We start from the raw sequence: 57,671 nt of genomic DNA on the forward strand, positions 1-57,671 counted from the left end.
GAGAAGCGCTCCACCGGCGGCCCACTGACCGCAGCCCGGACACCGTCGGGCAACACCTACGGCTTCCTGATCTACAAGTCCACGATCACCGGCGCCACCAACAACACCACCCAACTCGGCCGCCCGTGGGGCCCGACCGCGCAGGTGCTGTTCCGCGAGTCGTCACTCAGCGCCACCATCGCGACCGCACAGCCGTGGATCGACATGTCCGGCAACGTTTGGCAGAACGCCCGCTTCTTCGAATACAAGAACACCGGCTCGGGCGCGACCACCAACAGCAACCGGCCGCAGATGTCGGACTCGACCGCGGCCAACTACACCCCGCAGAAGTACCTGGCCGGGTCCGACGGCTGGAACCCGATCGGCTGACGAAGCGAGGCCCCGCTCACCGTTGCGGCGGGCGGGGCTTCCGACTCTCAGATCTTCGCCAGCCGGTCGGTCAGCAGGCCGGCCATCGCGCGCACGCCGACGCCGATCGCCCGCTCGTCGGCGGCGAAGTCGGGGGCGTGCGGCGCGCCGTTCATTCCCGCCTCGGTGTCCGCGACGCCGAGGTAGAACTGCGCGCCCGGCGCCTCCTCGAGGAACAGGGCAAAATCCTCGCAGTTGTACGGCCAGGAGGCGCGGCCCCAGACGACGGAATCCGTGCCCAGCGCCGCACTCAGGTACCGGCCGGCCACCGTGCTGAGCTCGGCCGAGTTCACCAACGCGGGGAACGGATCGCCGGGGAACTCGACGTGTCCGCCGGCGGCCGCCGCCAGTGCCTCGACCCGCGCGCGCAGCTCCGGAAACCGTTCCTGCGGCCAGACCCGCAGCAGCACCCCGGCGACGAGTTGCCCGTCGGGCGTCCGCTCGGTCCACTGGGAGAGGCACACCGATTCCTGGATCGACGCGGCGACCTCGGGCTCCAGCAACGCGCGGAAACGCGCGTGGTACTCGGCGATGCTCCGCGGGTACTCGACGGTGCCGAGCCGCGCCACCTCGGCCGCGACGGCGGCGGCTGCGGCGTCGTCGCCGCCCGGCAGCACTATCCGGGCATAGTCGATCCCGGGCAGGCCGTATCCCGGCGACACCCCGATGGTGCCGATCGGGTACGGGCTGCAGTGCAGTGCGTAGAACTCCCGCGGCGCGAGCCTCTGCACCAGGCCGGTCTCGAGCATCGCGCGCGCACCGCGCAGGGGCTCCTCGGCCGGCTGGAAGACGAACACCAGCCGGCCGCGTACCGGATCGGAGCCCTGGGCCAGGGCCCGGGCGACACCGACGCCGATCGCGGTGTGCAGGTCGTGCCCGCACAGGTGCGCGACACCGGGGACACGCGAGGCGAAGCCCTCGTCGAAAAGATCGCCCGACGGCCGGAAAGGCAGGGCATTCGTTCGCGTGTCGACGGCGTCCATGTCGGCCCGGTACGCCACCGTCGGGCCGTCCGCGGAGCCGTCGAGCACCGCCAGCACTCCGTGCCCGCCGACGCCGGTCGTCACCTCGAGCCCGGCCGCACGCAGTTGCTCCGCGACCAGCCCGGCCGTCTCCCGCTCCTCGCCGGCGAGCTCGGGGCGGCGGTGGATCTCCCGGCGGAGCTCGATGAGCTCGTCGTCCTGTGACGTCACCTGGCAAAGGTGGCGAAGCGGCCGCCGGTACGCAACCGGTTATCAGCCGGGCAGGCGGATGCCGATGCCGTAGACGGCCGGGGCGGCGACGCACACGAACGCCAGGAGCGCGGAGGCCAGGACGCTGAGGGTCGCCGCCTGGCGGGCGGCGGGGTCCCGCAATGTTCCCGCGGCGAGAATCCCGGCGGCCCACGGCAGCGACCACCACAGTGCGAACTGGCCGGCGGCGGTGGCACTCGTGTAGTTCCAGTGGGCGCACAGCAGAGCCGGCACGACCACCGCGACCGCCGCGCCGGCGATGACGCCGCCGACGATCTGAGTCGTCCGTGGTCGCTGCCCGCCACGGCCGGTGCGGTACAGCAACGCGCTCGCCACGACCGCGGCGGCCGCCACCACGCCCATGGCCACCGCCACCACCGACCCGCCGGCCGCGCGACCGAGGCTCGCCCCGTCCGCCCCGGCAAAGTTCCACCAGTCCCGATGGGCGACCACGGCGATGCCGCCGACCTGCAGCGCGGCGAGCGCGGCCACCACGGCCGAGACGCGCGCCGCCGCCGCGCGCGAGGCGGCGACCACCCCGGCCAGAGCGACCGTCGCGATCAACACCGGCAACATCGACGGGTACGGCGTCAGCTCAGCGGGCCCGTCGTGGCGAGCGGGGTAGTCGCTCCAGCTCGCCGGCGCGGCAAGAAGGGCAGCCATCGTGCCGGCCAGCGCCGCGAGCGCCCACCCCCACCATCGATTCGTCGATACCGGCAGCGCGGCGGGGCGCGAAATTCCGAAGCGAAGATCCACGAGGAGGTCAACGAACCGACCGCCAGGCTGGATGTGCTGCCGTGGACGCGCCTTTGGACATAGCGCTCGATCGCCGCACCGGCATTGACTCCGGTGGAGGGCACTGCGACAGTTCGGCTCGCTGACGTCCCCAACGGGGGGAGGGACGATGCCATTTCGATCCATGCTGCCGTGCCGCGCCGTCGAAACCGCAAAGGCCGAGGTCAACCGCCTGGGACTAACCGCTGCGGAGCGTACGGCCGGGCCGAGTCACGCGCCGGTCGCCCAGGTCACGCTCACCCGCGACGGCGTGCCGGTCGCCGACGGCTGGGGCAAGGGCGCGGGCGATCAGGGCGTGGCCAGCGCCTGGTTCGAGGCGCTCGAGCGCTACCTCATGTCCGCGGCCGAGAACCGGCGCTGGGAGCCGGCCGGCCCGGTGCTGATGAGCGCGCGCGAGGTGGCGTCCCAGCCGGCGCTCGGCGGTGACCTGGTGGTGCAACGCTGGGCGCTCGAGTTCCCGTCGGCGGTGGCGGCCTGCGCCACGTACGACGGCCCGGTCTTCTATCCGGCGTTCCTCACCGACCCCCGCTATTTCAGGTGGCCGGTGACCGGCGACGACGTGCGGCCCTACCGCGGCCTGCTGCGCTATTCGTCGAGCCTGGGCACGGCGGCCGGCCGCACGGTGGCCGAGGCGGCCTATCACGGGCTCTGCGAGCTGATCGAGCACGACGGCTTCAGCCACGCGCTGCTGCGCTGGTACGTGGCCGGCGACCCGGCGGCCGACGAGGTGCCGGCGACGGCGCTGCCCGACCGGCAGGCCCTGCGCTATGCGGCGGCCGAGCGGGCCACCCGCGCCACGGTGCACCTGCTGGACGTGACCACCGACCTCGGCGTGCCGGCGTACGTGGCGATCAGCCGCGGCCCGCGAAGCACCCTGATCGGCGCCGGCGCCTCGGTCTGGGCGAGCGACGCCGCCGAGCGCGCGCTCGACGAGCTGATCCAGTCGTGCGGGCAGCCGGCCGCCCGCGAGGAGGCGGCCGCGGCGAAGCTGGCAGCGTGGCCGGCGCTGCAACGATGCGTCCGGCTGCCGCTCGCGGAGTTGCGGATGCGCCCGGTGCCGCTGCGGCCCGACGCCGGCGACGACTCCGCCGAGGGCGGGCTGGCGACGGCGGAACGCGCGCTCGGCGCCCGGGGGCTCGCCCACCACACCGCGGACATCGCGCCGGCCGGCTCGCTCATCGCGGTGACCACCACCGTCGCTCCCGGTCTGGAGCGCTTCAGCCTGGTGCGGCACGGCGACCCGGTCCTGCCGACCGGCCGCGGCTGGCACCGGTGGCCGTCGCCCACCACGGCGGCGGCACCTTCCTTCCGACGAGAGGAACGACATGCCACATTCCGCGACCGACGCCCCACGGCTTGACCATGCGGGCGTCTGCTTCCACCCTGACGATGACCGGCGCGACCACTCGGGCGTCTGCTTCCATCCCGATGACGACCGGCGCGGCAACGGCGGCCGCTGCCATCACGCCGCCGACACCCCCACCACGACGAGCTGCTTCCGGCCCGCCGACGACGAGCCGGTCGCGATCGGGGCCGGCCGGCCGGTGAACTCCTGCCATCACCCGAGTGAGCCCGGCGATCTCGCGGCCGATCTGCACCGCACGCTGACCGATTTCGAGCAGGAGCACCTGGCCGCGCTGTCGAGCCGGTCGTGACCGCGGTCGGCGTCGAGCGGCGGCGGCTGTTCGACGCCGACTTCACGCGGTGGTACGCCTCCCGCTCGATCGGGGTGGCCGGCACCGCGGCCAGCGCCGTGGCCCTGCCGCTGCTGGTCTACCGCACCAGCGCCTCGCCCGCGCTGACCGCCGCCGTGGTCGGCCTCGAGGCACTGCCCTATCTGCTGTTCGGCCTGTTCGCGGGCGCCGCGGCCGACCGCTTCGACCGCCGGCGGATGATGGTCGCGGCCGATATCGCGTGCGCGCTGATGCTGGCCACCGTGCCGATCGCCGACCTGGCCGGCGCGTTGAGCCCGTGGCACGTGCTGGCGGTGGCGTTCGGGGTCGGCTGCGGGTTCTGCTGGTTCGACGCCGCGGCCTGGGGCGCGTTCTTCCGCATCGTCGGCAAGTCGCGGGTGGCCCGGGCCAACAGCGTCGTCTGGTCGACCGAGATCATCATCGAGATCGCCGCACCGGCCGGCGCCGGCCTGCTCTCCGCGCTCGCCGGCCCGTCGGCAGTTCTCGCCGCGGACGCCGTCACCTACCTGATCTCGGCCGCGCTCCTCACCGGTCTGCGGACCGACCTCAACATGGCCGCCGCCGGCCGCCCGATGTGGTCGGAGATCGGTGAGGGCCTGCGCTACGTCTGGGCCACGCCGGTCATCCGCACCCTGACGATCGCCGGTTTCGGCCTCAACATGGCGGTCGGCGGGATACTCGGGCTGCTGGTCGTGCACGCCGACCAGGTGCTCGGGATCGACCCGTCGGACAAGCGAATCGGCTTGCTGTACGCGGCGGGCGCGCTCGGCTCGCTCATCGCCGCTCTGGCCCTGCCCCGGGCCGGCCGGGTCGCCGGGCAGGGCACGGTCTCGATCGCCGGCTTCGCGATCTTCGTGCTCGCGGCAGGCGGCCTGGCCGCGACCGGCACGTTCGGAGTGGCACTGGTGGCCTGGGCGGTGTGGTCGGTGGCCCGGCTCGGCGTGAACGCGAACGGCATCGTCGTGCGCCAGTTGCTCACCCCGGACGAGCTGCAGGGCCGGGTCAACACCACCGGCCGGATGGTCTCGTGGGGTGGCACGCCGTTCGGCGCGCTGCTCGGCGGCCTGGCCGCCGACGCGTACGGCGTCCGCACCGCCTATCTGCTGCTGGCCGTGCCGGCCGCGATCGGTCTGGCGCTCGTGGTGGCCTCCCCCGTGCGCGGCCTGCGCCTGCCGGCCGACTGAGCACGGCCGCGATGATCGACGAGCGGTAATACGCTACGACCTCTTCTTGACCTTGTGAATAGCGTTTCCGGAAGCCGCCAAGACTTCCTAAGACCCCTTGACGAAGGGGTAGGCGAACCATACTCTGTGCGGAATTTACCTCGCGTTAACAATCGCGAAGGTCTATGAAACACGCCGCAGAAGGGTGGCTGCCTTGGCGATACAACTGGACGCAAGGCGGGCGCGCCCGGCCGAAAAACACCCGGCCGCCAACCGGCGGTCGGTGTTCCGGCGGATCGGGCACAGCCGGACGTTGATCATCATGTGCCTGCCGGCGATCCTGTTCTTCCTGGTGTTCGCCTATGCACCACTGCCGGGCTCGTGGATCGCGTTCACCAACTTCAACTACCACGACGGTATTTTCGGCAGTCCGTTCGTCGGGCTGCGGAACTTCGAGTTCCTGGCGAAGTCGGGGCAGCTCTGGAAGCTGACCCGCAACACGCTGCTCTACAACGCGGCCTTCATCGTGCTGGGCAACATCGTCCAGATCGCGGTGGCCGTCATGCTCAACGAGATCCGCTCGAAGTACTTCAAGAAGGTCAGCCAGGCGCTGATGTTCCTGCCGTACTTCATCTCCGTGGTGCTGGTCGGCGTCATCGCGTTCAACCTGCTGAACTACGACACCGGGGCGATCAACGCGCTGATCGAGCGGACCGGCGGCGACCCGATCAAGATCTACTCACAGGCCGGGTTGTGGCCGTTCATCATCATCCTGTTCCACCTGTGGCAGAGCACCGGCTACGGCTCGATCGTCTATTTCGCCGCCATCCTGAGCATCGACAGCACCCTGTTCGAGGCGGCCGCGATCGACGGGGCCTCGGCCTGGCAGCGGACCCGTTACGTCATCCTGCCGAGCCTCAAGCCCACCTTCATCATCCTGCTGCTGTTCTCGCTCGGCGGGATCATGCGAGGCAACTTCGGGCTGTTCTGGAACCTGGTCGGGAACAACGCCACGCTCTACAACACCACCGACATCATCGAGACCTCGGTCTATCGAATGATCATCAGTCAGAACAACTTCACGACGTCGACGGCGGTGGGGCTCTACCAGTCCCTGTTCGGCTTCGCCCTGGTCATGCTGTGCAACTGGCTCGTTCGAAGGGTGAACGAGGACTATGCGCTTTTCTAAAAACGCGGCGATGAAGGAAGAGGCCGGCGATCTCGCACTGCGCGGCGTCTCCTATCTCGTGGTCACCGTCTTCACGATCTTCTGCCTGCTGCCCTTCGTGTTGATCGTGTCGGCCTCCTTCTCCGAGGAATCGCAGATCATGGAGCACGGCTTCGGCCTGCTCCCGCGCGGTTTCTCGCTGACCGCCTACGAATTCATCTTCAAGTCGCCGCGGCAGCTCATCGGCTCCTACGTCGTCACCATCACGATGACGGTGTTCGGGACCGCGATCGGCCTGCTCATCATCGCGATGACCGGCTACGCGTTGCAGCGCAAGGACTTCCCGCTCCGCAACGGCATCTCCTTCTTCATCTACTTCACCACGCTGTTCTCGGCCGGTCTGGCCCCCACCTATCTGTGGGTCGCTCGCGAACTCGGGCTGCGCGGCAATTACCTCGCGGTGTTCCTGCAACTGCTCATGACGCCGTGGCTGATCATCCTGATGAAGAACTTCGTCCGGTCGGTGCCGAACGAGATCACCGAGTCGGGAAAGGTGGACGGCGCCGGGGATTTCCGGATCTTCCTGCGGCTCGTGCTCCCGATGATGAAACCGGCGCTCGCCACCACCGGGCTGTTCCTGGCGCTCGGCTACTGGAACGAGTGGTATCTGTCCTCGCTCTATCTGGGCAGCACCGTCGAGTTCAAACCGCTCCAGTACTACCTCTACAACGTCATCAACACGGCGAACGCGCTGAAGAGCTCGATGGCCGGCAACAACGTCACGGTCACCCAGCTCCCCACCAACACGCTGAAAATGGCCAGCGCCGTGGTCGCGACCGGCCCGATCGTCCTGCTCTACCCGTTCGTCCAGCGCTATTTCGTCAGCGGCATCACGGTTGGCGCGGTCAAAGGTTAAGGAGAGCCCGATGAATAGAAAGATGGTCAGGATAGGGGCGGCGTTCGCCGCATTCACCCTGAGCCTGGGCGGTGCGGCGGCCTGTTCCGATTCGGAGGACTCGGGCAAGCCCACCAAGATCAGCATGATGGTGCTCGGCGACAAGCCCAGCAACGGCCGGCTCGAGGCGATGCTCAAGATGCTCAACCCGCGCCTCACCGAGCAGGCCAACGCCACGCTCGAACTGCATTACATCGAGTGGGCCGACTGGCAGACGCAGTACAACGTCGCGCTGCTGTCCGGCGACACCAGCATGGACCTCATCACGACCGCCACCGACTGGCTGTTCGCCTGGGAGAACGCCCAGAAGGGTGCGTTCCTGCCGCTCTCCGACGACATGCTGAAGAAGGAAGCCCCGAAGACCTGGGCGCAGGTCGATGCGAAGGGCGACTGGGACCTCACCAAGCTGGACGACGGGCAGATCTACTTCATCCCCGAGGACAACTACACCCAGTGGACGAACCACGGTTTCTTCTACCGGGGCGACTGGGCGAAGGCGTCCGGGATCCCGGACGGGACCATCACCAAGTTCGAGCAGTTCACGCAGTACTTCCAGTGGATCAAGAAGAACAAGCCCAAGACCTACCCGTGGGACGTCGCGAAGCAGAACGAGGGCGCCCTCACCGGCTACCTGCAGGGGCACACCGACTGGGTCACCCTGCAGGAGGTCTCGACCAGCAGCTACTACCCGTTCCAGATCGACAATTCCGGCGCCACCCCGAAGGTCACCTCCTGGTACTACAGCAGCGACCAACTGCTGGCCGCGGCCACCGAGGCGAAGCAGTGGAACGACATGGGCGTCTGGCGTGAGGACGCGCTGAACTACGACGGCAACACCCGCGAGGAGATGTACGCGGGTCTGTCCGGCACCGAGCAGCACCACACCCAGACGTTCGTGACGCAGGTCGTCGACAACATGACGAAGAAGCAGCCCGGCTCCGACCCGAAGATGTTCTATTGGGGCCAGGAGAACGGCAACGTCTACCGCGACATCAAGACGCACGGCGCGATGGCGGTCTCGGCGAACTCGAAACACGCGGAAAAAGCACTCCAGGTGTACGACCTGATCCGCAACGACAAGACCGATTACGGCCTGCTGAACTTCGGTATCGAGGGCACCGACTACGTGCTGACCGCGGACGGCAAGCTCGACCACCCGAAGGGCTGGGACATCTCCAAGGACGCCCTCGACTCCAACTTCTGGGGCGGCCGGATGGACGAGTTCGAGCCGACCAAGGTGACCGACGCGCCGAACAAGGCCGACATCTACAAGGGCCTCGATGCGGCCGCGAAGGTCTATCCCTTCTCGACGCTGCGGGTGAAGAAGGACCAGATCGACCCGACCCTCACGGCCATCGGCGGGGTCTTCTCCGAATACATCCCGCAGCTTCAGTACGGCAAGGTCAAGGACCCGGCCGCCACCATCGCCGAGATGCGCAAGAAGCTCAAAGACGCCGGCTTCGAGGACGCTCAGAAGTCCATTCAGGCCGACGTCGACGAGTGGAGCAAGACCCACCAGGCCAAATGATGTTCGCTCTCGATTCCCCGCTCGTCCGCTTCCTCAACCGGTTCGCCGATCTGATGATCCTGAACCTGTTGTTCATCGTCACCTCGCTGCCGCTCGTCACGCTCGGCGCCGCACTCACGGCGCTGAGCGGGACGGCGATGCGGGTCGCCCGCGGCGAGAGCGAATCGGTGACCGGCGACTACCTCCGCGCCCTGCGCCGCGACCTGCGGCCGGGCACGCTCCTCGGGCTGGTGGTCGCCGGGCTCGGCCTGGTCCTCGCCGCTTGGTGGGTGGTCATCGGCGGCCTCGCCGTTCCAGGCCTGGTCCAGTTTCTCCTGTACGCCGTTTGCGGCCTGCTCGCCTTCCGCCTGACCGTCGTCGTCCTCTGGGCGTTCCCCTACCTCGCCACCTTCGACGACGGCCTGCGCACCGTGCTCCGCAACGCGCGGCTGATGTCGGTGCGGCACGCGTTCGCGTCGCTGGCGCTGCTGATGGTGATCGGCCTGCCGATCATCGTCACGGTCTTCTACCCGAAGGTCGTCGTGTTCGGGCTGCTCTGGTTCCTCTTCGGCTTCGCCGGCGTCGCCTACCTGGCCGGGATCGTGCTGACCGGCGTCTTCGCCACCTACGCGCCCAAGCTAGCCCTGGCCGGCGAAAAACTGTCCTGACCTCTCGACCGAAGGTTTCCTGCCTGTGCGCACCTCCCCCATTCGCCGGTGGAAGTTCCTGCTGGCCGACGAGCCCGAAGCCTGGGCAAAAGGTTTTGACGACGAAACATGGCGCACCGTCGTCGTGCCGCACGACTGGAGCGTCGAGCACGCCTTCGACCCGTCCTGTTCGAGCGGCACCGGCTACCTCCCCGGCGGTGTGGGCTGGTACCGCGGCCACGTCTCGCTCGCGGCCCTCGGCATCACCCCCGGGCAGCGGCTCCGGCTGGTCTTCCACGGCGTTTACCAGAACGCCGACGTCTGGGTGAACGGCTACCACCTCGGCTCGCGGCCCTCCGGCTGGGCACGCTTCTCGTTCGACCTCACCGAGATCCTCGGCTACGCGCCGGGCGACGACCTCGTGATCGCGGTCCGGGTCGACCGGACGGAGGTGTCCGACTCGCGCTGGTACAACGGCTCCGGCCTCACCCGGCCGGTGGATCTCGAGGTCAGCGAGGCGGTGCACCTGGCAGAGCACGGCACCACCATAGAGACGATCAACACCGATGCTGGTGTACGCGTACGGCAGACCGTGGTCAACGACGGCGACCAGGACACGACCATCACGATCGACCACGAGCTGCGTTCGCTGACCACGGATGCGGTCCACCGGTTCTCGGCCGAGGTGCGGGTGCCGGCCGGGGCGTCCCGCGAGGTCGAGACGGTCGAACGCGTTGCCGAGCCGGAACTCTGGTCGGCCGACCACCCGCACCTCTACCGGCTGACCACCACGCTCGGGCCGGGCGGAGACGCGTACGAGCTGGTCGTCGGTTTGCGGGTCGTTCGTTTCGACGCCGATCACGGCTTCTTCGTCAACGACGAGCCGCAGACGCTGAAGGGCGTGTGCCTGCACGAGGACGCCGGTGTGCTCGGCACCGCCGTGCCCGCGGCCGTCTGGGCCCGGCGCCTGCTCGCCCTGAAGGCGATGGGCGCCAACGCCGTCCGGATGGCCCACAACCCGCACTCCCCCGAGCTCTACACGCTCTGCGATGTCCTCGGCTTCTACGTGATCGACGAGGCGTTCGACGAGTGGGAGAACCCGAAGAACAAGTGGTGGCAGGGGCACAACGTCTACCCGCCCCGGCACCAGGGACCGGCGGCGAGCTTCCCGGCCTGGCACGCCGCCGACCTCACCGCGATGATCGAGGCGCACCGGCACCACCCGTCGGTCGTCGCGTGGAGCATCGGCAACGAGGTCGACTACCCCAACGACCCCTACGCGAGCCCGCTGTTCGCCGAGATGACCGGCAACAACGACGCGTCCAAGCCGGCCGCCGAGCGGGCCTACGACCCGAACCGGCCCGACATGCGCCGGCTGACGACGATCGCGACCCGCCTGATCGGCCTGGTGCGGGCCGCGGATCCGACCCGGCCGGTCACGCTCGCCGCCGCGTTCCCCGAGCTGTCGAGCCGGACCGGGCTCCTCGATGGCCTCGACCTGACCGGTTACAACTACAAGGAGCACCTATACGAGGCCGACCACGCCCGCTTCCCGGACCAGCCGCTCGTCGGTTCCGAGAACGGGCACTCCTACGAGGCGTGGCGGCACGTCGCCGACAAGGAATACGTCGCCGGCCAGTTCCTGTGGACCGGGATCGACTACCTCGGCGAGGCGCGCGGCTGGCCCGTGCACGGCTCCCCGGCCGGCCTGCTCACCACCGCCGGCTTCGAAAAACCCGCCTACCACCTGCGCCGATCATGGTGGTCCGGCACGCCGATGGTGTACGTCGTGACGCGCTCGCACCCCGGCCGGCCGCTCGCCCGGACCTGGGATCACGAACCGGGCCAGGACGTCGAGGTGATCTGCTTCGCCAACACCGACGAGCTGGAACTGACCTGCGGTGCTGAGAAGATCCCGCTGACCTTCGACGACACCGCCGGGTGGTGGCGCGCGGTCGTGCCGTACCGGCCCGCGCCGTTGACCGTCGTGGGGCGTACACCTGATGTCTCCGTATTTGATTCTCTTGGATCTCGCGGCAAAGCCGCCTCCATCGACGCCCAGGTGTGGAACCTCCCGGCCGGGGTCGCCGCGACCGGCGACGTGATCCAGGTCGAGGTCACTCTGCGCGACGAGGACGGGAACCTCGCCGCCGACGACCGGGTCGTCTCCGCCGAGGTGTCCGGCGGCGACCTGCTCGGCCTGGACAACGGTGACCTGGGCGATCCGACGCCCTACCCGCAGCCGTCGCGGTGCACCCACGACGGCCGGCTGATCGTCTACGTGCGCGGCGGCCCATCGACGGTCGTGACGCTGCGTGCACCGGGCGTCGCCGACGTCCGACTCGACCAATCCGATCGGAGATGATCATGCGTTCTCTCGTCCGCGCGGTGGCGCTCGGTGCGCTCGCCTCCCTGATGCTGGCCGGCACGGCCCAGGCGACCCTCCCGCCACCGATGCCCGTGGGGACCAGCGATTTCCGTGGCGTCAACTGGGCCGATCCCCGCGACAACTACGCGAGCGACGCGGTGGTGCCGAGCGGCCTGTCCACCGCCGACGACTACCGCACCGTCCACCGCATCGCCACCCGCATGGTCGGCGACTTCCGTAGGAACCTCGGCGCCAACACGCTGCGCCTGCCGATCAACCCGGCCAGCGTGGGCACCGCCTGGTGGCGCTCCTACCGGGCGGCCATCGACGCCGCCACCGCGGCCGGCGACAAGGTCATCCTCAGCTACTGGGAGGCCGACACCAGCAAGGACGGGCTGATCGACGATGTCGCCGCCTGGAACCGGATGTGGGACACGGTGGTCCGGGAGTACGGCCGTAACCCGCGGGTCTACTTCGAGGCGATGAACGAGCCGCACGGCTACACCCTCGAGGCGTGGGTGTCGGTCAACAACGGCTTCATCGCCCGGCACCGGTCGGTCCCCCGCGGCCGCATCGTGGTCAGCGGCACCGGCTACAACGACAACGTGACCGGCGTCGGCGCGGCGCCGGCCCTCCGCGGCACCCTGCTCTCCCTGCACTTCTACGGCTTCTGGGCGAGCGACACCGAGAAGTCGGCCTGGCTGGCCAACCTGGCGCCGCGGATCGGCTCGTATGGAAGTCGCACCATCATCGACGAAGCGGGCGCGCCGATGACGATCGGTTTGAACTACGGCGCCCACGACGGCAACACTTCGACGGCGTACTTCGCCGCGCTCACCGAGACGGCACGCGCCCAGCACATGGGCATCGTCTACTGGCCCGGCCTGCGCTTCGGCGACTCGTACTCGATCACCTCGGTCGGCGCCGACGGCCATCTGGTGAACAACAGCGAATCCGGCGTCGCCCAGCTGCGCTGGGGCTGGGGGTTCGGCACCACCGAGCCGGCCAACGACGACCCGGCCGCACCCCCGGGCGAGCCACTGGTCAATGTGGCGTCGGGCCGCTGCCTGGACGTGCCCGGCTTCAGCACCACCGACGGCACCGGCCTCGACCTGTGGGACTGCAACGGCGGCGGCAACCAGTCCTTCAACTGGGAGACGGGTGGGGCGGTGACCGTCTACGGCAGCAAATGCCTGACCGCCGGCGACCGGGTGACGATCGGCGCCTGCACCGGCGCCGCCGACCAGCAGTGGACGCTCACCGCGGAGCAGACCGTCACCAACGCGGCGCGATGCCTGGACGCTCCGGACGGCGGCTCCGTCGTGGTCGCCCCCTGCTCCGGCGCGGCCACGCAGACCTGGGCCCGCGGTCACACTCTTTAGGATCAGGGATCATGAAACGCACCTCTCGCGACATCCGGGTCGCCAACCGTTTCGAGGTGCTCCGGCGCATCCTCGCCGACGGCCCGGTGTCGCGGCAGGCGGTGGCCGCCGACACCGGCCTGAGCCTCGCCACCGTGTCCAACCTCGTCGGCGAGCTGCTCCAGGCCGGCCTGCTCGAGGAGGTCGGCTTCCAGGACTCCGGCGGTGGGCGGCCGCGCGCCCTGGTCGCCGTGCACCGGACCGGGGGCTTGCTGGCCGGCGTCGACGTCGCCGAGACGTACGTGCACGTCGAGCTCTTCGACACCGGCCTGCAGGTGCTGGCCAGCGTGGAGGAGCCGCTGGACCCGCGGCAGGAGAGCAGCCCGGCGCAGGTCGTCGCGCACGTCGTGTCCAGTCTGCGGTCGGTGACCGCCCAGGCCGAGGTCGGCCTCGACCAGCTCCTGGGGGTCGGGGTCAGCGTTCCCGGCCAGGTCGACCGCGACGGCGGCGTGTCGATCTTCGCCCCCAACTGGGACTGGCACGACGTCCCGTTGCGCGACCAGCTGACGGCGGAGCTGAACGTGCCGCTCTACCTGGACAACCCGCTGCGCGCCGGGGTGCTGGCCGAGCTCTGGTTCGGCGCCGGCCGCGGCCACGACGACGTGGCCGTGCTCACCCTGGGCACCGGCGTCGGCGCGGGCCTGGCCTTCCACGGGCAACTCCACCGGGGCGCCACCAACAGCGCCGGCGAGTGGGGGCACACCAACCTCGTCATGGACGGGCGTCAGTGCCGCTGCGGCAGCCGGGGCTGCGTGGAGGCGTACATCGGGGCGCCCGGCATCATGGCGCAGCTGCGGGAGATCGCGCCGGACAGCCCGTTGCTGCACCCCGACGATCAGACCGCGACCATCGACGCCCTGGCCGACGGCTACCGCGCCGGCGATCCGGTGGCCGCGGCGGTGGTGGACGAGACCGCCCGGTACCTGGCGGTCGCCATCGCCGATCTGATCAACATCGTGAACCCCGAGGTCGTCGTGCTCTCCAGCTGGGTGGCGGCCAAGCTCGGCGAGCCGTTGCTGGCCCGGGCGCGGGCCCTGCTGGGCCGGCATGCCCTGAGCCGGCCGCTGACCCACACCGAGATCACCCTGTGCCGGATCAACGGCAACCCGGTCAGCCTCGGCGCGGCCACGTTCGCGCTGGAAGGCCACCTCGCGGCGATCGGCGGCGTCTCCCCCGCGCTGGGCGCCTCGGTCCCCGCCTCGCCGCCCCGGCGATGAGGACGCTCTCCTTCCCGGCCGGTCCGGTCTTCCTGCTGGACGCGGACGACGGTGGCCGGCACGTGCTTCCCGCCGATGGCGCCGCCGGACTGACCGGACGGGACCGCTGCTGGGTGCTGCCGGCGGCGCCGGACTCGGCCGACCCCGCCTGGATGATCACCGCCGGCGGCGCGATCGCGGTCCGCTTTTCCGGCGGCGCCTGCCAGGTCATCGTGGACGACCCGGACGCCACCGTCACCCGGCATCGCGCCCGGCCGAACGAGTTCGTCCTGCGCAACCTGGCGTCCACCGCGCGCACATTCCGGCTCGACCTCGGCGCCGCGCCGCAGGTGGTCCGGGTCGCCGCCGGCGGACAGATCACCGTGGAGCTGATTCCGTGATCGATCTGGCCGGCACCCCCTTCTCCCGGCGCGGCTCCTATTACGCGGTGTCGGCGCTCCCGGACGGCGTCTACCTGCGAACCGTCCGCGGCGACGCCCGGAATCGGGAGCTGCTGCACCTCGGCGACGCCGCCGCCGACGTGCGCCCGGGCCGGCTCACGCTGACCAACGGCGCCGAGCTGGTCCTCGCCGGCAGCGGGCGCGCCCTGATCCGTACCCCAGCCGGCCCGCTGACCCTCGGCATTCAGGTCCGCGACCAGTACGACGTGGTCGTCGAGGAGAGCCCGAGAGCGTGGCGGTTCGTCGACGCCGGCGCCAACCGCAACTACCGGATCCGGGTCGTCCACGGCGCCGCCCGGCTCGACGCGACCTGGGACGGCGAGCGCACCACCCGCGCCCGGCTGCTGGTCACCGGGCCGGCGACGCTGGTCGTCGACGAGTACGGCAGCGCCGCCCCGGCCGGCCCGGTGGAGGAGTTCGACGCCGTGGCAGCGGACGCCGACGACGACTTCACGGCCTGGCTGGAGAGGCACGGCGGTTCCCATCGGCTCGCGGCCTTCGTCACCTGGGCGGCGATGGTGCCGGCCGGCGGGATGCTGCGCCGCGAGTCGATGCTGATGTCGAAGAACCGGATGACCAACATCTGGAGCTGGGACCACTGCTTCAACGCGATGGCCCTCTGGCGCGACCCGTCCGCCGCCGCCGACCAGATCCGCACCGTGTTCGACCACCAGGACGAGCACGGTTGCCTGCCCGACTACATCAACGACGCCGGGGTGGAACGCAACTTCGTGAAGCCGCCCGTGCACGGCTGGGCCATCGCGTGGCTGATGGACCGGGGCGGCCTGCCCGGCGACGCGATCGCCGCCCTGTACGAGCCGCTCGGCCGGTGGACCGACTGGTGGTTCGAGCACCGGGTGTACGGCGGCGACGGGATCCCCTCGTACAACCACGGCAACGACTCCGGGTGGGACAACGCCACCGTGTTCGCCGCCGGGATGCCGGTGCAGAGCCCCGACCTGCTCGCCTTCCTGACCCTGCAGATGGCCGCCCTCGCCCGCATCGCCGACCACCTCGGCCGGCCGGACGACGCCCGGCGCTGGTCGGACCGGGCCGCGGCGACCCGGCGCACGATGTCGGACCGGTTCTGGGCCGGCGGCCGCTTCGTCGCCCGGCACACCGTCTCGCAGCGGGTCATCGAGTCGGACAGTCTGCTCACCCTGATGCCGCTGGTGCTCGGCGACCTGCTGCCGCAAGAACAATTCGACGCCACCGTGCGTCGGCTGCTCGACGGCGGTTACCTGACCGACCACGGGCCGGCGACCGAACCCCCGCACAGCCCCGCCTACGAACCCGACGGCTACTGGCGCGGGCCGATCTGGGCCCCCACCACCCTGCTGCTGGTCGACGGTCTGCGCCGCGGCGGCCGCCCCGACCTGGCCGACGACATCACCCGCCGCTTCCTGGCCACCTGCGCCGCCGCCGGCATGGCCGAGAACTTCGACGCCCGCACCGGCGCCGGCCTGCGCGACCCGAGCATGACCTGGACGGCCTCGGTGTTCCTGCTGCTCGCCACCGGAGCCGGGTCACCGCCCGCGCAGCAATGATCGTCCGACCAGGATCATCATCACGGCGGTGTGCAGCATCAGCGGCGACCACGCCGCCAGCAGGCCCGCGGGAATGAACGACGCGCCGGCGGCCAGGGCCGTCGCCGCGCCGGCGAACTGGCCGATCGCGGCGGCCCGGCGGATCGGGCCGGTCAGTTCCCGCCATTCGACGATGCCGCCGAGGACGACGGCTGTCACGGCGATCCCGGCGAGGATCTGGGTCACCGGGGTGCCGAGCGACGGGCTGTCCCCCCGATGTGTGTAGATGACGATGACGACCAGCAGCTCAGCGAGCGAGATAACCGACCAGAGCAGCGGATTGGTCAGTTTGCTGCTCTTGGCCTCGGTCGACGAGGCGACCACGCATTCACCTCCATGAGATCTTTCGAGGTGATCGTTGCAAGCGGGCGCCGGAGGTGACAATCGGGCGGCGCTAGGAGGTTCCTGGCCTCTCCATGACAGCCGCCTGCTAATTGCCTATGTGTTTCCCGGCAGTTCTTGACTTGACGCGCCTACTGACCGGGGAGCGGAGTGGACGCCGGCCGCGGCGGGGTGACGAGAAGCCGGCGAGTGGTCACCGGGGCGGTGCCCATCAGCGGCAGGGTGAACGAGATGACCGTACCGCCGCCGGGGTTGTCGGTTGCCACGATGTCGCCGCCGTGCCGCTCGACGACGCGATGGCAGATCGCCAGGCCCAGGCCGGTGCCGGGATAGCCGCCGGCATGCTGCGCCACCCGGTGGAAGGAGGTGAACACGCGGGGCCGGTCCTCCGGGGGGATGCCGATGCCGCGGTCCGCGACGTCGATCCGGGTCCGGCCGTCCGGTTGCGGATGAGCGGATATGACGATGCAAGCCTGCTCTCCGGGCCGGGTGTATTTGAGGGCGTTGCCGATGAGGTTGTCCAGCAGCTGCCGCACCATCACCCGATCGACCAGCACCAGCGGCAACGCCGCGCTCGTGATGTCCGGCAGCGGTGGCTGCGGGCCGCCCGGCACCCGCAGGTGCGTGACACGGTCGGTGACGACCTCGTCGACCAGCCCGCGCAGGGCCACGGGTTCGAGGTTGAGGCTGCCGTCGCGGGCGGTGGCGTAGGCGAGCAGGTCCTCGATCAGCCGGCGCATCCGGTCGACGCCACTGATGATCCGGGCCGCGGTGGGCCGCAGCGTGGCCGCGTCGTCGCCGTCGGCGAGACCGTCGTTCAGCAGGTCGGCGTAGCCGGCGACGACCGACAGCGGAGCCCGCAGGTCGTGGGCGGCCACGGCGGCGAAGGCCCGCAGATCAGCCTCCCGTTCGCGCAGGTCGCTGATCGTCGCGGCGAGCTCGGCCTCGGCCGCCTTGCGAGCGGTCACGTCGTGGAACACCGCCACCGCCCCCACCCGGCTGTTCGCCCGGTGCAACGGCCGGGCGGACACGCTGAGCGTCATCGGGTCCGGCCGGGCCTCGCTGCGCACGACCATCTCGTCCTGCTCGGCGTGCTCGCCGTCCAGCGCCCGGATGATCGGCAGGTCGGCGGTGCGATACGGGGTGATGCCGTCGGCCTCGTAGAACCCGGATCGGGCGGCCCAGTCGCGGTCGGCGGGATGTTTGTCGAGGTCGACCATCCCCTGCGCGGCCGGGTTGAAAAGCAGCGGCCGGCGATGCTCGTCGATGACCACGACCCCGTCGCTGATGCTGTTCATCACGGCTTCCAGCAGGTCGGCCTGCTCCCGGGCGGCGACCTCGGCGGCGACCAGGTCGCTGGTCGCGGTGCGCACCCTCGCCTCGGCGCGGGCCCGGCCGGTCGCCAGCACCCAGACCAGGCCGGCCAGCAGCAGCCCCAGCAGACTGCCGCTGACCGCGACGACGGCCGGCATCCGGGTGATGCCGCCGGGCAGTGCCGCCGCCGGGGCGGCGACGTGCAGATGCCACCGGTGGTCGGCGACCGTGATGGAGCCCTCGGTGCTCAGATCACGGCGGCCGGGGTGCGCCGATCGCACGGCGGCGACGGTGACCGGGCGGTCGGCCGCGGCGTCGGCGGTGAGCGTGACGTCGAGCAATCCCTGCGAGACCTGCGACAGGGCGGTGTCGAGGAACTTCTGCCCCCGCAGCCCCATCAGGATCCAGCCGCTCAGGGTCCGCGCCCCGGTCACGGCGGACGTGGCATAGACCGGAGCGGTGAGGACGAACGACATCTGCCGCTGCGCTTCCGGCAGACTCCGGTCGATGAGCAGTTGATAGGCGTCGGAAATGGTCACCTGGCCGGTGCGGCGGGCCTCACGCAGCGCACGGACCGGGGCCGGGGCCTGTCCGACGTCGATACCGGTGAGGGTCCGGCCGGTCGGGTCGTCCAGCCAGCGGGCGAACACGGAGAACAGGTGCTCGTTGACCCCGGGGGCGGGCTGCAGCCGCAGGTCAGGCAGGCCGCGGGTGCGCCATGCCGCCTGGGTGTCCGCGACCTGTCCGCCGGTGGCCGTGACCACGAAGACCACCGAGGTCGCCCCGGCCAGTCGCTTGCCCGCCAGCGGCGCCGTGACCTGGGCAAACTTCGCCGCCGTCAGATTTTCGAACGCGCCGGTCGCCGAGGCGATGGCGCCGACCACATCGACGTAACGGCCGATCTCGGCCGACGCGGCCGCGACCACCAGCGCGTTACGCCGGGCCAGTTGCAGCTCGGCGTTGTTGTGCTGACCGGCCGCCAGGGCCGCGGCGGCCCCGAACGCCGCGGTCACCGCGATGACCGCGACCAGGCCGGCGAGCAGCAGCGCTTGCCGGGCGCGCAGCTCGGCGGCCAGTCGTCTCACACCATTCCAGTCGGCGGCTCGGCCGATCACCTGATCGGCAACGCCGATTTCCCGCCACCGGGTTCGCGACGGGCCGGTGGGGTTTGAGAGTTCGGCCGCCGCCGGGCAGTATGCATCGGATGCAGCGCTCCCGTTACGTCGTCGTCGCGGTCCTGGCCACCCTGCTCGGCGGCTGCGGCTCCGGCGATGACCAGGCATCGTCGGCCACGAAACCGTCGTGGGTGAGCGCCGCCCCGTCCACCGCGCCCTCGGCATCCACATCCGCGTCCGCGTCGGCCTCCCCGTCGGCGAGCGCCACCACGGCGGCGGCCGCCGACTGGTCGGCGAAGGCCAAGAAGCTGAACGCGGCGCTGGCCAAGGTGCCGGGCGCCTACTCGGTGGCCGTGCTCGACAAGAAGACCGGCCAGAAGTACGCCTACCGCGGCACCGTCAGCTACGACACCGCGAGCATCGCGAAGGCGCAGATCCTCGCCTGCATGCTCCTGCACGACCAGGCCGCCGGTCACGGCCCGACCTCCGGCGAGATGGCGCTGGCCAAGCCGATGATCCGGCTCAGCGACAACAACGCGGCGACCAGCCTGTTCCAGCACGTCGGCGGCCGCTCCGGCGTGGGGGCCTGCAACCGCAAACTCGGGCTGACCCACACCGTGGTCAACAGCGCGTGGGGCCTGACCCGGACCACCGCCAACGACCAGACCCGCCTGCTGAGCGAGTTCGTCGACGCCGCCGGCCCGCTGAGCTCCGCCTCCCGCAAGACGATCTTCGATCTGACGAGCACGGTCTCCTCGGCGCAGCGCTGGGGCGTCCCGTCGGTCGCGAAATCCGGCGAGACCGCGACCGTCAAGAACGGCTGGGACACCCGGTCGGCCGATGGCGGCCTGTGGGCCATCAACACGATCGGCCGCGTCACCGGCCGCGGCGGCGAGGTCAACGTCTCGATCGCTGTCCTGTCGCACGACAACCGGTCGATGTCGTCGGGCGTCACCCTGGTCCAGAAGGTGGCCAAGCTGACTCGTCAATACCTCGGTTTCTGAGCGGCTCGCTGAAGGATCGACCGCTGTCGCATAATGTGCGGGCAATCGGCGGGGGCAACGCGGGGGAAAAAATGGACAGTGACGATCGGGTCGCCGAGATCGAGGAGTGGGTTCGCCAGCGGGAACGCTCCATCCGCCGGCGACACCGGCTCGACCGGATCTGGCGGCGGACCGGTCCGGCCCTCCGCGTTGTCGTGGCCGTCCTGCTGGCCGGCGCCGGCATCCTGGTCGTGCGCCATCTGACCAGCGACGGCGAGCAGTCGGCGGCGAACGCCGCCGCGCCGACGCCGAGCGCTTCGACGGCAGCGCCCGCCGGGCCGTTCGCGGGCACGCCGGCCGCGGGCTACCCGAAAGGCGCGGCCGGGATCACGCTCCCGCCGGCGAAGGCGGTGCAAGGTTTCTCGGCGAAGCAGGTCACGGCCGACCTGGCGAAGGTGCGCACCGCGCTGATCGCTTCCCGGCTCGACCCGCGGATGACCGACCGGCATGACACGAGCGGGTTCGTGAAGTTGCTGGCCCCCGCCAGCCAGACGTTCGCCAAGACGCACTTCGGGACCGAGACCGGTCTGTCGCTGGCGACGTGGATCGATCCGCTGGCACCGCTGGACCCGGCCGAGCAGCCACGGGTCAGCGGGCGGGTCAGCTACGTGTCGAAGGTGCAGCAGGGCATCCCGATGCTGACCGTGACGACCAATTTCATCTGGGTGTACGCATTCCGGCGCGCCGACCACCCGGTCGCCGCCGAGCACGCCGAGATCATCTGGACGTTCTCCGAGTCACCGCATTTGCAGCCCCAGGACCGCGGGATGTTCATCAGCAGCGTCAACGGCTACAGCGCGCTGGTCGACTGCGCGGCGACCACCCGCGGGATGCTCGCGCCGACCCCGTTGAACGGCGGCGCCGTGCCGGATCCGAGCGACACCGAAGACCCGAATCAACTTTTGAACGCCGACCACGGCCTCGAGATTCACGACGACTGCTGACCTACGAGCCGAATGATCGCAGGGTGCGCAGGAACTCCGCGTGCGCCGGGTCTTCGGGGAGGCGCTCGATCCGGACGCCGATGGGCCGGGACGGTGGATGCGGGGCGCCTCCGGCGGCTTCCCATTCGAGGGTGTCGACGAACGGGTTGATCGCCGCCCGGCCCACGATCAGCAGGTGACCGTCGAGCTCGGCGATGCTCAACGCGTGATCGATCCGGCGGCCGTCCACGTCGGGCAGAGCGGAGACGAAGGCGAACCAGGTGGTGGCGGTCAGGGAGGCCACCGCGTACAACACTCGCGGTCCGAAGTCGGCGCCCTTGCCGGGCATAGCCTCGTCGTCTCGGCCGCCGGGCCGGACGGAGCGGTCGACGGTCAGGGTCAGCCGGCGGCCGGGGGCGAAGAAACTCCGGGCGCGGCCGCGCGATTCGGCGTACGTGTCGTCGTCCGGCTCGGACACGGCGGCACGTGCGGCCGCCGTCTCGGCCGCGATGAACTCCCGTACGAAATCGGCCACGGCCGTCAGCCGTTGATCAGCAGCCATTCATCCGCTCCGATGAAAGTGTCTCTTGTCATGGTCTTGGGCGCCGGGCGGCCGCCGGCCGGAGGCAAGGCTGCCGTCCAGACGTAGGTAATCTTGGTGACCCGCATCAGATCCTTGTGGATCTCTTTCTCCCTGATCATTTTGACGATCATGGCGTCCAGGTTCGTGCCGATCAGAGCGGCGGGGAAATCCGGATCCTTCTTGATCTGATCCAGCAGGTCGGTGTCCCGGAGCGCGCCGAAACTGACCGTCACGTCGAGTTCGAACACCACCTCGCGGTGATCGCGCTTGTTGTCCTCGGCGTACTTCTTGATCGACGCGCCGATCAGGCGCTCCGCTTCCCGCATCGTCACCTGGTTGTAGTAGGCGCTGGTGGTGATCAGGTTGTCGCCCTCCGCGAAGCCGCTGCCGCCGAACTCGTTGGCGATCAGGTGGGCACGGTTCAGGTCCTGGCCGGCCGTGAACGCGGGCGAGTCCTCGGTCACGCCGCGCCCGCTCATCATCCGCAGACCGGAGCCCCCGGCCTTGATCTGCAGCCCCTTGCTCGCGTCGGTGACGATGACGAACTCCTGGCCGACGACCGTACGATATTTCGTGGTCCGGACGCCGTTGACCTCCTTGGGCCCGATCAGGTCGAGCGGGCGGAACTTGGTGTGGTCAGGAATGCGTTCGGTGGGTAGCACGAACCGGCCGCCGCCCGGGTAATCCCAGACGAACGAGATCTCCTCGATCCGCTTCTGCAGCTTGGCCTGGTACAGATCGTCGATGACCTTGCGGTCGAACGCGTCCTGCAGGTTCTGCGTTCCGTCCTGCCGGAGCCGCTGCTTGACGGCCTCCCCCAGCAGCGTCCGGAAATCGCGGCGGACCGTGTGCGTGGCAGCGCCTTCCACGAAGGCGAAGTCGTCGAAGTCGCCGGTGTCCGCCGATCGCTCCCCCGGCGCGGTGGTGAAGTAGGGCAACAGTCTGCGATGGGTCGGCTCCTCCGCCAGGTACGCCAGTCCCCCGGCCTGGGTGCCGCCCATCACCGTGTCCGGCCAGAGGCGTTTGGCCTTCTCGTCGTTGCCGATCTTTATCTCGGCGATCTGCTCCAGCCATCGCTCGTGCCAGGTCCTCTGGCGGCCCTGGCCCAGGCCCGGCAGATGCTTCGCGATGTCCTTGAGGATCTCCTCGACGTCGATCTTCTCGCCGAACAGTTCGAACAGCTCGTCCAGCAGTACGGCGATCGCCCGTTCCCGGTTCTCCAGCTCGTCGTCGGACGGTGGCTTGTGCTCGTCGCCCTGCTTGGCCTTCGCGGCGAGGAATTCCTTGGACAGCGCCGCCGCTTCGGTATTGCTCTCGTCGGCGATCGGTTCGAGCCGGTCCAGCAGGGTCGCGGCCTGCGCTCGTTTGGCGTTGTCCGCCGGCTCCTTCGCGGCGATCTTCGCCCGCCATTGCTTGATCTTGGCAGTGAGCTGTTCCGGCATCGACGCGACCATCAGACGGGCAGCGGCGCCGGCCTCCTCCACCCAGAGCTTGTGCGTCTCCCCCGCGGCCGAGAACCGCACCGTGGAGCCCAGTTCGTCGTCCTCTCCCGCCTCACCCTTGCCACCGAGTCCGAGCGACGCCAGGATCGCGCGCCCACGCTCGACGAGTGCGCCGATCAACTGGTCGACGATCTTCAGGACCGCGGTCTGCAGATCCTTGATCAGCTCCGCGATCTGGAGGGGGAGGTCGCCGAGGCCGGCCCAGTCGGTGAGGAAATCGATGACCGTGGGCAGCAACCCGGCAAGAGCCTTCTCGACGGCCAGCGCGAGCTTGCCGACGTTGCCGGCCAGCACGTCGGCGATCCCGTTCACCACGGTCTCGATCAGGGTGAAGATCGTGGCCGCGTTGTTGAAGACCCAGGTCAGGACCTTGTAGATCAGCTCGATCGCCTGCAGCACCGCGCCGACCGGGTTGAACATCGCCAGGACCCGGACGGTAACGATCTTGATCAGCCGGCTGGTGAGATAGTCGACGGCGGCATCGAAGATCATGTCGAGCAGGGTCGCCGGAGCCAGCTTCTCCTCGATCATCTCGACCAGGCCCGCCGGGCCCTTCTCGATCAGAAGGTTGACGAAGCCCCAGACCTTCTCGATCAGGTCGACGTTGTGCGCGCCGACGTGCCGGACCAGGATCTCCCGGATGTTGGGCCAGGTCAGGCCCATCAGCTGCAGCGCGAAGGCGAACAGGCTGCGCGGCGTGAAGTCGGGCGGCAGCTGCACGCCGACCGGGCCGAGACCGGAGAACAGCCAGTTCCAGAAGCTCTTGATCAGGTGGTCCGGGAAGTGGCTGAAGAACAGCTCGAAGCCCTGCGCCAGGCCGTCGACCAGGTGGTTGATGAAACTCTGCGGGTCGTCGGCGATGTCGGCGAGGACTGCGGCGATCTTGTCGACCAGCGCCCAGAACGATTTCGGCGGGATATGCAGCAGCGTGAGCAGGCCCTCGATGATCGCCTTGACCGGGTCGGCGAGGAACGCCTCGATCGCGTCGCGGATCCGCCCGATCACTCCCTTCGCGGCCTCCCGCAGTTCCTCGACCTTCTGCCGCACGTCGGCGACCGAGGCGACCGCGCGCTGCGAGAGGTCGGCGACGAAGGCCGTACGCGCCTTGGCGACCTGGTCGGAGAGTCCGTCGAGCCGGCTGGCGAACCCGCCGCGTTGCTGCGCCGCCCAGGCCTCGAGCCCCTTCGGCAGACCGGTGAAGAGGGCGTCGTTCTGCTGACGGGCGGCCTCGACGACGGCCTGCGCGGCGTTGACGACCCGTTGCACCTCGGTCGAGATGGACAGCAGCAGGGCGCGGATGCCGGCGCCGAAGGTCTGCTCGGCCGTGTCGTACTGCTCGGTCACCCAGGCCGGGTATCCGGACCACTTGTCCCACTTGCCGACGAACCATCCGCCCGCCCCGGAGTGCCGTTCGTCGATCCAGGCCTGGACCCGGCTCAAGCTGTCGGTGAACTCGGTCGACAGCCGCGCCAGGCCGGCGTCCCAGCTTTTCACCGCGGTGCCCGGCAGCGGGGTCAGCAGTGCTCCGACCGCGGCGCTCGCGGCGTCGTAGTTCTTCTGGGCCTGCGCCGAGATCCGCGCGCGCGTGTTCTCCTCGTCCTTGACCATCTCGCGCTGCCCGGCGCCGACCGCTCGCACCGTGCTGCCGCGGGCCGTGGTGAGGGCTTCGAGCGCGGTCGCCTGCAGAGCGTCCATGTCGGCCTTCGCCGACGCGATGGCCTCGCCCTGCTGCCGGGCCACCTCCGCCGGCCCGGTCTTGGCCAGTCCGGCCAGCTCCGCGCGGCCCGCGGCGATGTCCGAGAACGGCGCGGTGCCCTGCAACGGTTCGGCCGACGGCCGGTCGGGCCGGGCCGCGGCCGCCTGGTTCTCGACCCGTGCCCGGTCGGCGTCCAGCGACAGGTCCCGCGCCGGGATCGCTTCCGGCGCGACCGAACCGGCGACGAGACCGGGATCCGCGACGGCGCCCGCGGGCGTGGGCACCGGACTGGGCGTGAGCGTGGGTGTGCCGGTGGGTGGGGTCTGCAGCTCGGCGTACGAGCCCCGCACCCGCTCGGTGTCGCGGCCGATCGCCGGGGTGAGGGTCTGCCCGGCGCCGGCCGCCGCGGCCTGCGCGGTCGACTTGGTCAGGTTCTCGACCTTGACCGGGCGCCGGGCCCGGATCGCCGCGACGATCTCGTCGCCGAGCTTGAGCAGCTCCGGCGAGGGCGCGTCCGTGCTGCCCAGCCGGTCCGCCAACTGCTGACCCGCCCGGGCCTTCGTCTCGACGGCCGGCTCGGTCACCGCGCCCCGGGCCGCCTGCACGCTCTCCGGTGCCGAGGGCAGCGTCCGGGCCGTGGTCGCGGCGGTCCGCGCGGCTCGGCTGGTGTGCCGCAGGGAGTCCCGTTGCCGGGGTCCGGGCTCGGCCGGGGCGGGTGGCATGAGCAGCTCGACCGGCCTCGGCGCGGGCCTGCCCTCGGCCCCCTCGGGTTCGGCGCCGGCTTCGCCGGTCCGGGTGGGCGCCGGGCCCGGCTCGGTGGGGACGATTCCGGAGGCGGCCGGGCCTTTTCCGTACGCCGGGGGTAGCGGCCCGGTGCGGCCGGCCGGCGAGTCCGTCCCCGGCCGGGTCTCCAGGCCGGCCGCCGCCCCCAGCCGGATTTCCAGACCGGCCGCCGCCCCCGGCCGGATTTCCAGACCGGCCGCCGCCCCCGGCCGGATTTCCAGGCCGGCCGCCGCCCCCGGCCGGATTTCCAGGCCGGCCGCCGCCCGCTCGGCCCGTAACGCGGCGGTGATCTCGGCGGCGTCGGAGCCGGCGTCCGGCGGGGTCCGGAACAGTTCCGCGAACAGGGCGCCCTTGTCGCCGTGCTCCAGTTCCGCCCGCGACTCGGCCGGCAGCCGGGCGAGCGTGCCCAGCAGCGCTCGGTGGGCCGGCCCGGAGAGCCGCCGCGGATCGACGCCGTGCAGCACGCCCGGCGGCAGGGTGCCCAGTTCGGCCGGGGTGAGGGCGGCCAGGACGGCGACGCAGGCCTCCGGGAACTCCTGGTGGTGGGAGTCGTCGAGGTGAGCGAGCCGGAGGCGCAACTCGGGGCGCAGCGACCGGACCAGGGCCCGGATCACCACGAACTGCGTCGCGCTGAGCACCCGCAGGGCGTTCTCTCCGCCGCCGGCGCCCTGCTTCGGATCGAGCCGGTCGGCGACCGCGCCGAGATCGGCGCGGTGATTCGGCACGACCAGCGATTCCAGGTCGCGTTCGGCCTCGGTGTCCAGGGCGATGCCGGACACCCCGGTGTCGCGCGCCTCGTGCCCGTCCGGCAGCACCTGCCGGGGAGTCCACAGCGGCCGATTCAGCCGGGCGGCCTCGGCCAGCCCGCCGGCCTCCGCCTCCGCGGCGCGCACGTCCGGGGCGCGGGCGGACGTGGCCCGGTTCCGGTGCTGGGCCAGGTGGGCGAGCTCGTGCACGATCAGCGAACGGCTCGGCGGGGTGGCCGGGTCCAGCGCGCCGGTGAGCCGGATGCCGTCGGCTCGGGCGTAACCGTGCGGCCGGTCCGGACCCGGCGCCAGGGTCACCCGGGTGTGCGCCGGGTCCAGGCCGAGCAGGGGCGCGACCACATCCAGTACGGCGCGGACCCGCTCGGGCAGATCCGGGCCGTGCGCGAACGTCGTGCTCGGGGCGGGCGGAAAGATCGGGCGGGGCCGGGCGGGCGAGGGTTTGGCGGGCCGCCTGGCTTCGGGCGGGGCGGACTTACCGGCGTCGGCCGCCCGTGCGTGTGCCGGGGTCTGCGGGCCGGGTTTGCCCGGCGGGGCGGCAGGCATCGACCTAGGGCTTCACGTCGTTCAGGAATTCCCAGGTGCCCGGCGCCGCCACATTCTGCCGGGCCGGCAGTGAGACGACTCCGGCGAACACATTTCCGCTCACCGCCAGCCTTTCCATGTCGCTGACCGAGATAGCGGTCTTCTCCTTGTCGGTCAGGCACATGTTGCCAACGATCGTGGCGTTCTGAAAGCCTCCGACAAAAGCAACGGGGTATTGCTTCGACCCGGAGAGCCGATTGCCGGTCACGGTGGCGGCCGAAAGCTCAGCGCGGCGATCGATGAACAGGATGAGCGCACTTGCCCCGCCCAATTGAAGTCCGGATTCGACGTCGTTGCCAACGACCGATACACGCGGCCGGGATACGGATTCCTCAAGACGGCTCAGCGCGAACAATTCGCCGACGCCGTCGGCGGCACGCTGCATCTCCGCCGGCAGACTCGTCAAGCCGCCGAGCACGTCGATCCTCTCGCCGTCTCCGTCGCGACGCGGGTGCTCGGCGGCAAGCTTGCGGACCAGTTCCTCCGTCCAGGCACGTCGCCGTTCGGCGGCCGCGGCGCGCAGAGCGGCCAAATTTTCGGCGTCCAGCCGGCTGACCCGGTCCACGGGCGGCTCCGGAAGGACGGGCAGCGGATACGTGACGGCGATCAACCGCAGCTCCGACCGCGCGCGCTCGGTCGTCAGAATCGTCCAGGTATCCCGGACGGCGGTTACCGCCCGCCGATCCACGTCCTGGTCGAGGAAGTCGACCTTCAGGTCCGGCCCGCTGTGCGGCATATCTTTTATGTCGATCGAGAATCCGCAATTCCGAAACGTGTTTTCCTGGACTCTGACAAGACCCACTTCACCCTCGATGAACACGCCGGAGGCGAGACCGCTGAAAGTGTTTTCAGTGAACTCGGAATCATCGATAGCGGCATTCATCACCACATCGCCGATGAATCGTGCCCGCCCGGCCGTGTCTTTGCCGGTGAGCGAGTCCATCGAGGCGGCGGTATCGGTCAGGGTAAAACCTTCGAGCCACGACGCCAGATCGTCGGGACGCGGATATCTGAACTGGTTTCGCAGAATGCGGAACTCACGGCAGGTGCCGAGAGGGTAGATGGCGACGCCGAAGGTGTCGGCCACCTCCAAGGGGAACTCGAAGAGGCAGTCGCTGATCTCCAGGTTCATGCAGTACACCGGCCGGATCCCGATCGAGCTGTTTGCGATGGCCAGGGCATTGATCCCGCGGATCATCCTGGCGTCGAGGACGCCGCCGGGCGTGCCACGAACCCGTCCGTCGACGCGCGGCACCGACGGCAGCAGGAACGCGAACCCTTTGATCGCGACATCGGTCGCGTCGGTCAGGACGATCATTCCTTGGCCGAATCGCTCCTCGGCGCCGGGAAACACCGACAGGACGACCCCGTCGGAACACGCCTTGAGTCGCAGGCCCGAGTGGTTCTTGGCCAGCACGAGGGGCGCCACCATCTGGTAGCGGCCCGGTGCGAAGCAGACCGTGATACGACCGGCTCGGCCCTGCTCCTGGCGGTCCTTGATCGCCGCATCGATCAGTTCCTGGAGTTTTCCCGACTTCGCGTCCTCCGGGTGGACCTCGATGGTGCAGCAGCAGCCACCGCCGGACGGTGGGACCGGCGGCGGGTAGTGCCGGCGGCAGTCCTCACGCACGGTCAGCTGCTGGGCTTTGCGACTGATGTCGATCACGGCCAGCGGGCACGCCCAGACCAGCGGGCCGTCCGGCGGCTGCGGGGCGCGGAGCAGACGGGCCGGCAGAACCTCGGTCGGGGTGCCGGGCCGGACGCCGATGCACCAGTAGTCGTCCACCCGCAGCGGCCCGCCGGTGCTGGTCAGCGTCACCTGCACGCCGGTGTCGCCGAGCACGAAGGTGGTGCCGGGCCGGACGCCGGTCACCCGTTGTTCCCAGACGCGCAGGTAGGTCGGCCGGCCGTCCACGTATTCGTTCGGGATCGGCGCGGGGAACGACACCTGTTTGGTGCCCGGGTCGTACGACGTGGCCAGCAGCCCGACGTGTCCGCCGAGCGCCGCCACGAAACCCTCGTCGACGCCGTCGGTCGCGCGCAACCGGGCGGTGGACCGCAGCACCTGCACGGCCTGCCCGGCCCGGGGCCAGTGGTGCTCGTCCACCGGCCGCCGTTGCAACGTCACCGTGGCGAGGCCGCCGTCGACGACCACCCGGTAGAGCATCGACGCGTTGTCGTACCCCCAGATCAGCTCGCAGCTCCCGGCGGCGGCGTCGACGGCGGTGATCTGAACCCGGATCACCTGGTTCTCCGCGCCGAGATAGCCGCCGGTCGCGGCCGGCTCGCACGGGCCGGCCCCGCCGGCCGGTGTCTGCCAGCTCACCTGCAGGCGGGTGTTCGACAGCAGCTCGGCCGTCGCCGGGTCGTAGGTCAGTCCCTCGGTCGCCCAGCTTTTGATGTCCTCGGCGAGGGCGCCCGCGCAGTTGGCGGATTCCACCCCGCGCACCTCGATGTGCTGGACCAGCCGGGCGCGGGCGGCCCCGTCCGGGCCACCCAGCGCGGGTTCGCTCAGCGCCGGGTCCTCGACCGCGGTGACCTCCCGCTCGCGGACCGTCAGCAGAACGTGCCCGCGAGGCCGTTCGAACAGCGCACCCCGGCCCGGGCCGTCGAGCCAGTCCGGCTGCTGGAGGATGTCGACCGGCGCGGGCACCTCCACCCGGTTGCCGCCGACGTACATCGTCCCCGGATCGACCAGCAGGACGGCCGGGCCGGGCGAGCTGACCTCGTAACCGTCGTCGGGCGTACCGGCCGGGCCGATGATGTCGATCAGCTCGAGCCGGCGCTCGCGGGCGGCGATCATCCGTTCCTCGCCCTGCTCGGCCTCGAGCGTCACCCGGCCCTGCTGCGGCACGACGCCGGTGTAGCGCCGGGACGGATCGAAGGACAGTCGCGCTATGTCGGTGGCCATGGTCTGCCTCTCGTCGTCTCGCCGTCCGGGTCGGCGGCCGGCAGGTGCACGATCACCGGGCTCAGGCCGACCGGCAGGAACTCCTGGAGCTTGATGAGCAGTGACCGGTCCTTCACCGCGGCCGCGTCGCGGCAGAACACGCCCATCTCGGAGCCGTCGTGGCTGCCGGTGAGCAGGCTCGGCCGGCCGCCGGTGTTGCCACCCAGCACCGCGGTGTCCGCGCTGTCGGTGAGTTGGGCGTAACCCCATTCGCCGTAGCGGCGGCTGACCATGACCGGCGCGCCGGCGGCGATCTCGACGGACTCGTAACGGCGGGGCAGGGCGCTGTCCCGGGACCACCCGGAGAAGCGGACGCAGCCGGTCTGGGCGTCCCCCACCCGGACGACACCGTCGAGGATCGACTCGCTGCACTCCAGACGATGGACGTACGCCGGGCCGAGCACGGTGCACCGGGTCAGTCGCACGGTTCCGGCGGCGGTCGCGACAGCCGCGTCGGCCAGGGCCAGGGGGTACGCCTCGGCAAGCAGTTGCCGGTTCAGAACGGTGCGGGCGGCCCCGGTCGGAGCGGCCAGTGCCGCGGCCAGGGTCGAGTCCCGGAGCGGCCGGCCCGCGAACCGTTCCGCCGTCCAGATCAGGGGGCCGGCGATCACCGTGGTCAGCGCGGCGATCAGCTGCGCCGACTGCGCCGGGGCCAGCGCGGCAACGATGACCGGCCGGCCGGTGAGCCACTGCGACAGCGGATCCACCGGCGCGACGGCGATACCCGGGCCGGCGCCCAGGGCGGTTCGCAGCGAGTCCGCGTCACGCAGCGCGGTCAGCTCGCCGGGCAGCTCGGTCGGCAGCGCTTGCAGCACCGAGTCGGTCGCCTCCAGTGACTCGATCAGGCCTTGGCCGCGGGTCCGGATCGGGCCGGTGATGCTGCGGTCGACGATCAGCCGGCCGATCGCACCCTCGACCCAGACGTTGACCGGGCTGAGCTCGCGCCCGTCCACCGCGGACTCCCAGACCGCGGCCGGGGTGCGGTTGCCGCCCGGGGAGCCGGGATCGAGGGTGCAGCAGGAGATCTCGACGGTGTCGAAACGGCCCCGGAGCACCAGGTCGGCGCCGCTGATCAGCAGCCCCTCCAGGCGCAGGGCGGCACCGGCGCCGCCGGTGAGGACCCACTGCCCGCCGGGCGCGGTCCGGATCACGGCGCGGCCCAGGTCGGCGGCCCGGATCGTGACGGTTTGGACCGCCACGTCGGTGACCGCCGGGATGGTCCGTCCGTCGTCGATGAGCACGGTGCCGGCCGGGCCGGCGGCGAGGACGGCCGTTCCGCCGGGCAGGTGGGTCACCGGCGGGGGATCCGCCGGGGTGTCCACCCCGATCCGGCGCCGGTCGTACGGGCCGGCGCCGATCCGGGAGAACAGGCCGTGGTGGTAACTGACGTCGAGGCCGGCGGCCGGCACCGCGCCGACCTTGAACCGGCCGACCTCCGGCCAGACGGTTACGCCGGTCAGCGCGAGCGGCTGCCCCGTCCCGGCCGTCGAGGCGGACAGACTGGCCGGCCAGAACGAGGTCGCGGCGTGCTCCCACAGCACGGTGGTCAGCGGCTGCGGCAGTTGCGACAGGTCGACCGGCACCCAGTTCTCGCCGTAGTCGTTCCCGCTGCGCGCGGCCGCGGTGAACAGCGGTGTCTGCCGTCCGGTCGGGTCGAAGGCGAAATACCCGGGACACGCCTGGACCGGCACCGGGGTGGCCACGTCGACCCGCAGCGAGGCGGACCGCCAGAGGAAGAAGCCGACCTTGGCGATGCCGTACCAGCCGAGGGCGCCGCGACCGGCGCGGACGTCGGCGCGATGACCGAATCCGTCGTACGCGGTGCCGGTCAGAGCCGCGCCCAGCGGATGCCGCAGGTCGGCCCAGCCGCCCGCCGGGGTGCCGGAGAACGGGTCGGTGAGCCGCGCCACCCGTTGCAGGCGCAGCGATCCCGGCGGATCGGCGGTGTCCGCCGGCCGCCCGATCGGCGGGTCCAGGCCGTGCCGGGCCCGGGCCAGTTGCCGGAAGAACTCGATCGCCCGGGCCTCGTACCCGGTGACGTCGTGGGCGAGCTCTTCGAGCAGGGCGACGGTGCCCTTGCGGCGGCGGTACCGGATGGTGTTGGCCACGTCGAGCCGCTGAGCCCGGCTGTCCATGCTGGGCACCAGATTGGTGGCGGGCAGGTCGGCGAGGTAGGGCACGACCCAGGTGTCGCAGGACTCGATCGACTGGTCCTCCCAGAGCCGGTCGATGCCGCGGCGCAGCACCGCGGCCGAGGCGGCCACCCGGTCGAGCAGCTCCCGCAACGGGCCTGCGCCGTCGACGACCTCGCTGTCGGCCGCGCGGTGCACGGCCGGCACGAGCGCCCACAGCTTGTCCGAGTACCACTGCTCGTAGCCGTCCCGGACGGCGGGTTCGGTCATCGGGTGGCCTCCGCGAACCTGAGGTCGGCCGGGTCGAAGGCGAAGAACCCGCCGGGTCCCGGATCGAAGAAGGGACCGTCCGGTGGCTGGGCGCCGGAGCCGGGCCATCGCAGGCGCAGGTCCCGGGCGGCGAGCACTCCCGGGACACCGCACACCACCTGTTCGATCCGGCTGCGGTAGAGGCGGTCGCCCAGGCCCAGCACACCGGCGCCGAAGAGCCCGGTGAGCGCGGCGGCGACCCGCCGGCGGACCGTGGCCACGACCCGGGACGGATCGATCTGGAGGCTGACGGTCAGCGAGACCTGGCGCCCGGTGGCCGCCAGGACGATCGGCGGCCGGTTCGGGTCGCCCTGCTCGGACAGGGCCGTACGAGCGGCGGCGAGCGCGGCCGGGCCGTCACCGACGTAGACGCGGACCGCCGGTCGTTGCTCGTCGGCGTCCCACTCCCAGACGGCGCCGGCCCGGCTGACACCGGGCGCGGCGCGGGCCACCACGGCATAGTCGTCGCCGCTGATCGCGCGGCCGAAGGTGAGCACCGACCGGGGGGCGAGCCGCCGGATCTCGGCGGCCGGTTCGGGATCCGCGCCACCGCCCGGAGGCACCGGATTGCGTACGCCGCGCAGGTTCGGCACCGCATCGAGCAACTGGGTGAGCGTTCCGGGCGGCGGGACGGCGGCGCCGGAACCGACCCGGTAGGTGGCGACGACGGCCGCGCCGGTGGGCAGCCGGCGACCCGTCTCACCGGCGCCGGTCCGGATGTGGGTGCGCCCCTCGTCGTCCTCCCAGGTCTCGAAGATCGGCTCGGCCGGGCCATGGCCGAACAACGACGGCACCTCGGTCCAGAACCGGTCGCCGACGGTCAGCACGATCGTCGAGGAGTAACGGTCCCCGGAGCGGCCGGGCAGGTCGGACAGGTAGGTAACCGGCGTCCGGGACAGGGCGAAGTCCTGCCCGGGCGCGGTGGCGTCGCCAACGCCGAGCACTTCGTCGCGGACGGTGGCGCCCCGGCTGACCGCGACCAGGTCCCAGAGCAGGCGAAGCGGCGGCCGCAGAACGCCGGTGTCCGGTCCCGGGGCCACCGCGACGTCGGCCGTACCGCCGATCGGGGTGACCGTGACCGCGGTTCCGGTGCCGTCGGCGGTCTCGAGCAGCGCGGCGGCGGGGACCCCCGCCGGGGCGGCGGGCGCGGCGGCCAGCGTCAGTCGGCCGGGGAGCGTGCTGATCACGGCCACCGGGGTGTCCAGCAGTGTCCCGGCCGGGGTCCAGCCGAGCGCGACCGAGATCCCCGGCGCGTCCGCCGCCGTGTAGGTGCCGACCACCGCACCGGATCGCGCGCTGATCTCGAGCGCCGCGACCAGCACCGGGATGTCCGGCGCGGTAGGCGAGATGGGTAGTGCCTTGGCGTACCGGAACTCCTCCTGATACTTGCCCAGCCGGACCACGTCGGTGCCCTTCGGGCCGTCGACCACCAGCGGATCGCCCGGGGCGAGCTGCCGCGCCGGAGCGTCCAGGACGAGCTTGGTCGCGGTCACCACCGTGGCGCCCTGCGGAAGCGAAGCGAGGTGCGCCGTGCGGGCCGGGCGCAGCAGCCGCCATCCGCTCGCCGCGGACCGCGGATCCACCCCGGTGGTGCCGCTGAGCCGCACGCGGGTGTTGCGCCGGCCGTGCGAATCCGGCTCGAGGACCAGCGCGGTGACGGTCACCAGATGCGCCGCGCCATTCACGTCCGCCCACGGATCGGCGAGCAGGAGCAGTCGGTCGCCGGCCCGGATCGAGGTCGGCGTGCCCCGCATCAGCACTCCACCGCGGGCCAGCAGCCGCGGGGTGCGGGGCACTTCCGCGGTGCCCGGCGGACTGTTCGGCGGTGGCGCGGAGTCGGACGGCGGCGCATCCGGGTCGGGTGCCCGGGGCGGCGGGGCGCTGGCCGGTTGCGGGAAGGTCGTGACGGCATCGGTCTCGAACGTCTGGCTGTCCACCGCCGGCGTTGCCTTCGACGTGACGGTGAGCCCGGCCGGGACGACCAGGGGCGCCGGGGCGGAGGCCAGCACGGCGAGCCGCCCGGTGGCGCCGATCCCCGGCCGCGGCCGATATCCGAGCAGGCCGACGAGGTGCCGGACGGTGGCGTCGTGCCGGGCGGTGCCGAGGTAAGCCTCGTTGGCGATGAGCTCGGTGTAGAAGGCCAGCACGTCCGCCAGGTACGCCCACCAGTCGACCACGGCCAGCCCGAGGTCGGCGCCCGCGGACGGCCGCCAGCCGGCCAGGTGCACCTCGCCCGGCCGGTGCCGCAGCAGCCCACGGCGGAACGTCGCGAAGTCGCCCGGCCGGTAGGCGATCCGGTCCAGGCCGGCCGGGTTGCCGATCGGCCACTGGTCCGGGTCGTCGGCGCAGGGCAGGTGGCACCCGCAGTCGAGGGTGGTGGTCATTTCCCGCCCTCCACGACGATCCGCAGCGAACCGAACTCCGGCCGGGAGGGGTCGTTGTCCAGCCGCAGGATCTTCTCCGGGGCGATCGGAACCGTCTCCGGCAACGGAACGAAGGCGGGCACCCGGCCGCGCAGCCGGTAACGCACGTCCAGGACGCCCGCGACGCCCGGCGCGGCCTGCACGGCGGCCTCCAGAGCGCTGCGTTCCAGCCCCGCCCCGAAGCCGTGCCGGCCGAGAGCGAAGAACTCCGCCGACGCCGCGCCGATCGCGGCGGCGACCTCGCCGCGCAAGGCTGACGGCCGCGCGCACACGGTGACGACGAGGTCGAGCCCGAGGTACTGCGGGGCCGGCGTCTGCACCTCGTAGCCGGTCATCCGCCGCCGGTCCAGCAGGGCCAGGAGCGCCTCCTGGTCGGCCAGGCCGGATGGCGCGCCGGCCGGCTGCGCGGTGGTGGCCACCGAGAGCCAGCTGCCGGTCCAGCGGATCGCGGTGCCGGCGTCGCGGACCCAGGGCAGTTCCCGGGCGGCGGCGGAGTAGTCCGCGGCCCGGACGGCCCGCAGCTGGTGGGCGCGGAACGCGTGCGGGGCCGTCGCCCGTACGTGATCGGGGGTCTCCTCGTCCGCGCCGCCGGTCGCGGCCAGTGGGTTGACCGCGGCCAGCACCACCCCGGCAAGCTCGGCGGGCACGATGGTGATCGCACCGGCGGCCACGTTCCCGGCCGCGCCGCCGGTCACCCGGTAGGTGACCTCGAACCGGCCGCCCGCCGGAGGCCGGTCGCCGAAGACGCCGGTGCCGAAGCGGATCGAGTCGGCGTCGTCGCCGTCGTACTCCCAGAAGGGCAGCCCGCCGGGCCGGCCGGCGCGCAGATCGGTCCAGCGCACCGGGTCGACGGTGTACGCGCTCTCGAACGGGTCGGCGTCCAGCAGGGACCGCCGCCACCGCCAGGGTTGTGGCTGGTCGCCCGGCGACCGGGGCATCCGGGTCAGCCGGATCTCCGGCACCGTGCTCCCGTCCGGCCCGGTCAGCCAGGCCAGCCGGCCGGCGATCAGGGTGTGCCCGTGCACCGGTGCGGGATCACCGCATCCGGCGTCCGGGCCGGCCCGGGAAACCGCCGCGAGCCGGGCGTCCGGCCCGGCCGGCTCGGGGTCGACCACGAACGTCTCGCTGTGCCGGCGTCCCTGGGTGGCCGGCACCAGGTTGCCGGCCAGGACCGTGCGCTCGAGCGCGTGGTCGGCGGTGAGCGCCTCGGTGGCGTCCCACGCCAGCCGGGTCACCGGCTTCGCGAACAGCGGGTCGACGCTCTCCTCGGCGGCGGTCAGGTGCACCACGTCGACGGCCGGCGCCTCGGCCGGGACCGGCGCGGCGGTCTCGATCAGCAGCGCGGTGCCCGGCGTGCCGTGGATCGGGTCCGCCGGCCGGAAGCCGAACCCGGTGCCGGCCACCCACATCTCGGTGGCTCCGGCGGCCAAGCAGTCCTGCGAGTCGTCCCACCGGTACGGCACGATCCGGGCCTGCGGCGGCGCGACGGTGTGGTCGAGCCGGTTCCACCGCGGGTCCACCGGTAGCGGGCCGGCGGCCGGCGCGATCAGGCCGTCGCCGAGCTCGAACCCGACCCGTCCGCCGCCCGGCTGGGCTGCCTCGACCACCAGTCCGGCCGGCAGCGGTGTCACGGCCACATCGAGCTGGATCAGCGTGCGCGCGGATCGGGCCGGCAGCGGTTCGTAGTCGACGAGGCGGGCATGCCGGACGACCGACCGCCGCTGGGTGGCGGTGGCCAGGGTGGCCTCGGCGGCGATCCGGTCCTGGGTCCAGCTCAGCTCGTCGGCGACCGCGCTGAGCAGCTCGATCAGCATCATCCCGAGGTCCGGCTCGGCGCGTTCGAGCCAGTCCGGGAACTCGCGGGCCGAGAAGTCCAGCAACGCCGCCCGGAAACTGCCGAAGTCCTTCGCGAGATAGTCGATCACGGTGTCGTCGCGGCCGGGCGGCGCGCAGAGCGACGGCGGCTCGCAGTCCAGCTCGGACGGGCAACCGGCCTTGAAGGTGAAGCCGACCTCGGCGCGGAACGGGTCCAGCACCGGCGACGAGATCCGCAGCCGGTACACCGAGAAGTCCCCGACGATCATCGCCCGGAGGTTCAGCGTCGGCCTGCCCTGATCGTCGGCGCTCCAGTCGCCGGGCACGATCGGCTCCACCGGCACGGCCGGCACGGACTCGCCGCCGTCGATCGTCACCGGCTCCGGCCCGGTGAGCGTGCCGTCCACCGGCACCCGATTGACGAAGTGCACCCGCAGGCCGGTCTGGTCGGCCGTGGTGATCTCGATGAAGTCGATGCCGTTGAGCTGCGTCGACAGCACCAGCTCGGCGAGTCGGTCGGACATCTCAGCTCACCCGCACCATCAGGTCGTCCGCGGTACGCGTCTCGCGCAGCAGGTATTTCACGGTGACCAGGAGCTCGCCCTCGTCGACTCCGGCCGCCGGATCGGCCCCGGACCGCACGACGACGTCGACGAGGTCCACCTGATCGGCGAGCCAGGTCATGATCGCTTGCTGCACCTGGATCCGGACCGTGGCGGCGAGCGCGGCGGACTGCGGCGCGAACACCAGCCGGCGTAGCCCACAGCCGAACTCGGGCAGGCAGACCCGTTCGCCGGGCGAGGTGAGCAGCAACTGCCGCAGCAACTGCCGGACGTGTTCGGCGTACCCGGCCCGGGCCACCTGGCCGGACGCGGCATCGATACGCAGCGGAAAGGCGAAGTCGTGCCGGTCGGTGGCCGGCGCCCGCCCGGGCCCGGCCATCAGGAACCACCCACCGTCGGCTGGGTGGTCTGGATCTGCACCGGCCCCTGCGGAGCGCCGTCGGCCGCCTTGCACAGCCCGACGCTGTCGGTGGTCAGCGGGGCCGCCCCGCCGGCCGCCGCCCGTTGCGCGGTGACCATCCACTCCACCTGGACGCACGGATGCGGGGCGCTGGGCGCGAACGCGCAGCCGCCGATCGGGAAGGAGTCGTCGCTGAGCAGGATCGCGGTGCCGCCGAGGGTGAGCACGGTGTTGCCCGCAACCGGGGAGACCGAGCCGCCGTGCGGGCACATCAGCACCGACGACGCGGTGAGGTAGTCGCCCATCAGCTGACCTTGAAGGCGTCGTCGTTGAGCGAGACCCCGCTGTCGCTGACCGCCACCGTGCCGCTGCCCGCCGAGATCGTCACCCCGTCGCTGCCGAAGAGCAGGCTGCCGCCGTTGGCATCCGCCACGGTCACCTCGCCCGCGTCGTCGTCGAAGACCAGCTTGTGCGGCGCCTTGGTGACGAGTCCCCGGCGCACCGGCGTGGCATCGCCGGGAATCTCGCCGGCCCGCCAGAAACAGCCCACCCAGATGGGGTACGAGACATCGCCGCCCTCGAACTCGATCCACACCGCCGCACCGGCCTCGGGCAGGAAGAAGAAACCCACCTGCGGCCCCGCGTACGGGACACACGGCAGACACCAGCCGGTCGGCACCGAACCGAGCACCGACGGCACGGTCGCCTTGATCCGCAGCGTGGTCTCGTCCACCGCGGTCACCTGGCCGCGGTACTTGCCGTACCAGCGGTTACGGGCGCGGTCGGCGAGATCGTCGAGCAAGCGGTCGGTCACGACGCACCTCCCATCGCGTTGCGGACGAGCACGAACGACATCGCGTGCGTCTCGTCACCGATCCGGTGCCGCACGCTCCACACCAGCCAGCGGCCGGACAGCAGCGCCCCGCAGCCGGCCACGCCCACCACGTCGCCCACCCGCAGGACCCGCCCGAGCGACGCCAGGTTGGCGGTGCCCTCGCAACTGGCGAACCAGCCCGCTTCCCGGAGCAGCCCGGCGGCCCGCTGCGGGAGCTCGGCGGTGTCGGCCGGGGCGGTCAGGATCACCGTCCGGTCCCGTCCGGCGAATTCGGCCAGCGACCGGGCCGCCATCAGCCGCAGGCCCGAGTCGGAGGTGCCGGCGTCGACGCCGTTCTGATCCGTGTCGGACTCGCCGAGGCCGGCCTGGCGGGCCCGCACCGCGGTCGGGCGGGCCACGTCCCAGCGGAAGTCGAGCACCGGGGTGCTGCGCCGGTCCGGGTCGTGCAGGTCGATCTCCACCACCGGGTCACCGCCCAGCCCCGGGGTGGCGAAGTACCCGGTGCGCCGGCCCGGTTTGTCGGCGCACACCACCCGGCACCAGCGGCCGGTGCGACGGGCCAGGCGGCGCAGGAAGTCGATGTCGGAGGCCCGCTGCATCAGGGTGTGCTCGTCGTCGCTGTGCGACGGGGACGTCTCGGCGCCGTTGTCGCCGGACGGGGTGATGCCGTACTCGCGGAAGATGGCGGCCGCCACGCCGGCGTCGCTCTGCCCGCTCCACTCGCGAACCGTTTCGGTCAGGCCCATCAGCACGGAGGCGTCCTCGCCGCGCACGTCGACGGTCGCGCCGGTGGGGCCGGCCGGCACGCGTACCGAATGGCCGAGCACGTAGCCGTCGAAGACGCATTGCGGACCGCCATCGGCGGCCGAGACCACGACGGACAGGTTCGCGTACGGCGCCACGCGCGGATCGGCGACCCAGCTGAGCTCGCCGTCGCGCGGTGTCACCGGAAGCTCCAGCGAGATCGCGTCGGGCAGGTCGGCGTTCTCCTCCACCTCGAGGCGGGTGATGTCCTCGTAGAACGCCGGTGGGGCGGCCGTGCCGTCGAAGAGCACCTGGTAGCCGGGCATCTCAGGCACCGGCCGGCGGGATGGCGACCATCGGGCGCCCGGCCAGGGCGTCCGGCATCAGCACGTCGTTCACCGTGCACAGCCGCCAGAAGCCGGCCGGGTCGCGCAGGTACCGGTAGGCGATCAGATCCAGCCGTTCGCCGTCGGCGCGCCGGTGCCAGCCCAGCACCGGACCGGCGACCGGCAGCGGGATCCGGACGACGGTGACGATCCGGCCGTCCGGGCCGGTCACCTCTTCGGTGCCGGCGCCGGCGTAACGGCTTCCGGGCAGGAACACGGTGCCTCCTAGAGCGGCAGCATGCCGACGATCGATTCGGCGGCGTTGACCTGGTCCGCTGCGGCCAGGGTCCGGCGCAGCCCTTCGGTGTAGGCGTTGGCGACCTTGGCGACGGTGACGGCGCCCGTCTCGGTGTCGTCCTGGCGCAGCTCCTCGTCGGTCAGGACGCGCAGGGTGATCTGGACCTCGGCGTGGATCGGATTGAGGCGTTCGTCGTACAGCCGCTCGGTGATGGTCAGGCCGGTCACCCGGACCGGCACGATCCGGCCCGGGCCCCAGACGAACAGCACGGTGTTGAGCCGGTGCACCGGCACCTTGGTCGCGGGTTCGGCGGCGCCGCCGAAGAGCGACGCGAGGCCGCTGGTCACGGTGCCGAGCAGGCCGCTCAGGTCGTTCGGCCCGCCCTTCTCGCTACGCGGATAGAGCAACATCTCCAGGGCCGCGATCCGGGAGTAGACACCGGTCTGCTCGGCCAGCGCCCCGGAGACCGTGCCGTCGGCGATCGGGTCGGTGACGTCCAGGGCGAGGGTGAAACTGAAGGCCTCACCGGGAAAGTGCGCGACCGCGTACGGGTTGGTGACCGTGGCGTTGGCCCCGGACGGCGCCGTCTCCGGCTGGGTCCAGGTGTGCGTCATCGTCTCCGGGTTGTACTGGAACGAGATCACCCGCGGGATCGGGATCAGGCCGGTCGGCAGGAACTCGATCAGCGCGCCCTTCAGATGCGGGGCCATCAGCTCACCCCCGTGGTGTGCAGGGCGGCGATGACCGCCGCCGCCACGTCCTCGGCGAGCCGTTCGAGATCCCCGTCGCCGGCCGGCACCGCAACCCGGACCATCTCCAGGCGGGCCGGGACAAGCCTGGTCCGATGCCGGCCCAGCGCCGAACCGACCAGCTCGGCGAGTCGCCTCGCGTCGGCCGGTGACATGGCCGGCACGGTGATCGCCAGCCGGTCCACCGTGAATCCGCCGCTCATCGGGCCACCGCCGGGATCGGCCGGTTCTCCGGCGCGATCCGCAGCACGTCGCCGCGCTTGGCGAGCTCCTGCCGGGCCGCCGCGAGGACGTGGGCCTGCCCGATCAGCTCGCCGTGCCGGCGCGCGTCGAAGGCCGCGTTCAGGGCCACCGACGCGATCTCGGCGCCGGTCAGCTCGATCCGGTCGGCCAGCCAGTCATGGTCGACATCGCCGGTGACCGGCTCGCCGGCCGACGTCCGGGCCGGCAGCGCACGCCGCCACAGGCGGATCCGTTCGGCCGGTCCGGGCGGCGCGAAATCGACGATCACCCGCAGGCGGCGGCGGAACGCCGGATCCAGGTCCGCCTTGCGGTTCGTGGCGAGCACCGCGACCCCGGTGAAGCGGTCGAGGCGCTGCAGCAGGTAGTCGATCTCGATGTTGGCGTACCGGTCGTGGGCGTCGCGGACCCGGGTGCGCTGGCCGAACAGGGCGTCCGCCTCGTCGAAGAAGATCATCAGGTGGCTGCGCTCGCACTCGGCGAAGACCGCCTCGAGCCGCTTCTCGGTCTCCCCGATGTACTTGTCCACCACCTCGGCCAGATCGACCCGCAGCACGTCGAGAGCCAGGGAACGGGCGAGCACCTGAACCGACATCGTCTTGCCGGTGCCGCTCGGCCCGGCGAACAGCGCGGTGACCCCGGTGGTGCCCGGGCTGAGCCGCTGGAACTCCCAGTCCCGCAGCACCTCCTGGGACAGCTCGATCTGCGCGCGCAGATCGAGCAACCGCTCCTCGACGTGCCCGGGCACGATCAGGTCGTCCCACTCCCAGGGCAGATCCAGCGCCGACGCGGACACCGGCAGGCCGGCGCGCAGCCGCCGCCGTACGGTGTCCTCGGCCGCCGCCGGACCGGCCGCCGCCGCCACCGCGGCGATCCGGATGTCGCCCGGCGACAGATCCCACTCGCGGACCGCGCGCGGCGCGGAAACCTCGGTGTGCGACGCCCAGAGCCGATGGCGGCGGCTCGCCGTCGGCGCCGGGATCGTCCAGGTGAGCCGCAGCCGGTGCGCGGACTCGGCGGCCGGGCGCCGCCGCGCGACCAGCACCAGATCGTCCTCCACCGGCACGGACGGCTCCACCGCGATCGGGATCGCGCCGGACAGCCGTGCGGTGCGCACCGCCCGCACCGGGTCGTCGCCGGTCAACTCGACCGCCGGCCGGCCGAGCGCCCCGGCGAGCTGGGCCAGCAGGGTGCGGCGCCCGAATCCGGGCGCGCCGATCAGCTGGACCTCGCACGGGGACCCGATCGCGGCGACGCCGGTGGCCATCTCGGCCAGCAGATCGGGGTGCAGACAGTCCAGATCGGATACGTCCAGGCGCCGGACGGAGTCGTGGAACGCCGCCCAGCCGGGATCCCCGGCGAGGTAGGCCACGATCTCCCCGTCGATCTCCCAGGCGCTCGTGGCGCGGCCCCCGCCCGGCTCGGCCAGCCGCCAGCGGACCAGCGCGGACGCCGGTCCGGGGCGATGCCCGGCGGGCCAGCCGAAGAGCCGCGCGGCGACCGCCGGCGTCGGCGCCGCGGGTACGGCCGCGTCGTCGAGGTAGCCGAGGACCCGGGTCAGAGCCGGGTCCAGCTCGCACGCGGTGAGCAGGGCGAGGAACTCGCCCTCGGTGATCGGTACGGCGAACCGGGCGACCAGCCGCGCCCAGCGCTCGTCGGCGCGCAGCGCGTCCCGGAAGTGGACCAGGCCGGCGCCGGTCACCGGCGGGGCGTGGCCGGTGAGAATCTCGTCGATGGCGTCGTGCACCGTGCCCGGGCGGTCCCGGGCACGCCAGCGTTCGCGTCCCGCCTCGACATGCGCGGCGACGAGCGTGCGCAGGGCACCCGGCCAGTCGCTCACGTGATCACCGCCCACAGCGCCGGGTCGGACTCCACGTCGGCGACCCGCAGGGCTATCTGGTGCGTGCCGGCGGCCAGGCCGGCCGGCGCCCGGAAGGTGATCACGTCGGCCTGGTGCTGCCACTCCCCCGGCCCGGGCGTGGCGCCGTCCGCGACCCGCGACAGCGTGGTCGCGCCCAGCCGCAGCTCGGCGCCGGCCGGCGGCACGTTGCGGGCCGCAATCGTGTACCGGCCGTTGCCGCCGGCCGGCAGCAGTGGGCCACCGGCGGGGTCGACCCAGGCGGCGACGGCGAGCGGCACCGTCTCGGACCGGAACCCCGGCCGGGCGACGACGAGCTGGTAGTGACCGGGCGGGACCGGTGATCCGGCGGGCGCGCGCAGCCGCAGCGGCACACCGGCGGCATGGGCGACCTTCCAGGCGGTGATGTCGGTGTCGCCGCCCGGCGCGGCCAGCAGGAGCGAGTCGCCCGCCCGGAGCCCCCGGCCGTCGATCGTCACCTCCTGGCCGATGACACCGGCCGGCGCCGGGGCGGTGGCCGCCGGCGACTGCGGGAAGGCCGCCTGCGCCGGGCCCGGGGTGGTGAAACGCACCGTGCGCCGGCTCGACGGGCTCCGTGGCGTGCTGGTCAGCGTGACCGTCGTGGGCGGTGGCGCCGGCGCCACCGGCGGCTGGGAGTCGAGGAACACCACCGACACGCGGTACTGGGCGGTCGGGCGCAGCGCGAGGTTCAGCGCCTGCCAGAGGCGGGTCAGCTCGTCCGGCCCCGGCGACTCCAGCACCAGCGACGCGACGCTCGGGCTGATCGAGCCGGGCGGCGGCGTGGTGGTGGCGGGAATGGCGAACGTGCCGTGCTCGTGCAGGGCCCGCATGGCCACGCCGAGGGCCTGCTGCTCCTGCTTCGGCCCGAGCGTCGACTGAGCGGTGACCATGTACCAGAGGTCCAGGGCGAGTGGCTGGAAGGCGACGGGCTGGGTCGCGCCACCCTGCGCGGAACGCGACCAGAACGCGTTGACCTGCACCTTGTCCTGCGCAACGTGGAACAGGTAGAGGTTCACGACCGTGTCGACGTGACCGGTCTCCGCGGGGTGATTCGCGGTCGCCTCCGGCTTGGTGCCCCCGGCCCACAGCGGGCTCGCCGCCAGGGCGGCGCCGACGATCCCGGTCAGGACGTCGGTGACTCGGGAGAGATCGTCCATGCCGTCACCCCTGCCCGAGTCCGTACGGCTGCGGTCGCTTGCTGAGTGGGCCTTCCGGCGACGTGGCGGGTGTGACCCGCGCCGGCGCCGATGCCGGCGCGGGTCGCGGCGCGGCGGGCACGGCCACCGGCGGGGGCACGGGCGCGGTGATCGTGACCTCGATGGTGCCGATATGGACCGTCGCCGCGGGCCGCGGCGACGGGCGCGGCGGTTCGGGGACGGTGGCCGGCTGAGGCTGCGCGGGCTCGGCCGGCGCGCGCCGCCGAGGCGGTGGCGGCGCGGCTACCGGAGTCCGGACGGGATCCGGGGCCGGGACAGAGGTGGGAAGCGAGAGGGCGGCGAGGCGCTCGAAAGCGGGGGCGGGCGGTTGCGGGACCGGCTCGGCCGCTCTCGTTCGGAGATCCGGCGTCATCAGATGGGGAGACTCGGCCGGTTGCGGCCGCGCCGGCGGCGGCGTCGGCGTCACCGCGGGAGGGCGCGCGGGCCGCGGCAGGTCGGCGGACTCAGCACCTCGGGCGTTCGGGCGGCGGGCAGCGGGAGCGGGCGTAGCAGCGGCGGCGGGCTCGGGCAGCCGGGGTGTCCGCGACGGCCGGAGCGGCACGGGCGGTGCGGCGGTCACCGGGGGCGCCGACGGCCAGGCGATCCGGTGCGGCGCACGGGCTACCGGCGGCTCGTCGTCCGGCACGGCCGGTCTCGCCCGCGGCGCCGGTCGTACCGGCGCCCGGTCGAGCGGGGTGGCCAGCAACCGGTCCAGGTAGCCGGCCCGGCGCCGGCGCTCAGCCACCGGCCACCGCCTCGAGCGACACCATTTCGGTACGCCCGGCGATCAGATCCGCGTACCGGCGCCGGCGCCGCGACGGCAGGTCCAGGATCGCCTGCTCCGACCACCCGTACGTGGCGGCGATCAGGTGGACGTCGTCATGCACCGAACCGGCCAGGAACCGCAGCTCGGCCAGGCAGAGCTCGCGCGCGTCGACATCCAGCCGGACCTGCTGCCCGCATTCCGGGCAGGTCCCGGCCACCTCGGTGCGCAGGGTCGGCGCGAGCGCGGCCATCGCCCGTTCCAGGATCCCCGCCTGCCCGGCGGTCACCGGCTCCCGGACCAGCCGCCGGAGCAGGTCGGCGCGCGGCCGGCCGGCGCCGGCCGAGGCCAGCACGTCGGCGACCGACGGCACCCGGAAGGTGAGTCGCAGCCGGTCGTGGCGCCACCATCCGGGCTCGGCCGGGCTGACGCCCCGCGGTCGTCGCGGCCGGCAGTGCTCCAGGTATGCCGCCAGCCCGAACCGGACGTCCACCGCCGCGCCGCACGCGCCGCAGCGGCCTTCGGCGACGAACCAGTCCGAGCGCAGCTCCCGCCGCCTCTGCACGATCAGCAGGTCGAGGTCACCGACCGGCAGCGCCGCCGGATCCACCGTACGTCCGGCCGCGTCCTCGACACAGCCCTCGGCACAGGCCAGCGCGCCCGCCAGACCGGGGCCGCTCTCGGCCAGGACCGTGTCGTGCAGTCCCCGCGCGGGCCGCCACCGCACCAGGACGTCGCTGACCGGCAGCCGGAGCACCGGCTCACACCTCCGCCGGCTCGGTGAGCGACAGGTCCCGCTCCCAGCCCTCGTGCTCGAGCTTGATGTGCTGGATCGCGATCGCGTTGGCGCTGCCGTCGAGGTCGGGCAGCGCCTGGTATTCCGACACCCAGGCCCGGTGCACGAGGTAGCGGAGCACCGGCTGGCCCTGCTCGTTGAGCAGCTCGATCCGGATCTCCTTGCGCAGCGACCTCAGCGAGGTGATCGGCGCGCCCTTGTCCAGCACCTGCGCGGCGTCCGCCCAGGCCGAGAAGGTCTCGTCGAAGGTCACCCCGGCCTCCAGCGTGATCGGCTCGTACTTCATCCGGCCCAGGCCCTTGCGGATGACGGCGTCTCCGCCCCCCATGTGGTTGATCACCTCGTTCGTGCGCTTCAGGGCGCCGACCTTGGTCACGCCCGCCACCGGTGTGGTGCTGGTGTCGAAATAGACCAGGAACCGATAGGTCTTGTACGGGTCGAAGCGGGCCATGTTGACGCTGAACGGTTGCTGTTTGGTCATGTCCGCCGTCCTCTAGCTCTGGGTCTGACCGGCGAGCTGAGCGATCTTGATGATCACGAACTCGGCGGGCTTGAGGGGTGCGAAGGCGACCACGATGTTGACGATGCCGTTGGCCTGGTCGTCCGGCGTGGTGGTGGAGGCGTCGCAGCGGACCTGGAACGCCTGGCTGGGCGTGGCGCCCTGGAACGCGCCGAGGGTGAACAACCCGGTCATGAAGCCGTCGATGGTGGTCTTGATCGAGACCCAGAGCGGAGAGTCGTTCGGCTCGAAGATCACCCAGCCCAGGCTGGCCAGCAGCGACTGCTCCAGGAACAGCGTCATCCGGCGCACCGGCACGTAGCGGAACTGCTGCAGGGCCGGGTTGCCGGCGACCAGGGTGCGGGCTCCGAAGACGACGGTGCCGACGCCCGGGAAAGACCGCAGGCAGTTCACCCCGATCGGGTTGAGCGTGCCCTGCCGCGGATCGGTCATCCGGCCGCCGGGAACCACTCCGGCGACGTTCTGCACCAGCGCCTCGAGACCGGCGGGCGCCTTCCATACCCCGCGGTCGTTGTCCTCCCGCGCGATCACCCCGGCGACCGAACCGGACGGCGCCACGGTGAGCGGCGCGCCGGTCGCCGGGTCGCTGGTCACCAGGTACGGGAAGTAGAGCGCCCCGTTCTCGCTCTTCGGGATGCGGCGCGGGAACAGCGCGTCGGTCATCAGGTCCGCGACCAGCGGCAGATTCGAGGTCTGGTCGGCGCCCACGTCCGGCGGCGGGTCGACCAGGACGAAGGCGTGCTTGCGCTCGGCGAAGGCGAGGGCGGTGCCGACCACCGCCGGATCCCAGATCCCGGGGGTGAGCAGCAGGTTGAACACGGTGACCTTGTCCAGCGCGCCGTCGGTGGCGAAAGCGCCGCCGAAGTCACCGGGCAGGAAGGTGGTGAACGGCGTCGCGGGCAGGTTACCGGCCAGCGGCACGGGCAGCGGCACCCCCGACGCCGGTGCCGCCGGCCACGCCGCCACGGTCCCGGTGCGGGCGACCGTGACCATCGACGACACCGGCACGGCAGTGGTGCCCAGCCGGTTCTCCGGGGAGTTCACGCCTGCCGCCCCGGCCAGGCTGACCTGCCGGTACGTCTCGGTCCGGGTGCCGTAGGCGACGGTGAGGTCAGCGACGTCGAGGGCGCCGCCGACGACGCTCGCCGCGAGATTGGACAGGGTGACCGTCATCGGATGCTGGGCGTCCACCGGCTCGCGCCCGGTGAAGGTGAACGTGTTCGGCGCGGTCCCGAACCCGAGGGTGGGGGCGGCGATCGCCGAGGTCGTGCCGGCCGTCAGGTGGAACGCGGGAAGAAGGGCGACGATCCACGCGACCGACCCGCCGTTGGCGAAGAACTGGAAGACCGCCCGCCCGACGTCGTCGGCCAGCCAGCCGACGCTGAACAGCCCGCCGAACTCCCGCTCGTAATCGGTGAAGCTGAAGATCTGCACCGCCTCGCCGTAGTGCTGCGGCCGGGTCTTGAACGGGTGGGTGTATCCGACGAAGACCGCGACCGAGGTGGGCGCCGCCGTGATCGTGTGCGAGTTGCTCAGCACCTCTTCGATGTAGAGCCCGGGGTAGGTCGGCGTCACCGGCATGGGTCTGCTCCTCGATCAGGACGTGGCGGCCAGGGCGGCGGCGGGTGTGTCGGCGGCGCCACCGCTGAGCGCGAGGTCGCCTTCGGCAGGCACCCCGGGCGCCCCGAGGGGCGGCGGGGCGACGGCGACGAGATAGCCGATCGCGGGGTCCTGCTTGGCCGGAGCCTTCGCGTCGAACGTGTGCGGCCCCGACGATGCCGAGTCGTACCGGGCGATGACGGTGAATGTCTTGGCCGCCGCGTCGGTCTTGATCGCCACCTTGATCGCGGTGGTGGAGCCGTAGGCAGGGACGAGCGTGAACAACGGCTTGCCCCCGGCATCGAGGACGTCCGAGCCCTTCTCCGGGACCTCGCGTTCAGCGAACGTCACGGGCAGGCCCTCGACGGCCGGAGACGGCACCTTCACGGCCAGCAACCCGGTGGCCTTCTTCGCACCGGCGAGGGCACCCATGCGGGTCCGGGCGTCCTCGGCGGAGGTGAGCCCGGCGAAGGTGTCTTGCTGGGTGACCTCGATGCCGACCGGGTCGGTCGCCGGATCGGCGCCGGGAGTCAGATGCACCACGATGGAGTTCGATTCCGGGCCCGGATGCTTCGCCGTGACCAGCAGGGCCGGCCGGGGCGGCCGATCCGGCGGGACCATCAGCTCGCCCGATGCCAGCCGCTGCCGGACCAGTTCCAGCAGCGTGACCGTCTCGTCGGCCAGTCCGGCCGCCCAGGCCGCCCGCACCGTGGGCCCGGCGGGCCCGATCTGGAACGCGTCCAGCGGCACGACGAGCTGCGAGCCGTCCTTGCGGGTGATCGCGATCGGTGTCGAACCGACCACGTCCACGGAATCGCCGGCCATGACCACGCTCCGATCCGGATCCGCGCTGCGAGTGAGGCGCCGATCCTGCGCGCAGTGCCGTCACCCAACCGTCACGGCGCCCGGCGTCACCGCAACGCGACGGTGACGGCCGGCGCGCACACTGGTGCGACAGCCGGGAGGAGCAGGGCGATGAGCGTCGCGATGTGTGTGATCACCGTCGACGAGCTGATCGCCGCCGGGCGGTCGGCGACGGTGTCCATCCGCGCGGACGTGTCCGGCGAACGGGACGAGGTCGAACGGTCGTCGTCGGGATCGGCCGTCGTCGTCCTCACCATCGTGGCCCGATTTCTGGCCGAACAGGGGCTGGGCGTACCCCCATGGTGGCCGCCCGCTCCTGATGGTGACGCCGACGTGACGCCGCGGGTCTAGTGTCCGACGTGATTCGACCCACCGGGGGGCTGCTCATGTCCGTCTACCCGTCCGTGCATCCCGCGGCAATGCTGGGCCAGCGACCCGGCGAGAGCGGCAACTGTCTGAATCTTTTCAACGGACCGTCCGTGATCTCCGGCGGGATGCGGACCGAGGTGCCCGAGGGCGGCAAACGGGTGCTCGCGTTCGTCGCCCTGAGCTCCGGCGTGGTGGAACGCCGTCGCGCGGCCGGCGCGCTCTGGCCCGACGGCGACGAGGTGCGGGCGGCCGGCAGCCTGCGGTCGGCCCTGTGGCGGCTCAAGTGCGCCGGCATCGATCTGGTGCAGGCGGACAAGGTGGCGCTGCGCCTGCGGCCGGGAACCACGGTCGACGTCGATCAGCTCGTCACCTGGTCCGACCGCGTCATGACCGGTGTTCCGACGGCCGCCGACCTGCGGATCAGCCGCTGGCACATCGACTTCCTGGAACTGCTGCCGGGTTGGTACGAGGACTGGGTGATCTTCGAACGGGAACGACTGCGGCAGCGGCTGTTGCACGCGCTGGAAGCGCTTGCGCGCCTGCTGGTCGACCACGACCGGATCGCCGAGGCGATCGAGGTGGCGATGATCGCCATCTCCGCCGAGCCGTTGCGGGAGAGCGCCCAGCGGGTGCTGATCGAGGCCCATCTGGCCGAGGGAAACATGGTGGAGGCGAACCGGGCGTTCTATGCCTTCCGGGCACTGGCGCTACGCGAACTGGGTGTCGAGCCCGGAAACGGCCTCAGGTCGCTCATCGACCAGCGTAAAGGCCGGCTGGCGCGGGGTTATCAACACGCGCTGACCAGGAGGCACTGAAGCCCGGCGCGCTCGCGTGGAACTCGAGCGCGCACGACGGCGCGTCGGTCACCTGGAACGAGGCCGGCGACGTACGGAATCGGATTGATCTCGTGCCGGTCGATGGCGAGCCCGGCGGCTGGCCGCCGCAGTACGTGGAGGCCGGGCAGCCCAACAAGGTGGCGGTGGGAGGCGCGGTCGACCACAGCTACCGCCCCAATCCGGGGGACCCGCTCGACCTGCCGCCGGTGCTGCCGTACAAATACATCCCGATCGCCTCGATGCCCGCCTTCTACGACTACGACGAGCTCTCCGAGCCGACCGCCGTCGGTGAGTTCCTCGTCCCGGCCCGGATCTCGCCGGTCGACGTCGGGCTGCGGGCCCCGCAGAACGAGTGGTACCAGTACAGCGGCGGCCCCACCGTCTCGGTCCAGGGCACGAAACTCACCGCGACGATCCCACATTCGGCGACGATCGGCGGCACGTTCACGGTCACCGGCAAGTCCGAGCGCGTCCAGCGGTTCTGCGATCCCGGCCCGTGCTGGTTCGTCTACGTCGGCGACGAGGGCCGGGTGGTCCAGGTGCAGTCGCGCCCGTCGGCCGGCGCGGCCTGGCACACGGTCGCGACCGCCAAGGCGGGCAAGACCGGCACGTTCAGCGTCCGGGTCCCGTTCTCGGCCTCGGCCGCGTACCGCGTGGTGGCGCCGGTGATCACCTGGCAGCCGCCCGCCCGCAACCCGCGGTCGTACGCCGCCACCGAGGCGACCACGGTGGACGGTGTGGCGGGCGCGGAAAAACGGCGGGGGCGGCGGAGGCGGCGGGCTGCCGATCACCGGCGCGCCGATCGTGTGGATCGCCGCGATCGGTGGTCTGCTGGTGCTGCTCGGCGGAGGACTCGCGGCGGCAACCCGGCGCCGACGGCCGGTGAACTGAGGGTCAGAACGGCAGCGGGCGGCGTTCGTGCTGGACGCTCACCCAGTGCCGGGTGGTCAGGTCCTCGAGCACCCAGTCACCGCCGAAACGGCCCAGGCCGGACTGCTTCTCGCCGCCGAAGGCGACATGCACGTCGTCGTGGACGGTCGTGTCGTTGACGTGCGTCATGCCGGCCTCGACCCGCAGGGCGAAGGCGATCCCGCGCTCGACGTCGCCGCTGAACACCGCGCTGGACAGGCCGTACGTCGTGTCGTTGGCGATGCGCAGCGCGTCCTGTTCGCCGTCGGCCTTGATGATCGTGGCGACCGGCCCGAAGACCTCCTCGACCGCGGTGGCCACGTCGTTGGTGCCCAGGAGCACGTGCGGTGGGAGCACCCGCCCGGTCGGCCCGTGCGGTTCACCGGCGAGCAGCAACCGGGCGCCCGCGTCCACCGAGCGGGCGACCTTGTCCCGTACGCCGCGCAACTGCTTGTCGTTGATCACCGGGCCGATCTGGGTGCCGGCCTGGCCCGGGTCGCCGGTGACGAGCGCGCGGGCCGCGGCGACGAAACGGTCGACGAACTCGTCGTGGACCGCCGCATCGACGATCACCCGGTTGGTGGCCATGCAGATCTGGCCCTGATGCCAGTAGTTGCTGAACACCGCGGCCTCGACCGCCCGGTCCAGGTCGGCGTCGTCCAGCACGACGAACGGGCCGTTGCCGCCGAGCTCCAGGGCAAGCCGCTTCACCCCGGCCTTGGCCGGGATGCCCTGCCCGACCCGGGTCGAGCCGGTGAACGAGATGACCCGCGGGATCGGATGCGCGACGATCGCGTCGCCGATCTCGGAACCGGGACCGATCACCACGCTGAGCACGCCCGGCGGCAGGCCGGCTTCCTCCAGCACCTTGGCGAGGAGCAGACCGCCGGTGACCGGGGTGTCCTCGGCCGGTTTGAGCACGACGGTGTTGCCGACCGCGAGGGCCGGGGCCACCGAGCGGTAGGACAGATGCATCGGGAAGTTCCAGGGGCTGATCACCGCGACGACGCCGACCGGCCGGGTGTAGATGCGGTTCTCCTTGCCGGGGACGTCGGAGGCCACGGTCTCCTCGCCCAGGGAGGTGTGGGTGACGGCGGCCATCGTGGTCGCCCGCACGATGCCGATCTCCACCAGGGCGCGGGTCCGGGTCGTGCCGGCCTCCCGGATCAACCATCCGACCAGCTCCTCCTGTCGTCGGTCGAGCACCTCGGCGGCGCGCAGGAAGATCGCCGCACGCTCGCCGGGCGTGGTCGCCGCCCAGGCGGCCTGCGCGTCGAGGGCGCCGGCGTAGGCCGCGTCGACGTCCTCGACGGTCGCCTGCGGCATCTCCAGCAGCACATCGCCGCGGTAGGGGTCGGTGTCGGTCAGCCTCCCGGCCGACGAACCGTGCCGCCACTTGCCGGCCAAGGGCATCAGATCGAAGTCGGTGTACGGGGTGGTCGCGACAGGCATGGCTGCTCCTTCAAGGATGTCGGCAACCACAGTCTGGGCTCCGCCGCCGCCGCCCTTCTTGGGTCGGATGACTGTGACCCGGTGATTGAGCAGGCGTGCGACGACTTAAGGGCCGGGCCGCGACGGTGCTCGTCGCGGCCCGGCCGGCGGTTACTTCAGGCCGAAGGCCCGGGTGATCGTCTGGGCGACGCTGTTTCCGTAGGCGTCCCTGGCGCCGGCCCGCAGCGTGACGTGCTGCGCGCTCTTCGGGGCCCGCAGGTCCGTCGTCCAGCCGTCCTTCGTCAGGCGCATGTGCTGGCTCACCCAGCTGGCGCCGTCGTCGTACGAGACGTCGAGCGTGGCGGCCCGGATGACGTTCGCGCTCGGGACGCCGCGCAACTGGGACGGGCGGACGGTGATCTCGGCCGAGCGGGATGCCCGGTGCGAGAGGTCGGTGTCCACCTGGTAGTCGAGCTGGATCAGCGGTAGCCGGGCCGTTCGGGCGTCCGAGACGAAGTCCCAGGTGGTGCGGGTCGCGGTTGAGTAGGGGTAGGACGTGGAGTCGCGCTTCGTCGTGGTGACCAGGCGGTACGGGAGGCGCTTGGGGCTGAGCCCGGAGTTGGTGTCGATCCAGTTGTAGGTGTTCTGCTCGATGACCGTGCTGCCCTGCGAGAGCGTCGCGGTCATCTCGCCGCCGTCCGGGAACGCCACGCCGGCGTGGTTCGCACCGGAGTCGCCCCAGCCGGGGATCTCGGCCACCATCCGGTCACCGTCGCGGTAGGGCAGCGTGACCGCGTCGTTGATCCGGGGGCGCTGGATCGCGCCCAGCCACGTCTCACTGACCCGGCTGCCCGCCCGGTAGGTCGTGCTGCCGCCGAGCTGGAACGAGTACAGGTCGTCCATGTCGGTCGACCACCGGATGTCGTCCTGCGCGGTCACCCAGTCGGTGCGGAGGCGGTCGGACCGCATCAGCTGGGTGGAGCCGACCTTCACCGGCATGTCCGGGTTGGAGTCGAAGCGCTTCTCGGAGATCTCCCGGCCGGAGGTGCTCTGGAAGTCGACGTCGACCCGGGCCAGCTCACGTTCCGACGGCCGGTAGGTGACCGACTTCGGCACCCCGCTCGGCCAGTAACGGACCAGGTCGTACAGGTAATCGGTGGTGGGGTTGGAAGTGACGCGCAGGGTCACCTTGCCCTGGCCGAGCCGCTCGATCAGGCGGTCGCCGCCGTCCTTGGTCAGCGTCACCACGGCGAGCTTCGTCCGGTGGGTGGCGTCGAAGTAGCGGCCGGGCTCGGTGTTGACGATCAGCAGCGCCGCCGCACCCGCTTTCTCGGCCGCCGCTACCTGCTCGTCGAGGTCGTCACGGCGTACCACCGCAATCTTGTCCTTGACGTCGACCTTGGAGAGGTCGTCGGCGAAGACGGCCTCCAGCTGCTTCGTGCCCTCGGCCGGAGCGGTCGATCCGGGCAGCAGGATCAGGTCGTCGAAGGTGTCGATCGACAGCACCGGCTGGATCTTGCGCCAGCGGGCGGTCACCGACATCTTGCCGTCGCGGGCCTTCTGACCAGGGGTGACCCAGATACTGTCGTACTCGCGGCCGATGATGTAGGCGTCGGTGGCCGACGCCGTCTCGCCGAGCTCGCGGTGGTAGTCGAGGCGGACCTCGGCGTCCGCCGTGAGCTTCGGCGTGATCGCCTGGACCTCACGGGTGGCGGCCGCCTTCAGCGCCACCGTGGTGTCCTTCTCGACGGTCACGGTCGGCTCGCTGAGCAGCGCGACACCGCGGGAGTTCGGGCCGTGGCTGCCCTCGACGTCGCCCCACATCCACAGCGCGTAACGGCCCTGCGGCACGAGCACGTCGATCGGGTGACCGTCGTTGGTGAGGAAGTAGTAGTAGGCGCCGGCCGGGTCGCCCTCGCGGAGCAGCATGATCTGCCCGGGCATCGGCTCGCCGTTGCGGCCGGTGGGCGTGATGACCAGGTGCCGGGGCTGATCCTCGGTGCTGACCCCGACGACCGTGTCGGCCAGGCGCACGCCGCCGGCACTGGCCACGACGGTTCCGGTGAAGCGGCCCTTTTCGGTGGTCTTGGTCAGGTCGGCGGAGGCCGTCACCGAGGCGGCGCCACCGGCGGGCACGGTGACATGCGAGGCGGAGAGCGTGATCAGACTCGGTCCATCGAGCTTCAGATCAAGATCAACGGCAGTCAGACCCGTGTTGGTGTACGTGATGGGCCGCGCTGCCGCGCCTCCCTCGTCCAACGGGTGGATGCCGAGATACGCCGTGCCGGTCGCGAAGACGGTCGCCCTGGTGGTCGCCGCGATGTCGAGGCGGCCGCTGCCGGCGTCGTACGGGCCGTAGTCGGGTGTCTCCTTGGCCGTGCTGATCAGCGCGTCCTTGAGCTGCGAGCCGGTCCATCCGGTGTGCTGCGCGGCGAGCAGGGCGGCCGCCCCGGCCACGTGCGGCGTGGCCATCGAGGTGCCGGAGGCCGTGGTGTAGTAGTCGCCGGCCGGGGTGCCCATCGTGGTGCCGGCCGCCCGGGCAGCCAGGATGTCGACGCCGGGCGCGGTGATCTCGGGCTTGAGCGCGCTGTCGACCAGGCGCGGACCCCGGCTGGAGAAATCGGCGAGGTGATCGGCGGCATCCACCGCGCCCACGGTCAGGGCGGCGTCGGCGGCGCCCGGCGTCCCGACGGTGGTGTCGCTCGGGCCGCTGTTGCCGGCCGCGATGACGAACAGGGCGCCGGTCTCGGCGCTGAGCTCGTTGACCGCCTCGCTCAGCGGGTCGGTGCCATCGGTCGGCTCGCCGCCCAGGCTCATGCTGATGACCTTGGCCTTGCGGTCCCGGGCGGCCCACTCCATGCCGGCGATGATCCAGGAGTCGTACCCGGCGCCGCCGTTGTCCAGCACCTTGCCGATCTCCAGGTCGGCGCCGGGCGCGACGCCCCGCTCCACGCCTCCGGAGGCGGCGCCGGTGCCGGCGATGGTGGAGGCCACGTGCGTGCCGTGCCCGTGCCCGTCGGTGACGTCCTCGCCCGGCACGAAGCTGGCGCTCGACTCGATCTGGCCGGCCAGATCCGGGTGCCCGGCGTCGATGCCGGTGTCCAGGACCGCGACGTCGACGCCCTCACCGGTGTTCCCGCCCGCCCACACGGCGGGGGCGCCGATCTGCGCCACGTCGTCGGCGAGGGCGGCGTGCGCCTTGCCGTCCAGCCACACCTCGGTGATGCCGTGCGCGAAGCCGGCGGCCGGGGCCGCTCCGGTCAGCGACGACCAGAAGTCCTTGGCCCGCCTGCGATCGGTGCTCACCGCGTGCCCGCGGATGCTGGGCAGGGCGCGCACCTCGGTGCTGGCCGCGGGAAGTTCGGCGGTGGCTTTTTGATAGCCGGTCTGTTGATAGCCGAGGATCACCGGCAGCCGATCGGTCGCGCTGTCCGTGTAGCCCTCGCGCATCAGGTAGGTGACGTTGAACAGCCGCTTGTCGAGCCGGCCGGCGGCGAGGTACCGCATGGCGCTGTCCGGATAGACGTACGTCTCGGGGCCGACCGTGGTGATGTGGGCGCCGACCTGTTCGCCGTCCGGGCCCTGCACGGTGATGACACCGGGCCGGACGGTCACCTGGTCGCCGGTGATCAGGGTGATGGTCGTGCCGGTCGCCGGGCTCTTGGCGGTGCTGGCTGGTTGTGCGTTGGCGGGCGCCGGCGGGGTCACTGCCAGCGCGGTCACGGCCGCGACGATGAGCGGCACGGACCGGCCGAAGGAGGAAAGCGTCAACGTAATACCCCGACTCGATCAGAGGCTGAAGTGCGGGTGACGCTACAAGGACCCTGATCGATATCGCGGTCGTCGATCTTCGTCGTTAACGGCATGGATACCGAACGCGCGGTCGCCCGAAACAGGCCGGGCCGGCGGCGCGCTATCGTCCAATCCGGTGTCTCGACTGTCCGCGTTCTTCGCCCTGCCCACGCCCGGGCCCTTCATCGGGCGGCGGCGGCTGCTCGCCGCGCTGAGCGCCTCGCCCCTGAGCGCCTCGCCCCTGACCGCCTCGCCCCTGACGTTGCTGAGCGGCGAGGCCGGCGTCGGCAAGAGCCGGCTGGTCGCCGAGTCGCTCGAGGACAGCGGGCTGCCGGTGGTGGTCGCGCACTGCGACGATCTCCGCGAGCCGCAACCGCTCGGACCGCTCCTGGACGGGCTGAGAGTCGCGCACGCCACCGGCACTCTGCCGCCCCTGCGGACGCCGGATCCGGAGGCGGGCGTCCTGGCCCGGCTGTTGCCGACGCTCGCCGACCGGCTCCCGCCTCCCCCGGCGGCGCTGCCGGATCCGGACGCCGAACGCGCGCGGCTGCTGCGCGCGGCGGCGGCCCTGCTGGCCGCCCTGGCGCCGGTGGCCCTTGCGGTGGAGGACCTCCAGATGGCCGACCCGGCCACCCTGCAACTGCTCGACCACCTGAGCGCGCACCCCGTACCGGGTCTGCAGGTCCTGATCACCGTGCGGGAGCGGGAGTTGCCGGCCGGGTGGCAACCGGGCCCGGCAGTGCGGCGGCTGCGGGTGCCGCCGCTGACCCGCGCCGAGGTCGGCCGGCTCGCCTCCGCCCTGCTGCCGGGATCCTCCCTGGCCACCCATCTGTACGAGCGGACCGCCGGCATCCCGTTCCTCGTCGAGGAGGTCGTGCGGTCACTGAAGACCGACGGTGACGTCGATGCCGTCCGGCGCGATCCGGACTCCCTCGCCGACACCGCCGTCCCGGCCCTGCTGCGCGACGTCCTGGTCGCCCGCCTGCACCATCTCGACGAGACCACCCGCGAGATCCTCGGCGCCGCCGCCGTCCTGGGCCAGGCCGCCGACCCGCGGCCGCTCGCGGCGATCGTCCAGACCGGCGAGGGCACGATCGCCGCGGCGCTGCAGCAGGCCCGGGCGGCCGGACTCCTGCACCAGCGCGACGGGCGCCTGTGGTTCCGCCACACCCTGGCCCGTCAGGTCGTCCACGAGCTGCTGCCGCCGATCACCCGCCGCCTCCTGCACCTGCGCACGGCCCGGCTCCTCGAGGATCAGCAGCCCCGCCCGTACGCGCGCCTCGCCCACCACTACGGCGAAGCCGCCAGCCCGGCCGACCACGTCCGCAACGCCGAGGCCGCGGCCGACCTGGCCACCGCCCGCGGCGACGACGGCACGGCCGCCCGCTTCCTGCTCGACGCCGTCGGGTACACCAGCCTGCCCCGCCCGGTCCGCGTTCGCCTCGCCGTCAAACTGGGCCGCTCCGCGATCGAGAGCGTCGCGCAGACCTCCGCCATCCCGGTGCTGCGCGAGCTGGTCGCCGACCGCCGCCTGCCCACGGGCGCCCGCGGCGAGCTGGGCCTGGCGCTCGGCCGGATGCTGCGCCAGCAGGGCGAGGCCCGCGCCGGGTACGAGGAGATCGAACGGGCGGTGCCGTACCTGCGGCACCACGGGCGGCGAGCGCGGGCCCTGGCCGTGCTGT

General features: G+C 71.9%; 47 protein-coding genes (1 of these 47 running past the window's edge). 20 read left to right on the plus strand and 27 right to left on the minus strand.

All coding sequences use genetic code 11. The annotated features are described in order from the left end of the window. Positions 1 to 369: pectinesterase family protein (locus tag AB0E90_RS46180; RefSeq protein WP_360419093.1), on the plus strand; the 369-nt coding region annotated here is incomplete at its 5' end. A gap of 47 nt (positions 370 to 416) precedes the next feature. Here the strand turns inward: AB0E90_RS46180 and AB0E90_RS46185 are convergent. Both AB0E90_RS46185 and AB0E90_RS46190 read right to left on the minus strand, forming a co-directional pair. Further along, the gene (locus tag AB0E90_RS46185) at positions 417 to 1,601 is read right to left on the minus strand and encodes a M20/M25/M40 family metallo-hydrolase (RefSeq protein WP_360419095.1); all 1,185 of its coding nucleotides are present in this window, start codon (positions 1,599 to 1,601) and stop codon (positions 417 to 419) included. A gap of 42 nt (positions 1,602 to 1,643) precedes the next feature. Next, on the minus strand, positions 1,644 to 2,396 hold the full coding sequence (locus AB0E90_RS46190; protein WP_360419097.1) for a hypothetical protein: 753 nt from the start codon (positions 2,394 to 2,396) through the stop codon (positions 1,644 to 1,646). Positions 2,397 to 2,544: 148 nt separating this feature from the next. Here AB0E90_RS46190 and AB0E90_RS46195 point away from each other — a divergent pair, with 148 nt between their 5' ends. The 12 genes from AB0E90_RS46195 (at position 2,545) to AB0E90_RS46250 (ending at position 16,562) form a co-directional block, all read left to right on the plus strand. Further along, positions 2,545 to 3,795 (plus strand): YcaO-like family protein, encoded by a 1,251-nt coding sequence (locus AB0E90_RS46195; protein ID WP_360419099.1) that lies wholly within the window; start codon positions 2,545 to 2,547, stop codon positions 3,793 to 3,795. Further along, complete coding sequence (locus tag AB0E90_RS46200; RefSeq protein WP_360419101.1) at positions 3,761 to 4,090, plus strand: hypothetical protein; 330 nt, start codon at positions 3,761 to 3,763, stop codon at positions 4,088 to 4,090. The genes AB0E90_RS46195 and AB0E90_RS46200 overlap by 35 nt, the downstream gene beginning before the upstream one ends. Continuing rightward, positions 4,087 to 5,313, plus strand: coding sequence for an MFS transporter (locus tag AB0E90_RS46205; protein WP_360419103.1), 1,227 nt, complete (start codon positions 4,087 to 4,089; stop codon positions 5,311 to 5,313). The genes AB0E90_RS46200 and AB0E90_RS46205 overlap by 4 nt, the downstream gene beginning before the upstream one ends. Before the next feature lie 193 nt (positions 5,314 to 5,506). After that, the gene (locus tag AB0E90_RS46210; RefSeq protein WP_360419105.1) at positions 5,507 to 6,481 is read left to right on the plus strand and encodes an ABC transporter permease subunit; all 975 of its coding nucleotides are present in this window, start codon (positions 5,507 to 5,509) and stop codon (positions 6,479 to 6,481) included. A gap of 10 nt (positions 6,482 to 6,491) precedes the next feature. Beyond that, on the plus strand, positions 6,492 to 7,376 hold the full coding sequence (locus AB0E90_RS46215; RefSeq protein ID WP_360419107.1) for a carbohydrate ABC transporter permease: 885 nt from the start codon (positions 6,492 to 6,494) through the stop codon (positions 7,374 to 7,376). Between the two features lie 10 nt (positions 7,377 to 7,386). Beyond that, complete coding sequence (locus tag AB0E90_RS46220; RefSeq protein ID WP_360419109.1) at positions 7,387 to 8,943, plus strand: DUF3502 domain-containing protein; 1,557 nt, start codon at positions 7,387 to 7,389, stop codon at positions 8,941 to 8,943. Beyond that, positions 8,940 to 9,590: a DUF624 domain-containing protein gene (locus AB0E90_RS46225; protein WP_360419112.1), complete on the plus strand. Its 651-nt coding sequence runs from the start codon at positions 8,940 to 8,942 to the stop codon at positions 9,588 to 9,590. The genes AB0E90_RS46220 and AB0E90_RS46225 overlap by 4 nt, the downstream gene beginning before the upstream one ends. A gap of 25 nt (positions 9,591 to 9,615) precedes the next feature. Continuing rightward, the gene (locus AB0E90_RS46230; RefSeq protein WP_360419114.1) at positions 9,616 to 11,934 is read left to right on the plus strand and encodes a glycoside hydrolase family 2 TIM barrel-domain containing protein; all 2,319 of its coding nucleotides are present in this window, start codon (positions 9,616 to 9,618) and stop codon (positions 11,932 to 11,934) included. 2 nt (positions 11,935 to 11,936) lie between these two features. Beyond that, entirely contained in the window at positions 11,937 to 13,319 is a 1,383-nt protein-coding gene (locus AB0E90_RS46235; RefSeq protein WP_360419116.1) for a ricin-type beta-trefoil lectin domain protein, read from the plus strand. Between the two features lie 11 nt (positions 13,320 to 13,330). Continuing rightward, the gene (locus tag AB0E90_RS46240) at positions 13,331 to 14,575 is read left to right on the plus strand and encodes an ROK family transcriptional regulator (RefSeq protein ID WP_360419118.1); all 1,245 of its coding nucleotides are present in this window, start codon (positions 13,331 to 13,333) and stop codon (positions 14,573 to 14,575) included. Then, complete coding sequence (locus AB0E90_RS46245) at positions 14,572 to 14,955, plus strand: hypothetical protein (protein ID WP_360419120.1); 384 nt, start codon at positions 14,572 to 14,574, stop codon at positions 14,953 to 14,955. The genes AB0E90_RS46240 and AB0E90_RS46245 overlap by 4 nt, the downstream gene beginning before the upstream one ends. Beyond that, on the plus strand, positions 14,952 to 16,562 hold the full coding sequence (locus AB0E90_RS46250; RefSeq protein ID WP_360419122.1) for a trehalase family glycosidase: 1,611 nt from the start codon (positions 14,952 to 14,954) through the stop codon (positions 16,560 to 16,562). The genes AB0E90_RS46245 and AB0E90_RS46250 overlap by 4 nt, the downstream gene beginning before the upstream one ends. Here the strand turns inward: AB0E90_RS46250 and AB0E90_RS46255 are convergent. Both AB0E90_RS46255 and AB0E90_RS46260 read right to left on the minus strand, forming a co-directional pair. Next, positions 16,542 to 16,925: a hypothetical protein gene (locus AB0E90_RS46255; protein ID WP_360419124.1), complete on the minus strand. Its 384-nt coding sequence runs from the start codon at positions 16,923 to 16,925 to the stop codon at positions 16,542 to 16,544. The genes AB0E90_RS46250 and AB0E90_RS46255 overlap by 21 nt on opposite strands. Before the next feature lie 149 nt (positions 16,926 to 17,074). Further along, a complete protein-coding gene (locus AB0E90_RS46260) occupies positions 17,075 to 19,342 on the minus strand; it encodes an ATP-binding protein (protein WP_360419126.1) in 2,268 nt (755 codons plus the stop codon). 119 nt (positions 19,343 to 19,461) lie between these two features. Here AB0E90_RS46260 and AB0E90_RS46265 point away from each other — a divergent pair, with 119 nt between their 5' ends. Then, entirely contained in the window at positions 19,462 to 20,376 is a 915-nt protein-coding gene (locus tag AB0E90_RS46265) for a serine hydrolase (RefSeq protein WP_360419128.1), read from the plus strand. A 71-nt stretch (positions 20,377 to 20,447) separates the two neighbouring features. After that, the gene (locus AB0E90_RS46270) at positions 20,448 to 21,359 is read left to right on the plus strand and encodes a hypothetical protein (RefSeq protein ID WP_360419130.1); all 912 of its coding nucleotides are present in this window, start codon (positions 20,448 to 20,450) and stop codon (positions 21,357 to 21,359) included. A gap of 1 nt (position 21,360) precedes the next feature. Here the strand turns inward: AB0E90_RS46270 and AB0E90_RS46275 are convergent, their stop codons facing one another. The 15 genes from AB0E90_RS46275 to AB0E90_RS46345 are packed head-to-tail and all read right to left on the minus strand — an operon-like array spanning position 21,361 to position 44,071. Beyond that, entirely contained in the window at positions 21,361 to 21,900 is a 540-nt protein-coding gene (locus tag AB0E90_RS46275) for a hypothetical protein (RefSeq protein ID WP_360419132.1), read from the minus strand. Beyond that, positions 21,879 to 27,212, minus strand: a complete 5,334-nt coding sequence (locus AB0E90_RS46280; RefSeq protein WP_360419134.1) for a DNA/RNA non-specific endonuclease — start codon at positions 27,210 to 27,212, stop codon at positions 21,879 to 21,881. The genes AB0E90_RS46275 and AB0E90_RS46280 overlap by 22 nt, the downstream gene beginning before the upstream one ends. A gap of 4 nt (positions 27,213 to 27,216) precedes the next feature. Continuing rightward, positions 27,217 to 30,162: a DUF6519 domain-containing protein gene (locus AB0E90_RS46285; RefSeq protein ID WP_360419136.1), complete on the minus strand. Its 2,946-nt coding sequence runs from the start codon at positions 30,160 to 30,162 to the stop codon at positions 27,217 to 27,219. Continuing rightward, the gene (locus tag AB0E90_RS46290; RefSeq protein ID WP_360419138.1) at positions 30,147 to 32,603 is read right to left on the minus strand and encodes a hypothetical protein; all 2,457 of its coding nucleotides are present in this window, start codon (positions 32,601 to 32,603) and stop codon (positions 30,147 to 30,149) included. Before AB0E90_RS46290 ends, AB0E90_RS46285 begins: the two co-directional genes overlap by 16 nt. Beyond that, positions 32,600 to 35,026, minus strand: coding sequence for a baseplate J/gp47 family protein (locus AB0E90_RS46295; RefSeq protein ID WP_360419140.1), 2,427 nt, complete (start codon positions 35,024 to 35,026; stop codon positions 32,600 to 32,602). Before AB0E90_RS46295 ends, AB0E90_RS46290 begins: the two co-directional genes overlap by 4 nt. Then, positions 35,023 to 37,404: a baseplate J/gp47 family protein gene (locus AB0E90_RS46300; RefSeq protein ID WP_360419142.1), complete on the minus strand. Its 2,382-nt coding sequence runs from the start codon at positions 37,402 to 37,404 to the stop codon at positions 35,023 to 35,025. The genes AB0E90_RS46295 and AB0E90_RS46300 overlap by 4 nt, the downstream gene beginning before the upstream one ends. A 1-nt stretch (position 37,405) precedes the next feature. Beyond that, positions 37,406 to 37,822, minus strand: a complete 417-nt coding sequence (locus AB0E90_RS46305) for a GPW/gp25 family protein (RefSeq protein WP_360419144.1) — start codon at positions 37,820 to 37,822, stop codon at positions 37,406 to 37,408. Next, complete coding sequence (locus AB0E90_RS46310; protein WP_360419146.1) at positions 37,822 to 38,148, minus strand: hypothetical protein; 327 nt, start codon at positions 38,146 to 38,148, stop codon at positions 37,822 to 37,824. The genes AB0E90_RS46305 and AB0E90_RS46310 overlap by 1 nt, the downstream gene beginning before the upstream one ends. Further along, positions 38,148 to 38,657, minus strand: coding sequence for a phage baseplate assembly protein V (locus AB0E90_RS46315; RefSeq protein WP_360419148.1), 510 nt, complete (start codon positions 38,655 to 38,657; stop codon positions 38,148 to 38,150). The genes AB0E90_RS46310 and AB0E90_RS46315 overlap by 1 nt, the downstream gene beginning before the upstream one ends. Then, complete coding sequence (locus AB0E90_RS46320) at positions 38,654 to 39,748, minus strand: contractile injection system protein, VgrG/Pvc8 family (protein WP_360419232.1); 1,095 nt, start codon at positions 39,746 to 39,748, stop codon at positions 38,654 to 38,656. The genes AB0E90_RS46315 and AB0E90_RS46320 overlap by 4 nt, the downstream gene beginning before the upstream one ends. A 1-nt stretch (position 39,749) precedes the next feature. Further along, a complete protein-coding gene (locus AB0E90_RS46325) occupies positions 39,750 to 40,025 on the minus strand; it encodes a hypothetical protein (RefSeq protein ID WP_360419149.1) in 276 nt (91 codons plus the stop codon). An 8-nt stretch (positions 40,026 to 40,033) separates the two neighbouring features. After that, positions 40,034 to 40,756 carry a hypothetical protein gene (locus tag AB0E90_RS46330; protein WP_360419150.1) on the minus strand — a complete coding sequence of 241 codons (723 nt, stop codon included), beginning with the start codon at positions 40,754 to 40,756 and terminating at the stop codon, positions 40,034 to 40,036. After that, entirely contained in the window at positions 40,756 to 40,998 is a 243-nt protein-coding gene (locus tag AB0E90_RS46335; RefSeq protein ID WP_360419152.1) for a hypothetical protein, read from the minus strand. The genes AB0E90_RS46330 and AB0E90_RS46335 overlap by 1 nt, the downstream gene beginning before the upstream one ends. Beyond that, positions 40,995 to 42,875: an ATP-binding protein gene (locus AB0E90_RS46340; RefSeq protein WP_360419154.1), complete on the minus strand. Its 1,881-nt coding sequence runs from the start codon at positions 42,873 to 42,875 to the stop codon at positions 40,995 to 40,997. The genes AB0E90_RS46335 and AB0E90_RS46340 overlap by 4 nt, the downstream gene beginning before the upstream one ends. After that, positions 42,872 to 44,071: a DUF4255 domain-containing protein gene (locus tag AB0E90_RS46345; RefSeq protein ID WP_360419156.1), complete on the minus strand. Its 1,200-nt coding sequence runs from the start codon at positions 44,069 to 44,071 to the stop codon at positions 42,872 to 42,874. The genes AB0E90_RS46340 and AB0E90_RS46345 overlap by 4 nt, the downstream gene beginning before the upstream one ends. 62 nt (positions 44,072 to 44,133) lie before the next feature. On the opposite strand from AB0E90_RS46345, the gene AB0E90_RS46350 reads away from it, so the two are divergent. Further along, entirely contained in the window at positions 44,134 to 44,304 is a 171-nt protein-coding gene (locus AB0E90_RS46350; RefSeq protein ID WP_360419158.1) for a hypothetical protein, read from the plus strand. A 543-nt stretch (positions 44,305 to 44,847) separates the two neighbouring features. Here AB0E90_RS46350 and AB0E90_RS46355 read toward each other — a convergent pair. Genes AB0E90_RS46355 through AB0E90_RS46370 form a run of 4 tightly spaced genes read right to left on the minus strand, consistent with a single transcriptional unit; the run spans position 44,848 to position 48,613 of the window. Then, the gene (locus AB0E90_RS46355) at positions 44,848 to 45,630 is read right to left on the minus strand and encodes a hypothetical protein (protein WP_360419161.1); all 783 of its coding nucleotides are present in this window, start codon (positions 45,628 to 45,630) and stop codon (positions 44,848 to 44,850) included. Between the two features lie 4 nt (positions 45,631 to 45,634). Beyond that, positions 45,635 to 46,150 (minus strand): phage tail protein, encoded by a 516-nt coding sequence (locus AB0E90_RS46360; RefSeq protein WP_360419163.1) that lies wholly within the window; start codon positions 46,148 to 46,150, stop codon positions 45,635 to 45,637. Between the two features lie 12 nt (positions 46,151 to 46,162). Further along, a complete protein-coding gene (locus AB0E90_RS46365; RefSeq protein WP_360419165.1) occupies positions 46,163 to 47,770 on the minus strand; it encodes a phage tail sheath C-terminal domain-containing protein in 1,608 nt (535 codons plus the stop codon). A gap of 15 nt (positions 47,771 to 47,785) precedes the next feature. Continuing rightward, positions 47,786 to 48,613, minus strand: a complete 828-nt coding sequence (locus AB0E90_RS46370) for a hypothetical protein (protein ID WP_360419167.1) — start codon at positions 48,611 to 48,613, stop codon at positions 47,786 to 47,788. A 150-nt stretch (positions 48,614 to 48,763) separates the two neighbouring features. On the opposite strand from AB0E90_RS46370, the gene AB0E90_RS46375 reads away from it, so the two are divergent. Together AB0E90_RS46375 and AB0E90_RS46380 are read left to right on the plus strand one after the other, a co-directional pair. Beyond that, the gene (locus AB0E90_RS46375) at positions 48,764 to 49,003 is read left to right on the plus strand and encodes a hypothetical protein (RefSeq protein ID WP_360419169.1); all 240 of its coding nucleotides are present in this window, start codon (positions 48,764 to 48,766) and stop codon (positions 49,001 to 49,003) included. Positions 49,004 to 49,011: 8 nt separating this feature from the next. Then, positions 49,012 to 49,836, plus strand: a complete 825-nt coding sequence (locus AB0E90_RS46380; protein WP_360419171.1) for a BTAD domain-containing putative transcriptional regulator — start codon at positions 49,012 to 49,014, stop codon at positions 49,834 to 49,836. Positions 49,837 to 50,113: 277 nt separating this feature from the next. Here the strand turns inward: AB0E90_RS46380 and AB0E90_RS46385 are convergent, their stop codons facing one another. Then, entirely contained in the window at positions 50,114 to 50,311 is a 198-nt protein-coding gene (locus tag AB0E90_RS46385; RefSeq protein WP_360419173.1) for a hypothetical protein, read from the minus strand. Between the two features lie 54 nt (positions 50,312 to 50,365). Further along, complete coding sequence (locus AB0E90_RS46390) at positions 50,366 to 50,584, minus strand: hypothetical protein (protein WP_360419175.1); 219 nt, start codon at positions 50,582 to 50,584, stop codon at positions 50,366 to 50,368. An 8-nt stretch (positions 50,585 to 50,592) separates the two neighbouring features. Between AB0E90_RS46390 and AB0E90_RS46395 the strand changes: the two genes are divergently transcribed. Then, complete coding sequence (locus AB0E90_RS46395) at positions 50,593 to 50,748, plus strand: LPXTG cell wall anchor domain-containing protein (RefSeq protein ID WP_360419178.1); 156 nt, start codon at positions 50,593 to 50,595, stop codon at positions 50,746 to 50,748. Positions 50,749 to 50,751: 3 nt separating this feature from the next. Here the strand turns inward: AB0E90_RS46395 and AB0E90_RS46400 are convergent, their stop codons facing one another. Together AB0E90_RS46400 and AB0E90_RS46405 are read right to left on the minus strand one after the other, a co-directional pair. Beyond that, positions 50,752 to 52,218: an aldehyde dehydrogenase family protein gene (locus AB0E90_RS46400; RefSeq protein WP_360419181.1), complete on the minus strand. Its 1,467-nt coding sequence runs from the start codon at positions 52,216 to 52,218 to the stop codon at positions 50,752 to 50,754. 150 nt (positions 52,219 to 52,368) lie between these two features. Continuing rightward, positions 52,369 to 55,920 carry a S8 family serine peptidase gene (locus AB0E90_RS46405; protein ID WP_360419183.1) on the minus strand — a complete coding sequence of 1,184 codons (3,552 nt, stop codon included), beginning with the start codon at positions 55,918 to 55,920 and terminating at the stop codon, positions 52,369 to 52,371. A gap of 205 nt (positions 55,921 to 56,125) precedes the next feature. Here AB0E90_RS46405 and AB0E90_RS46410 point away from each other — a divergent pair, with 205 nt between their 5' ends. Then, on the plus strand, positions 56,126 to 57,671 hold the 5' portion of the coding sequence (locus AB0E90_RS46410) for an AAA family ATPase (protein ID WP_360419185.1). 767 nt of this gene lie beyond the right edge of the window; the window shows 1,546 of its 2,313 coding nt (coding positions 1-1,546); it begins with the start codon at positions 56,126 to 56,128; its stop codon lies off the right edge, out of view.

It is taken from the genome of Actinoplanes sp. NPDC026619, assembly GCF_040638295.1.
Lineage (GTDB): Bacteria > Actinomycetota > Actinomycetes > Mycobacteriales > Micromonosporaceae > Actinoplanes.

What these genes read in the sequence shown, in the direction of transcription:
- AB0E90_RS46290 (WP_360419138.1), bottom strand. Translation starts at nt 32,603, where the DNA reads ATGACCGAACCCGCCGTCCGGGACGGCTACGAGCAGTGGTACTCGGAC.
- AB0E90_RS46225 (WP_360419112.1), top strand. Translation starts at nt 8,940, where the DNA reads ATGATGTTCGCTCTCGATTCCCCGCTCGTCCGCTTCCTCAACCGGTTC.
- AB0E90_RS46240 (WP_360419118.1), top strand. Translation starts at nt 13,331, where the DNA reads ATGAAACGCACCTCTCGCGACATCCGGGTCGCCAACCGTTTCGAGGTG.
- AB0E90_RS46400 (WP_360419181.1), bottom strand. Translation starts at nt 52,218, where the DNA reads ATGCCTGTCGCGACCACCCCGTACACCGACTTCGATCTGATGCCCTTG.
- AB0E90_RS46200 (WP_360419101.1), top strand. Translation starts at nt 3,761, where the DNA reads ATGCCACATTCCGCGACCGACGCCCCACGGCTTGACCATGCGGGCGTC.
- AB0E90_RS46215 (WP_360419107.1), top strand. Translation starts at nt 6,492, where the DNA reads ATGAAGGAAGAGGCCGGCGATCTCGCACTGCGCGGCGTCTCCTATCTC.
- AB0E90_RS46320 (WP_360419232.1), bottom strand. Translation starts at nt 39,748, where the DNA reads ATGCCCGGCTACCAGGTGCTCTTCGACGGCACGGCCGCCCCACCGGCG.
- AB0E90_RS46310 (WP_360419146.1), bottom strand. Translation starts at nt 38,148, where the DNA reads ATGGGCGACTACCTCACCGCGTCGTCGGTGCTGATGTGCCCGCACGGC.
- AB0E90_RS46370 (WP_360419167.1), bottom strand. Translation starts at nt 48,613, where the DNA reads ATGGCCGGCGATTCCGTGGACGTGGTCGGTTCGACACCGATCGCGATC.
- AB0E90_RS46285 (WP_360419136.1), bottom strand. Translation starts at nt 30,162, where the DNA reads ATGGCCACCGACATAGCGCGACTGTCCTTCGATCCGTCCCGGCGCTAC.
- AB0E90_RS46345 (WP_360419156.1), bottom strand. Translation starts at nt 44,071, where the DNA reads ATGGACGATCTCTCCCGAGTCACCGACGTCCTGACCGGGATCGTCGGC.
- AB0E90_RS46335 (WP_360419152.1), bottom strand. Translation starts at nt 40,998, where the DNA reads ATGAGCGGCGGATTCACGGTGGACCGGCTGGCGATCACCGTGCCGGCC.
- AB0E90_RS46365 (WP_360419165.1), bottom strand. Translation starts at nt 47,770, where the DNA reads ATGCCGGTGACGCCGACCTACCCCGGGCTCTACATCGAAGAGGTGCTG.
- AB0E90_RS46270 (WP_360419130.1), top strand. Translation starts at nt 20,448, where the DNA reads ATGGACAGTGACGATCGGGTCGCCGAGATCGAGGAGTGGGTTCGCCAG.
- AB0E90_RS46235 (WP_360419116.1), top strand. Translation starts at nt 11,937, where the DNA reads ATGCGTTCTCTCGTCCGCGCGGTGGCGCTCGGTGCGCTCGCCTCCCTG.
- AB0E90_RS46375 (WP_360419169.1), top strand. Translation starts at nt 48,764, where the DNA reads ATGAGCGTCGCGATGTGTGTGATCACCGTCGACGAGCTGATCGCCGCC.
- AB0E90_RS46305 (WP_360419144.1), bottom strand. Translation starts at nt 37,822, where the DNA reads ATGGCCGGGCCCGGGCGGGCGCCGGCCACCGACCGGCACGACTTCGCC.
- AB0E90_RS46220 (WP_360419109.1), top strand. Translation starts at nt 7,387, where the DNA reads ATGAATAGAAAGATGGTCAGGATAGGGGCGGCGTTCGCCGCATTCACC.
- AB0E90_RS46280 (WP_360419134.1), bottom strand. Translation starts at nt 27,212, where the DNA reads ATGCCTGCCGCCCCGCCGGGCAAACCCGGCCCGCAGACCCCGGCACAC.
- AB0E90_RS46330 (WP_360419150.1), bottom strand. Translation starts at nt 40,756, where the DNA reads ATGGCCCCGCATCTGAAGGGCGCGCTGATCGAGTTCCTGCCGACCGGC.
- AB0E90_RS46275 (WP_360419132.1), bottom strand. Translation starts at nt 21,900, where the DNA reads ATGGCTGCTGATCAACGGCTGACGGCCGTGGCCGATTTCGTACGGGAG.
- AB0E90_RS46360 (WP_360419163.1), bottom strand. Translation starts at nt 46,150, where the DNA reads ATGACCAAACAGCAACCGTTCAGCGTCAACATGGCCCGCTTCGACCCG.
- AB0E90_RS46265 (WP_360419128.1), top strand. Translation starts at nt 19,462, where the DNA reads ATGCAGCGCTCCCGTTACGTCGTCGTCGCGGTCCTGGCCACCCTGCTC.
- AB0E90_RS46245 (WP_360419120.1), top strand. Translation starts at nt 14,572, where the DNA reads ATGAGGACGCTCTCCTTCCCGGCCGGTCCGGTCTTCCTGCTGGACGCG.
- AB0E90_RS46295 (WP_360419140.1), bottom strand. Translation starts at nt 35,026, where the DNA reads ATGACCACCACCCTCGACTGCGGGTGCCACCTGCCCTGCGCCGACGAC.
- AB0E90_RS46195 (WP_360419099.1), top strand. Translation starts at nt 2,545, where the DNA reads ATGCCATTTCGATCCATGCTGCCGTGCCGCGCCGTCGAAACCGCAAAG.
- AB0E90_RS46300 (WP_360419142.1), bottom strand. Translation starts at nt 37,404, where the DNA reads ATGTCCGACCGACTCGCCGAGCTGGTGCTGTCGACGCAGCTCAACGGC.